The organism is Gallibacterium genomosp. 1 (assembly GCF_001678575.1).
In the GTDB taxonomy this organism is placed as follows: domain Bacteria; phylum Pseudomonadota; class Gammaproteobacteria; order Enterobacterales; family Pasteurellaceae; genus Gallibacterium.
In genome coordinates this window covers 1-57,671 of record NZ_JTJP01000005.1, presented here as the reverse complement: position 1 = coordinate 57,671, position 57,671 = coordinate 1, and the positions used below count along the sequence as shown (strand labels likewise).

Annotated in this window: 47 protein-coding genes and 3 tRNA genes; 36 read left to right on the top strand and 14 right to left on the bottom strand. The window is 37.1% G+C overall.

Annotated features, from left to right (window positions below; genetic code table 11):
- Positions 1–2: 2 nt before the first annotated feature.
- From QV04_RS01330 to QV04_RS01315, 4 genes are all read left to right on the top strand, one after another.
- The gene (locus QV04_RS01330; RefSeq protein WP_065233103.1) at positions 3–1,202 is read left to right on the top strand and encodes an anaerobic sulfatase maturase; all 1,200 of its coding nucleotides are present in this window, start codon (positions 3–5) and stop codon (positions 1,200–1,202) included.
- A gap of 157 nt (positions 1,203–1,359) precedes the next feature.
- Positions 1,360–3,054, top strand: coding sequence for a solute:sodium symporter family transporter (locus tag QV04_RS01325; protein WP_039161386.1), 1,695 nt, complete (start codon positions 1,360–1,362; stop codon positions 3,052–3,054).
- Positions 3,047–4,495, top strand: coding sequence for a sulfatase-like hydrolase/transferase (locus QV04_RS01320; RefSeq protein ID WP_065233102.1), 1,449 nt, complete (start codon positions 3,047–3,049; stop codon positions 4,493–4,495). The genes QV04_RS01325 and QV04_RS01320 overlap by 8 nt, the downstream gene beginning before the upstream one ends.
- A gap of 129 nt (positions 4,496–4,624) precedes the next feature.
- Positions 4,625–6,250: a phosphoethanolamine transferase gene (locus tag QV04_RS01315; RefSeq protein ID WP_065231434.1), complete on the top strand. Its 1,626-nt coding sequence runs from the start codon at positions 4,625–4,627 to the stop codon at positions 6,248–6,250.
- A gap of 87 nt (positions 6,251–6,337) precedes the next feature.
- Here the strand turns inward: QV04_RS01315 and QV04_RS01310 are convergent, their stop codons facing one another.
- Both QV04_RS01310 and mazG read right to left on the bottom strand, forming a co-directional pair.
- Complete coding sequence (locus QV04_RS01310) at positions 6,338–8,179, bottom strand: ABC transporter ATP-binding protein (RefSeq protein ID WP_065231435.1); 1,842 nt, start codon at positions 8,177–8,179, stop codon at positions 6,338–6,340.
- Between the two features lie 6 nt (positions 8,180–8,185).
- A complete protein-coding gene (gene mazG / locus QV04_RS01305; RefSeq protein ID WP_065231436.1) occupies positions 8,186–8,986 on the bottom strand; it encodes a nucleoside triphosphate pyrophosphohydrolase in 801 nt (266 codons plus the stop codon).
- A gap of 134 nt (positions 8,987–9,120) precedes the next feature.
- On the opposite strand from mazG, the gene uspA reads away from it, so the two are divergent.
- Positions 9,121–9,549 carry a universal stress protein UspA gene (gene uspA, locus QV04_RS01300; protein ID WP_039087649.1) on the top strand — a complete coding sequence of 143 codons (429 nt, stop codon included), beginning with the start codon at positions 9,121–9,123 and terminating at the stop codon, positions 9,547–9,549.
- Positions 9,550–9,613: 64 nt separating this feature from the next.
- Here uspA and QV04_RS01295 read toward each other — a convergent pair whose 3' ends face one another.
- Positions 9,614–9,835, bottom strand: coding sequence for a SlyX family protein (locus QV04_RS01295; protein WP_039173476.1), 222 nt, complete (start codon positions 9,833–9,835; stop codon positions 9,614–9,616).
- A gap of 198 nt (positions 9,836–10,033) precedes the next feature.
- On the opposite strand from QV04_RS01295, the gene fkpA reads away from it, so the two are divergent.
- The 17 genes from fkpA to recC all read left to right on the top strand — a co-directional run bounded on the left by fkpA (position 10,034) and on the right by recC (position 27,249).
- Positions 10,034–10,762, top strand: coding sequence for an FKBP-type peptidyl-prolyl cis-trans isomerase (gene fkpA, locus QV04_RS01290; protein WP_065231437.1), 729 nt, complete (start codon positions 10,034–10,036; stop codon positions 10,760–10,762).
- Positions 10,763–10,869: 107 nt separating this feature from the next.
- A complete protein-coding gene (locus QV04_RS01285; RefSeq protein WP_065231438.1) occupies positions 10,870–11,559 on the top strand; it encodes a helix-turn-helix transcriptional regulator in 690 nt (229 codons plus the stop codon).
- Positions 11,559–11,939 carry a sulfurtransferase complex subunit TusD gene (tusD, locus tag QV04_RS01280; RefSeq protein ID WP_065231439.1) on the top strand — a complete coding sequence of 127 codons (381 nt, stop codon included), beginning with the start codon at positions 11,559–11,561 and terminating at the stop codon, positions 11,937–11,939. Before QV04_RS01285 ends, tusD begins: the two co-directional genes overlap by 1 nt.
- Positions 11,940–11,951: 12 nt before the next feature.
- Complete coding sequence (gene tusC / locus QV04_RS01275; protein ID WP_039133343.1) at positions 11,952–12,311, top strand: sulfurtransferase complex subunit TusC; 360 nt, start codon at positions 11,952–11,954, stop codon at positions 12,309–12,311.
- An 8-nt stretch (positions 12,312–12,319) separates the two neighbouring features.
- Positions 12,320–12,607 carry a DsrH/TusB family sulfur relay protein gene (locus tag QV04_RS01270; protein ID WP_039133340.1) on the top strand — a complete coding sequence of 96 codons (288 nt, stop codon included), beginning with the start codon at positions 12,320–12,322 and terminating at the stop codon, positions 12,605–12,607.
- Positions 12,608–12,733: 126 nt separating this feature from the next.
- Positions 12,734–13,108: a 30S ribosomal protein S12 gene (gene rpsL / locus QV04_RS01265; protein ID WP_013745731.1), complete on the top strand. Its 375-nt coding sequence runs from the start codon at positions 12,734–12,736 to the stop codon at positions 13,106–13,108.
- A gap of 111 nt (positions 13,109–13,219) precedes the next feature.
- Complete coding sequence (rpsG, locus tag QV04_RS01260; protein WP_039133337.1) at positions 13,220–13,690, top strand: 30S ribosomal protein S7; 471 nt, start codon at positions 13,220–13,222, stop codon at positions 13,688–13,690.
- 76 nt (positions 13,691–13,766) lie between these two features.
- On the top strand, positions 13,767–15,872 hold the full coding sequence (fusA, locus tag QV04_RS01255) for an elongation factor G (protein ID WP_039133333.1): 2,106 nt from the start codon (positions 13,767–13,769) through the stop codon (positions 15,870–15,872).
- Positions 15,873–15,930: 58 nt separating this feature from the next.
- The gene (tuf, locus tag QV04_RS01250; protein ID WP_065231733.1) at positions 15,931–17,115 is read left to right on the top strand and encodes an elongation factor Tu; all 1,185 of its coding nucleotides are present in this window, start codon (positions 15,931–15,933) and stop codon (positions 17,113–17,115) included.
- Positions 17,116–17,302: 187 nt separating this feature from the next.
- Positions 17,303–19,315 (top strand): DNA helicase Rep, encoded by a 2,013-nt coding sequence (gene rep, locus QV04_RS01245; RefSeq protein ID WP_065231622.1) that lies wholly within the window; start codon positions 17,303–17,305, stop codon positions 19,313–19,315.
- A gap of 134 nt (positions 19,316–19,449) precedes the next feature.
- Positions 19,450–19,539, top strand: a tRNA-Ser gene (locus QV04_RS01240).
- Between the two features lie 10 nt (positions 19,540–19,549).
- Positions 19,550–19,626, top strand: a tRNA-Arg gene (locus tag QV04_RS01235).
- Positions 19,627–19,691: 65 nt separating this feature from the next.
- Positions 19,692–19,768, top strand: a tRNA-Arg gene (locus QV04_RS01230).
- Positions 19,769–19,964: 196 nt separating this feature from the next.
- Complete coding sequence (gene efeO, locus QV04_RS01225; RefSeq protein ID WP_039136732.1) at positions 19,965–20,783, top strand: iron uptake system protein EfeO; 819 nt, start codon at positions 19,965–19,967, stop codon at positions 20,781–20,783.
- Between the two features lie 70 nt (positions 20,784–20,853).
- A complete protein-coding gene (efeB, locus tag QV04_RS01220; protein WP_065231621.1) occupies positions 20,854–22,098 on the top strand; it encodes an iron uptake transporter deferrochelatase/peroxidase subunit in 1,245 nt (414 codons plus the stop codon).
- A gap of 5 nt (positions 22,099–22,103) precedes the next feature.
- Complete coding sequence (locus tag QV04_RS01215; protein WP_065231620.1) at positions 22,104–23,816, top strand: FTR1 family iron permease; 1,713 nt, start codon at positions 22,104–22,106, stop codon at positions 23,814–23,816.
- Positions 23,817–23,934: 118 nt separating this feature from the next.
- A complete protein-coding gene (gene recC, locus QV04_RS01210; RefSeq protein WP_065231619.1) occupies positions 23,935–27,249 on the top strand; it encodes an exodeoxyribonuclease V subunit gamma in 3,315 nt (1,104 codons plus the stop codon).
- 80 nt (positions 27,250–27,329) lie between these two features.
- Here the strand turns inward: recC and ilvC are convergent, their stop codons facing one another.
- On the bottom strand, positions 27,330–28,805 hold the full coding sequence (ilvC, locus tag QV04_RS01205; protein WP_065231618.1) for a ketol-acid reductoisomerase: 1,476 nt from the start codon (positions 28,803–28,805) through the stop codon (positions 27,330–27,332).
- A gap of 142 nt (positions 28,806–28,947) precedes the next feature.
- On the opposite strand from ilvC, the gene ilvY reads away from it, so the two are divergent.
- On the top strand, positions 28,948–29,829 hold the full coding sequence (gene ilvY / locus QV04_RS01200) for an HTH-type transcriptional activator IlvY (protein ID WP_065231617.1): 882 nt from the start codon (positions 28,948–28,950) through the stop codon (positions 29,827–29,829).
- A gap of 54 nt (positions 29,830–29,883) precedes the next feature.
- On the opposite strand, the gene araH is transcribed toward ilvY, so the two are convergent.
- From araH to QV04_RS01185, 3 genes are read right to left on the bottom strand one after another with little or no spacing between them, the layout of a single operon-like run.
- Positions 29,884–30,861, bottom strand: coding sequence for an L-arabinose ABC transporter permease AraH (gene araH, locus QV04_RS01195; RefSeq protein ID WP_039174608.1), 978 nt, complete (start codon positions 30,859–30,861; stop codon positions 29,884–29,886).
- 23 nt (positions 30,862–30,884) lie between these two features.
- Positions 30,885–32,387, bottom strand: coding sequence for an L-arabinose ABC transporter ATP-binding protein AraG (gene araG / locus QV04_RS01190; protein WP_039174606.1), 1,503 nt, complete (start codon positions 32,385–32,387; stop codon positions 30,885–30,887).
- A 55-nt stretch (positions 32,388–32,442) separates the two neighbouring features.
- Entirely contained in the window at positions 32,443–33,582 is a 1,140-nt protein-coding gene (locus QV04_RS01185) for an arabinose ABC transporter substrate-binding protein (RefSeq protein WP_328585931.1), read from the bottom strand.
- Between the two features lie 135 nt (positions 33,583–33,717).
- Here QV04_RS01185 and QV04_RS01180 point away from each other — a divergent pair, with 135 nt between their 5' ends.
- From QV04_RS01180 to araC, 4 genes are all read left to right on the top strand, one after another.
- Complete coding sequence (locus QV04_RS01180) at positions 33,718–35,397, top strand: ribulokinase (RefSeq protein ID WP_039174602.1); 1,680 nt, start codon at positions 33,718–33,720, stop codon at positions 35,395–35,397.
- Between the two features lie 9 nt (positions 35,398–35,406).
- The gene (locus tag QV04_RS01175; protein WP_269446930.1) at positions 35,407–36,114 is read left to right on the top strand and encodes an L-ribulose-5-phosphate 4-epimerase; all 708 of its coding nucleotides are present in this window, start codon (positions 35,407–35,409) and stop codon (positions 36,112–36,114) included.
- A gap of 24 nt (positions 36,115–36,138) precedes the next feature.
- Complete coding sequence (gene araA / locus QV04_RS01170; protein WP_039174601.1) at positions 36,139–37,605, top strand: L-arabinose isomerase; 1,467 nt, start codon at positions 36,139–36,141, stop codon at positions 37,603–37,605.
- 105 nt (positions 37,606–37,710) lie between these two features.
- Positions 37,711–38,514 (top strand): arabinose operon transcriptional regulator AraC, encoded by an 804-nt coding sequence (gene araC / locus QV04_RS01165; RefSeq protein ID WP_231924190.1) that lies wholly within the window; start codon positions 37,711–37,713, stop codon positions 38,512–38,514.
- A 71-nt stretch (positions 38,515–38,585) separates the two neighbouring features.
- Here araC and QV04_RS01160 read toward each other — a convergent pair whose 3' ends face one another.
- The 6 genes from QV04_RS01160 to rpsU form a co-directional block, all read right to left on the bottom strand.
- The gene (locus QV04_RS01160) at positions 38,586–39,086 is read right to left on the bottom strand and encodes an MltR family transcriptional regulator (RefSeq protein WP_039174479.1); all 501 of its coding nucleotides are present in this window, start codon (positions 39,084–39,086) and stop codon (positions 38,586–38,588) included.
- Between the two features lie 26 nt (positions 39,087–39,112).
- A complete protein-coding gene (locus QV04_RS01155; RefSeq protein ID WP_039174480.1) occupies positions 39,113–40,267 on the bottom strand; it encodes a mannitol-1-phosphate 5-dehydrogenase in 1,155 nt (384 codons plus the stop codon).
- Positions 40,268–40,321: 54 nt separating this feature from the next.
- On the bottom strand, positions 40,322–42,187 hold the full coding sequence (locus QV04_RS01150; protein ID WP_039174482.1) for a PTS mannitol transporter subunit IICBA: 1,866 nt from the start codon (positions 42,185–42,187) through the stop codon (positions 40,322–40,324).
- Positions 42,188–42,642: 455 nt separating this feature from the next.
- A complete protein-coding gene (rpoD, locus tag QV04_RS01145) occupies positions 42,643–44,517 on the bottom strand; it encodes an RNA polymerase sigma factor RpoD (protein WP_065231615.1) in 1,875 nt (624 codons plus the stop codon).
- 50 nt (positions 44,518–44,567) lie between these two features.
- On the bottom strand, positions 44,568–46,358 hold the full coding sequence (gene dnaG / locus QV04_RS01140) for a DNA primase (protein WP_065231614.1): 1,791 nt from the start codon (positions 46,356–46,358) through the stop codon (positions 44,568–44,570).
- A 138-nt stretch (positions 46,359–46,496) separates the two neighbouring features.
- A complete protein-coding gene (gene rpsU / locus QV04_RS01135) occupies positions 46,497–46,712 on the bottom strand; it encodes a 30S ribosomal protein S21 (protein ID WP_013745715.1) in 216 nt (71 codons plus the stop codon).
- 202 nt (positions 46,713–46,914) lie between these two features.
- Here rpsU and tsaD point away from each other — a divergent pair, with 202 nt between their 5' ends.
- Positions 46,915–47,934 (top strand): tRNA (adenosine(37)-N6)-threonylcarbamoyltransferase complex transferase subunit TsaD, encoded by a 1,020-nt coding sequence (tsaD, locus tag QV04_RS01130; RefSeq protein WP_039174488.1) that lies wholly within the window; start codon positions 46,915–46,917, stop codon positions 47,932–47,934.
- Between the two features lie 61 nt (positions 47,935–47,995).
- Here tsaD and QV04_RS01125 read toward each other — a convergent pair whose 3' ends face one another.
- Positions 47,996–49,894: an ABC transporter ATP-binding protein gene (locus QV04_RS01125; RefSeq protein ID WP_065231613.1), complete on the bottom strand. Its 1,899-nt coding sequence runs from the start codon at positions 49,892–49,894 to the stop codon at positions 47,996–47,998.
- Between the two features lie 52 nt (positions 49,895–49,946).
- Here QV04_RS01125 and QV04_RS01120 point away from each other — a divergent pair, with 52 nt between their 5' ends.
- From QV04_RS01120 to QV04_RS01085, 8 genes are all read left to right on the top strand, one after another.
- Positions 49,947–50,576 (top strand): MarC family protein, encoded by a 630-nt coding sequence (locus QV04_RS01120; RefSeq protein ID WP_013745712.1) that lies wholly within the window; start codon positions 49,947–49,949, stop codon positions 50,574–50,576.
- Between the two features lie 83 nt (positions 50,577–50,659).
- A complete protein-coding gene (gmk, locus tag QV04_RS01115; protein ID WP_039089805.1) occupies positions 50,660–51,289 on the top strand; it encodes a guanylate kinase in 630 nt (209 codons plus the stop codon).
- Positions 51,290–51,352: 63 nt separating this feature from the next.
- Positions 51,353–51,625 (top strand): DNA-directed RNA polymerase subunit omega, encoded by a 273-nt coding sequence (rpoZ, locus tag QV04_RS01110; protein ID WP_013745710.1) that lies wholly within the window; start codon positions 51,353–51,355, stop codon positions 51,623–51,625.
- A gap of 36 nt (positions 51,626–51,661) precedes the next feature.
- Positions 51,662–53,800, top strand: coding sequence for a bifunctional GTP diphosphokinase/guanosine-3',5'-bis pyrophosphate 3'-pyrophosphohydrolase (gene spoT, locus QV04_RS01105; protein ID WP_065231612.1), 2,139 nt, complete (start codon positions 51,662–51,664; stop codon positions 53,798–53,800).
- Positions 53,800–55,884 carry an ATP-dependent DNA helicase RecG gene (recG, locus tag QV04_RS01100; RefSeq protein ID WP_065231611.1) on the top strand — a complete coding sequence of 695 codons (2,085 nt, stop codon included), beginning with the start codon at positions 53,800–53,802 and terminating at the stop codon, positions 55,882–55,884. Before spoT ends, recG begins: the two co-directional genes overlap by 1 nt.
- On the top strand, positions 55,877–56,392 hold the full coding sequence (locus QV04_RS01095; RefSeq protein ID WP_065231610.1) for a chorismate--pyruvate lyase family protein: 516 nt from the start codon (positions 55,877–55,879) through the stop codon (positions 56,390–56,392). Before recG ends, QV04_RS01095 begins: the two co-directional genes overlap by 8 nt.
- Before the next feature lie 144 nt (positions 56,393–56,536).
- Positions 56,537–57,331, top strand: a complete 795-nt coding sequence (gene murI, locus QV04_RS01090; protein ID WP_065231609.1) for a glutamate racemase — start codon at positions 56,537–56,539, stop codon at positions 57,329–57,331.
- Entirely contained in the window at positions 57,328–57,627 is a 300-nt protein-coding gene (locus QV04_RS01085; protein ID WP_065231608.1) for a hypothetical protein, read from the top strand. The genes murI and QV04_RS01085 overlap by 4 nt, the downstream gene beginning before the upstream one ends.
- Positions 57,628–57,671: the final 44 nt, after the last annotated feature.

The following is a 57,671-nucleotide window of genomic DNA, read 5'->3' as shown; positions in this document are numbered from 1 at the left end:
TTATGTTGAAACAGAAAAAAATTTATTTTCATATGATGGCGAAACCCAGTAGTTTTCATTGCAATATTAAATGTGAATATTGCTTTTATTTACAAAAAGAACAGGTGTTCACGCGTCATATCAATTCAATGACAGAACAGACATTGGAAAATTACATCAAAAATTATATTGATTCATTTCCTGGTGAACGAATTGATTTTATGTGGCAAGGTGGCGAGCCAACCTTATTGGGATTAGATTTTTTTAGGAAAGTGGTTAGTTTACAAGCAAAATTTGCTGGAACTAAACAAATTAGTAATAGTTTTCAAACTAATGGGATGGCTTTAAATCGGCAATGGTGCGAATTCTTTAAAGATAATCAATTTTTAATTGGGATCTCGGTTGATGGGTTAGAGGAGGTGCATAATAAATATCGCATTTCTATCAATGGACAGCCTACTTTTACTCGCGTAAAGCACGCTATTGAATTATTAAAATCCTATCAAGTTGATTTTAATACTTTAACTGTTGTAAATGATCGGAATTGGAATAAAGGAAAGGAAACCTATCAAGCATTAAAAGCATTGGGCTCGACTTTTATGCAATTTATTCCTATTGTGGAAGTTGCTAATTATTCAGCACAACGGCAAGATTTTAATCCAGGTAAAAACTATCGAATGACACCATTTTCTGTTCCAGCAGAAGGATATGGGCAATTTTTATTGGATGTCTTTAATGAATGGCTCAAAGAGGATATAGGTCATATATTTATTAATATGTTTGATGATTTATTAGGTCAATGGTTAGGATTTCCATCAAGAAGTTGTGTTCATCAGGAAACTTGTGGTAGAGCGATGATATTAGAGTCAAATGGTGATGTTTATAGTTGCGATCATTTTGTTTATCCTGCTTATAAAATAGGCAATGTGAATCATCAATCATTAACTCAGATCGTCAATTCACCTAAACAAATAAAATTTGGTAAAGCTAAATTAGAAACATTAACAAAACAATGTCAGAAATGTGAGGTGCGGCATTTTTGTTATGGTGGGTGCCCGAAACATCGTATTGTTCCTTTGAAAGGAGAACAATTTAAACAAAATTATTTATGCCCTTCATATCAATTCTTTTTCCGTCATAGTGCTCCAATAATGTCGCGTATTCGGGATATTATTCGACAAGGTAGAAGTGCAAGAGAGATAATGAGTATGTTATCTCGTTAACCGAAACAAAAAACAGAAAATTATTGCATAAATAATTTACTTTTAGAATTTGTGATCTTTCTCACATATTAACTATGATTATTATCATAACGAATAAAAATAAAAACCTCTATTCTTATATATGAATATGTCTATTTTAGAAAGGATAGGAGGCAATATGCTATTAACAATATTGAGTTTTTTATTAGTGACGGGGGGAGTGGCATTTATTTCTTGGTTAAAAACCAGACACGATGATTTGTCTACTTCTAAAGGCTATTTCCTTGCTGGAAGGGGGTTAAGTGGCTTTATCATTGGCTGTTCTATGATATTAACTTCATTATCTACAGAACAAATTATAGGTGTGAATGCTAATTCCTATATTGGCAATTTCTCAATTATAGCTTGGACAGTACCTACAGTAATTCCATTATGCTTTTTAGCCGTATATTTGTTACCGAAGTATATTAGAAATGGATATACGACTATTCCGGAGTTTTTTGAAAACCGTTTTGATAGGCAGACACGTTTAATTATGTCTGGTCTTTTTTTAGTTTTCTATCTTTTTATTGTTATTCCAACAGCACTTTATACCGGAGCCATTGCATTTAATAAAATATTTAATTTGGAAGCGGCTTTTAATATTAGTTATGGAGAATCTATAGTTTATACCATAATTGCTATTGGGGTTGTCGGAGCAGCATATGCGATATTTGGTGGATTAAAAGCGGTGGCGGTTTCAGACACAATTAATGCTATTATTCTTGTTATTGGTGCTATTTTGGTTCCTATTTTTGCCTTGATTTATTTAGGAAATGGTAGTTTTACGGAAGGGGTGCATATTATTGGCACAACGCATGTAGAGAAGTTTAATGCAATAGGTAGTGCGACAGATGCCGTACCTTGGCCGACAATTTTTACTGGTATTATGCTAGTTCACTTCTTTTATTGGACAACCAATCAAGCAATCGTACAAAGAGCATTAGGGGCTAAAGATTTAAAAGCAGGGCAGAAAGGAATATTGATTGCAGCCTTATTTTTATTGCTATTACCGATAATTTTAAACTTACCAGGACTGCTTAGTTTCCATATTATTGGTGAGGGTTTGAATCCAATTGATTTATCTTATCCGGAATTAGTCAACCGAGTATTGCCAACTGTCTTACAAGGTTTCTTTGTTGCAGCATTATTCGGTGCTATTTTAAGTACATTTAATTCATTCTTAAATTCAGCAGCAACAATTTATTGTAAGGATTTATTGCCTTCAATTAGCAAAAAAACATTTAGTGATTCAGAATTGATTACATATGCGAAAAAAGTTTCAGCATTTATGGCGATTATTACCATTATTATTGGTCCATTATTAATGTTTGGCACAGATGGTATTTTCTTAATTACTAAACGTTTTGCTGGTTTTGTGAATATTCCTATTGTTGCTTTATTTGCAGTAGGATTATTTAATAAAACTGTTTCAGGCTTGGCAGCAAGAATTGCGTTGCTTCTTCATGTTATTTTATATTTCTTAATCGTATGGGTATTTAATGTAAAAATTAATTTCGTCTATGTGATGGCTGCACTATTTGTCTTTGATGTTGCTGTGATGTTGTTTTTAGGTATATTCTTAAGAAGAAAAACACCTTATCAAGATAATTCTGAAAATAAAAGTAATGTTGACCTAAGTAATTGGGAATATGTCAATGTTACTGTAGCATCACTCATTTTAGGATTGATTACCCTTTATGCACTATTATCTCCTATTGGACTCGCTTCTATGAATGGTAAACCATTATGGATTATTGGTGGATATTTGATTCTTCAAGTTGTCTTACTTATGGTAGTAGGAAAAAATAAACAGAAGGCTAAATATGCGTAATATAATTTATATTTTATTAGATCAAGTAAGAAAGGATATGCTAGGCCCTTATGGGCATAGCATTGTTAAAACGCCTAATATAGATAAATTGGCGAAAGAGGGAATTTGTTTTGATAATGCTTTTACGCCTGCATCTGTATGCGGACCGGCAAGAACTTCTTTATTCACAGGATTAATGCCTTCTTCTCATGGCATTATTAGAAATGGTGAAAAAGGTGGTCGCGGTGAAGTGGATGTTAATCAACCTAATATTACTCATCTCGAAGGGTACAATAGTTATGTGATTGGGAAATGGCATGTAGGCACAAAATCAGTACCTGCTGATTATGGCATTAAAGGGCATAATTTTGATGGTTATGGATACCCAGGTAGTCGAGTTTACAAAAATCTTGTTTTTGATCAGCCACCTACTCATTCTAATCGTTATCAATCATGGCTAATGGAAAAAGGATTTGATATTCCAGAAGTTAGTCGGGCCTATTTTGGTGATAATCCACATTTACGAGTTCAAGAATTATGTGGTTTATTATCGGGTTCTAAAGAACAAACTATTCCATATTTTCTGCTTGATGAAACAAAGCGTTATATTCAAGAGTCTTTGGATGAGGGAAAGCCATTCTTTACTTGGATAAATTTCTGGGGACCTCACACGCCTTGCATTGTTCCTGAACCCTATTATTCTATGTATGATCCAAAAGATGTGATATTGGATAAAAGTTTTTTTAAGCCGCTAGAAGGGAAGCCTGGGCATTATAGAACTATTTCTAAAATGTGGGGAATGTGGGAAGCAAGTGAAGCACATTGGAAAGAGGTCATCACAAAATTCTGGGGGTATATTACATTGATTGATGATGCAATAGGCGAACTGTTTAAATTTTTAGAAGAAAAAGGATTATATGAAGAAAGTTTTATTGTAATAACGGCAGACCATGGTGATGCAATGGGACATCATCGAATGATTGAGAAAGGGGAGTTTATGTTTGATAGTACTTATAATATTCCTTTAATTATTAAAGACCCATTGTCCGTTCGAATTAATCAACGAGATGATAATTTAGTCTACCTGCATGATTTAACTTCGACAGTATATGATGTTGCCAATCAACCTATACCTACCGAATTTGAAGGAGCCAGTTTATTACCCATAATACGACAACATAAAAATAATAATCGGAAAGGCCTATTAGCACAGTTAGCCGGACATTTTGTTTATTTTGAACAGCGAATGTGGCGACGTAAAGATTATAAATTAGTTTTTAATGCCAGCGATGTTTGTGAACTATATGATATCGTCAGAGATCCTGAGGAAATGGAAAATCTCTTTTATGACAAGCGTTATACTTCAGTGAAGAAAGAGATGCTGGAAGAAATGTGGCTTGAGATGAAAAAAATCAACGATCCACTAGAAAATTGGGTTTATCGCATTATTCAGGAAATTTAAGCTCTCTTTTAGTTATAGTTAGAAAAAACTGCACCATCGTGTGCAGTTTTTTATTATGCAATAGAACTATTGGATTAAAACCATTGTCAAAGCGTGGCAGATTTATTTAGATTAGGGAATTTTTATTTTATGCAGAAAATAGCATTGTCAATGCGATCGTCCACCTTAATGGCTTTGGTTGCACTCTATTTTACACTGATCTTAAATTATGCATTTTATGCAAAAGTGCTTTCAATCCATCCTTTTACCGGTGCGGCAGGGGATTACTTCTTATTAACTGTACCTTTCTTTGTCTTTTTTGTGTTGAATGCGGTATTTCAAATTTTGGCACTACCATTATTGCATAAAGTGCTTATACCAGCGTTGTTGATCATCAGTGCAGCGATTGGTTATAGCGAAGTTTTTCTAGATGTCTATTTTACAACCGATATGTTGGAAAATGTTTTGCAGACTAATTTTGCTGAAAGCTCCCGAATGATGACATTGCCTTATATTGCTTGGATTGTTGGTTTTGGTGTTGTGCCGGCATTATTATATTTATTTGTGAAAGTTGATTATCGTGTTTGGTATAAAGAAATTGCTTATCGCATTGGTTTAATTCTGCTTTCGGTGGTTGTGATTGTTGGTATTGCAAAAGTCTTCTATCAGGATTACGCAGGATTTGTGCGAAATAACAAGAGTGTGCCGGCATTAATTGTACCTTCTAATTTTATTAGTGCTGGTATTAATGAGATTAAACGAATTCGTGAAGCTAATATGCCGTATACACAATTAGGTTTGGATGCAGCACAGGAAAAACCGGATGACTATCGTCACTTTACGGTATTGGTTGTTGGTGAAACTACTCGAGCACAAAATTGGGGGTTAAATGGTTATCAACCACAAACTACACCATTGTTGGCAGCTCGAGGAAAACAGATAATTAATTTTAAAAATGTTTCCAGTTGTGGTACAGCGACCGCACTTTCAGTACCTTGTATGTTTTCGGGTATGGGAAGAGATGGTTATGATGCAGTTAAGGCATCTCATCAAGATAATATTTTGGATGTGTTGCAGCGTGCTGGTGTAGAAGTGATCTGGTTAGATAATGACAGCGGTTGTAAGGGAGTATGTGAACGTGTTCTGAATAAAGATATTACGGCAACCAATGATCCTCAGTATTGTAAGGATGGTGAATGTTTGGACAATATTTTATTATCGTATATTGATGATGTAATTAAAAAAACGCATAAAGACACAGTGCTAGTTTTGCATACAATTGGTAGTCACGGACCAACTTATTATGAGCGTTATTCCGAACAGTACCGCCGTTTTACACCGACTTGCGATACTAATGAAATTCAGAAGTGTAGCAATGAACAATTAGTGAATACTTATAATAATGGCATTTTATATATTGATCAGTTTTTAGATAATGTAATTAAGAAAATGGAATCTTATCCAGAACTGGAAGCTACTGTTTATTATTTATCAGATCACGGAGAATCATTAGGTGAAAATGGTGTTTATTTACACGGCACTCCTTATGCTATTGCACCAGAACAGCAAACCCGAATTCCAATGATAATGTGGTTCTCAGATCGCTTTAGACAGAATGAAAATATTGATTTCGATTGTTTAGAACGAAATGCTCAGCAACAATCTTATTCACACGATAATTTATACAGCACCTTATTTGGTTTAATGGATATGAACCCGAATACGTCGGTATATAAGAAAGAGTTGGATATTATTACACAGTGTAAAAAACAGTAACTTCAATAGATGGATGTGAATAATAGAGTAAGAGAAAACAGAGGGCGATACAAAGCCCTCTGTTTATTTTTTCTGATTGAAAATGAGTTAATTCTCGCTAAGAAAACCACCACTTTGATGTTTCCATAATTTAGCGTAAAGTCCATTTTGAGCCAATAACTCACTGTGAGTTCCCTGTTCAACAATATGACCTTTATCCAACACAATGAGACGATCCATTGCTGCAATCGTGGAAAGACGGTGTGCGATAGCAATAACGGTTTTATTTTCCATCATTTTATCTAAACTTTCTTGAATGGCGGCTTCAACTTCGGAATCCAATGCGCTAGTAGCTTCATCCAATAATAAAATTGGTGCATCTTTTAACATTACACGAGCGATGGCAATGCGTTGACGTTGCCCTCCGGAAAGCTTAACACCTCGTTCACCAACGTGAGCGTCATAACCGTGGCGACCTTGTGCATCACTTAAAGTTGGAATAAACCCAGCTGCTTCGGCACGTTCCGCCGCTGAGATCATTTCTTCTTCACTGGCATCAGGTCTTCCATAGATAATATTTTCACGCACGGAACGGTGTAATAATGAGGTGTCTTGTGTTACTAAACCGATCTGACTACGTAAACTTTCTTGGCGGACATTGCAAATATTCTGCCCATCAATAGTGATATTGCCTTGATCTGCTTCATAAAAACGTAATAACAAGTTTACGATAGTGGATTTACCAGCACCGGAACGACCAATTAAACCTACTTTTTCTCCCGGTTTAATGGTGAGATTAAAATCTGTTAGCAACGGTTTATCTGCTTCATAAGAGAAGTTAATGTGTTCAAATTTAATTTCTCCTTTATGTACGACTAGATCAGTCGCATTGATTTTATCAACTATCGTATGCGGTTTGGATAGTGTGTGCATACCGTCATTCACCGTACCGATGTTTTCAAAAAGACGAGCTGCTTCCCACATAATCCAACGAGAAAGATTGTTCACTCTCAATGCCATTGCGATAGCAGTAGCAATAGCACCGACCCCAGTGCTGCCTCTGCTCCATAGCCATAAACTTAAAAAACCAGTGCTGAGTGTTAATAGAATATTGGTTAAATAGGTGAGCGTTTCTAAAGAGGTTGCTAATCGCATTTGTGCGTGAACAGTTACCATAAATTCTTGCATTGAGCGTTTAGCATAACTAGCTTCTCGTAAACCGTGAGAAAAGAGTTTGACTGTAGTAATATTGGCGTAAGCATCAGTTATACGACCGGTCATTAAAGAACGGGCATCGGCTTGACGTTCTGCTGTGTATGCCAATTTTGGGATAAAAATTTTCAGAATTATGATAAACAGTACTAACCAGATAATAAATGGTAGTACAAACCAACCGTCCAATGCGATTAGTACTGCACCGGAAGTAATGAAATAGACGATAACATAGGTCATCACATCAGAAATCGTCAAAACCGTATCTCGTACAGCCAGTGCTGTTTGCATTACTTTCGCTGAAACACGTCCAGCAAATTCATCCTGATAAAAACCTAAACTTTGTCCTAGCATTAAACGGTGAAAATTCCAACGTAACCGCATTGGAAAAACGCCTTGTAAAGTTTGCAGATGGATATTGGCGGCAATGAATGACCAAAGAATACTGAACAGCATTAAAGCCGCCATTGCGATTAATTGCCACTGTTTTTGGTGCCATAATTGTTGTGGTGAATATTGTGATAACCAATCCACTAATACCCCCATAAACTGAAATAAAATGGCTTCCATTGCACCGATACCGATGACCATAATGGTGAGTAATAAAATCCAACCACGCATTCCTTCGGTACAGGACCAAATAAATTTAATTAATCCGTGTTTCGGTACTTCAGGCATTTCATCCGGATAAGGATTAAGCCGATGTTCAAACCAGCTATAAATACGATTTAATAACATAGTACGTTAATGATCCTCTTGTTTTTCTTGTCGTTTTATTTGATCCCAAATTAAATCCATTTCTGCTAAAGATACTTGTTCCAGTTGGCGACCAGAGTCAAGAATACGTTGTTCAACTTGACGGAAACGGCGTTCAAATTTCAAATTTGCTTTGCGTAAAGCCTCTTCTGGATTAAGTTTTAAATGTCTAGCAACATTGACGGTAGCAAAGAGTAGATCACCTATTTCCTCTTCTATTGCCTGAGAATTTTGAGGTTGTTTTAAGATCTCATCTCTAACTTCCTGTAACTCTTCTTCAACTTTTTGTATTGTTGGTTCCAATTCTGACCAATCAAAACCTATTTTTGCACAACGCTTTTGTAATTTAGCAGCACGTAGCAAAGAAGGGAGAGCTATCGGTACATTATCCAAAATGGAAAATTGAGCTTTTTGATAACGTTCCTGCTGTTTGATATTCTCCCAATTTTTCAGTACTTCCTCGCTATTATCTGCTTTTATTTCACCGAAAACGTGTGGATGACGTCGGATTATTTTATCGGTAATGCCATCAATCACATCATTGAGCGTAAATGTTCCCTCTTCTTGAGCTAATTGACTTACAAATACGACTTGCATCAATAAATCGCCAAGTTCTTCTTTTAATTCTTTGCGATCATCTTGATTAATAGCCTCGACAACCTCATATGCCTCTTCAAGGATGTGAGGAGGCATTGTTTGATAGGTTTGTTCTAGATCCCAAGGGCAACCTCCGGTCGGGTCGCGTAATTTAGCGATAATCTTGGCAAATTTTTCTAATTTTGTTGTCATTTAATACTCCATTTTAGAATTAATTTGTATTGAATTTTTAATAGCGTGATCAACCGCAAATTTTTCACTTAATTTTAATGTTAGTATAACATCATAGCTTATTCGATTAGCTGATTATAAATGGAGGAATCATTATGTATAAGCACGTTCTTGTCGCAGTAGACCTTTCTGAAGAAAGTAATGTTTTACTAGCTAAAGCTGTTCAAGTAGCTAAAAACAATGGAGCTAAACTTTCTATTATTCACGTAGATGTTAATTTTTCCGACCTCTATACCGGGTTAATCGATGTAAATATGTCTTCTATGCAAGATCGTATTTCCGATGAGACTCACGATGCCCTTGTTGAATTGGCAAAACAAGCAGGTTATCCGGTTACCGAAACATTATGTGGTAATGGCGATCTTGGTACAGTGTTGGCTGATGCCGTAAGCAAATATGATGTTGATATTCTTATTGTCGGACATCACCAGGATTTCTGGAGTAAATTAATGTCCTCAACTCGTCAAGTAATGAACAATATCAATGTTGATATGTTGGTTGTTCCTTTGAAAGATGACGAATAGTGAATTATAGCTTGAAAAAACCTCTGCGTCTGTTGATTGCAGAGGTTTTTTATCTTTTTGATAGTTAATAGTGTGGTGGAGGTGTTTCTTCTGTCTGAGTTGCGATATTGGATGGTTGCACATCTTTTAGTTTTTGTGCGAGATAGCGAAGCTGTAGTTGCATTTTATTAATGATGAATTGTTGTTCAACCAATGCTTGATTAAGTTGTTCAATGGTGTTTTCCTGAAAAGTGACTTTCGTTTCTAGTTCATTCATTCTTTCTATTAAATCATCAAATTGGTTCATTAATTGCCTCTTGAGTAACCTACTTTGTATTGTTGAATTGAATAGTTATGCCAAATTCTGAATAAAGTATAGGGAAAATTAATAATTTCGTTTAAATTTTAAATATATATTGTATATTTTCTTAAATCATTTTAATCTATTCAATAAAATTTTTATGGAAGTAAAAATCTATTATTTTCTTATGGAGAACAAATAATTATGCGATCTATTCAAAAACTTGCTTTTCTTTCTGGTTTTGTGTTGTTAGCAATAAGCAACCATAGTTTTGCAGAAGATTCTCAATTAAAAGATAAAAAGTTTATTGAACAATCTTCTTATGCTATAGGCGTATTTTTAGGTAAAAATATTCAACAATCTTTAGATGGGCAAAAATCTTTGATTGAATATGATAATAATAAAATTTTGGATGGTGTACGCGATACATTAATGGGAAAAACAACGCTTTCAGATGAAGTTCTACAAAAGCAGTTGCAAGAATTGGATGCGCAATTAACAAAAGCGACTCAGGTAGAGCTGGAAAAAGTTGCGAAAGAGAATGAAGAAAAAGGCAAAGTTTATCGCGAAAAATATGCGAAAGAAAAAGATGTAAAACAGACTAAAAGTGGCATTCTTTATCGTATAGAAAAAATGGGTGAAGGTGCTTCACCGACAGAAAATGATACGGTAAAAGTGAATTATCGTGGAAAATTGATTGACGGTACTGAATTTGATAGTTCATATAAACGTAACCAGCCGATTGAGTTTCAATTGGGACAGCTTATTCCAGGTTGGGTTGAAGGAATTGGTTTAATCAAAAAAGGCGGTAAAATTCAATTGGTATTGCCACCGAATTTAGCTTATGGTGATCAGCAAACCGGTCAGATTCCACCAAATTCAACATTGATTTTTGATATTGAATTATTAGATGTGAAATCAAATAGTAAGTAATTTTAGTGATTAAAAACAAAATAAATAAGAAACGGACAGTAATGTCCGTTCTTAGTTTAAGAATCAGCGATCAGAAGTATTAATGTACAGAATGGAAGGCAATAGCAATGAATTTAGATGATGATATTTTTTTACAGGAACAACAGCCATTTAGTAAAGAAGATCATAATATTATTCAATCTTATATTCCTGTAGTGGAAGGCATTGCGGCATTAATCGGCGGACATTGTGAGATAGTGCTTCACTCTTTAGAGAATTTGAAACATTCGGCCATTTGTATCGCTAATGGACACAATACTAATCGTAAAGTTGGTTCTCCGTTAACTGATTTGGCACTGCGATCATTACATCAAATGAAAACGGATAGTGTCTCTAAACCTTATTTTACGCGAGCTAAAACTAATGGTTTGATGAAATCAATTAGTATTGCTATTCGAAACCCTCAGCAACGTATTATCGGTTTATTGTGTATTAATATTAATTTGAGTGTGCCGGTGGCGGAATTTGTGCAAGGATTTATCCCGACACACGAACAGGAAGAAAGTTCTTCGGAAGTTAATTTTGCTTCATCAGTGGAAGAGTTAGTAGCGCAAACGGTTGAACAGACAATTGAAGATGTTACTAATGATCGTAATGTGTCGAACAATAATAAAAATAAACAGATCGTTCATTCATTATTTGAGAAAGGGATTTTTGATATAAAAGACGCTATTAATCAGGTGGCGGAAAGGTTAGAAATTTCTCGCCATACAGTTTATTTATACATTCGTCAGATTAAGCAGGATGAATTAAAATAATGCGTTATCTACTCTCTGTTACACAACCAGTTTATGGTTCACAAGCAAGTTATCTTGCCTATCAGTTTGCACAAGCATTACTTAATGCTGGACATATTATTGATCAGGTTTTTTTTTCTCAATCGGGAGTAACAAATGGTAATTTGTTTGTTTACCCAGCTAATGACGAAATAAATTTAGTCAAGCAGTGGCAACAGTTATCAAACAAATATCAATTTGCTTTAAATGTATGTATTGCGGCATCACAACGGCGAGGTGTTGTTAATGAAGCCTGTTCGTCAGATGGAAAGCAAAATAATTTAGCAGAAGGATTTGTTTTTACTGGATTGGGGGAATTTAGCCAAGCAGTTTTAACAGTTGATCGAGTTATTACTTTTTAAAAAAATTAACATATGAAAGTTGCATTTATTTTTACCCATCCTCCTTATGGAAGCAGTAAAGTAAGAGAAGGTCTTGATGCTCTATTGGCAATGTCTGCTTATTGTGATGAAAAAGAAATCGGAGTGTTTTTTTGGCGTGATGGCATATTATCTTTATTAAAACAGCAACAAGCGGATGCTATTTTACAAAAAGACACGGCAGCAATGAGTAAATTATTAATGTTATATGAAATTGAACAATGCTTTGTCTGTGAAGAAGATTTGCAACATTATCAATGTTCAAAAGAAGCGTTATCTTTACCTGTTGTCGTATTAGATAATGAAAATTTTTTTAAACGACTGTATCAAGCAGAAAAAATTTTAACATTTTAAGGAATGCTATGCTTTATACCTTTGCCAATCGTGAATATGATATTCAATGGTTACAGCAAATTTTCCAACAATTAACCCCATGTGATGTGATTTTATTATGGCAGGATGGCGTATTGTTACCATTGAAGTATCCAATATTATTTAATCAATTAACACAGTATTTCTTATTGGAAAATGATGTAATGGCGCGAGGTATTTCCTCTGTTTTGAGTAAAATAGCTACAAATGCAAAATGTATCGATTTATCTCAAACTGTGCAGATCACTGAGGATTATTACCCTCAAATTAATCTCTAAATTCTAATTGTACAAAATCTTGACATAGTTATCGTTAAAGAATAGAATTCATCGTCCATTCTTCTATGGAATGGGGTTAATTTAACATTCAATAGTGAATAATTTTATTTAAACTGGAGCTTTTTAATGGCAACTATCAACCAATTAGTACGCAAACCGCGTGTGAAAAAGGTTGTAAAAAGCAACGTTCCTGCATTAGAGGCTTGCCCGCAGAAACGTGGCGTGTGTACTCGTGTGTACACAACTACACCTAAAAAACCGAATTCAGCATTACGTAAAGTATGCCGTATTCGTTTAACTAATGGTTATGAAGTAACTTCCTACATTGGTGGTGAAGGTCATAACTTACAAGAACACTCCGTTGTATTAATTCGTGGCGGTCGTGTTAAAGACTTACCAGGTGTGCGTTACCACACCGTACGCGGTGCATTAGACTGTGCAGGCGTAAAAGATCGTAAACAAGGTCGTTCTAAATACGGCGTGAAACGCCCTAAAGCTTAATGGTTCTCCGTTAAGTAAGGCCAAACGTTTAATTTAGAACATAGATAGCATACAAGACTCCAGAAATAGAGTTTTGGATAACCTGAAGATTTAATATACGGAGAAAAAACCATGCCACGTCGTCGTGTGATTGGTCAACGCAAGATTCTTCCAGATCCAAAGTTCGGATCAGAATTACTTGCAAAATTTATTAATGTTTTAATGGTAGATGGTAAAAAATCTATCGCTGAAAAAATTGTTTATACTGCTCTAGATACATTAGCACAAAGAACTGGTAAAGAACATTTAGAAGCGTTTGAAGCAGCATTGGAAAATGTTCGTCCTACTGTAGAGGTTAAATCTCGCCGTGTTGGTGGTTCTACTTATCAGGTACCAGTAGAAGTTCGTCCGGTTCGTCGTAATGCATTAGGTATGCGTTGGATTGTAGAAGCAGCTCGTAAACGTGGTGACAAATCTATGGCATTACGTCTTGCTAACGAGTTGTCAGATGCAGTTGAAAATAAAGGCGCTGCAGTGAAGAAACGTGAAGACGTTCATCGAATGGCAGAAGCCAATAAAGCATTTGCACATTACCGTTGGTAATTTCATTTATTATGCGGCAAGCCTTGTTAAGGCTTGCTGGTTTAACTTTTTTTAAGCCTAGCGAGAGGAAATAATCGTGGCACGTACTACTCCTATTGAGCGCTATCGTAATATCGGTATTAGTGCTCACATCGACGCAGGTAAAACAACTACCACAGAACGTATTCTTTTCTATACCGGTGTAAGTCATAAGATCGGTGAGGTGCACGATGGTGCGGCTACCATGGACTGGATGGAGCAAGAACAAGAACGTGGTATTACAATTACTTCTGCGGCAACAACTTGCTTCTGGCAAGGTATGTCAAAACAATTCCCACAACACCGTATCAATATTATCGATACTCCGGGACACGTCGACTTTACTATCGAAGTAGAACGTTCAATGCGTGTTCTTGACGGTGCGGTAATGGTTTACTGTGCGGTAGGTGGTGTTCAACCTCAATCAGAAACCGTATGGCGTCAAGCAAATAAGTACGGCGTTCCTCGTATTGCGTTCGTAAATAAAATGGACCGTACAGGTGCAAACTTCTTACGTGTTGTTGAACAAATCAAAACCCGTTTAGGTGGAACTGCTGTGCCAATCCAATTACCAATTGGTGCGGAAGATAACTTTAAAGGTGTTATTGACCTTCTTAAAATGAAAGCGATCAACTGGAATGAAGCTGATCAGGGTATGACTTTCACCTATGAAGATATTCCAGCTGATTTAAAAGACTTAGCGGATGAATGGCACCAAAACTTGATTGAATCAGCAGCAGAAGCTTCTGAAGAATTAATGGAAAAATACCTTGGCGGTGAAGAACTAACTGAAGAAGAAGTTAGAGCAGCATTACGTCAACGTGTATTAGCGAATGAAATCATTCTTATCACTTGCGGTTCTGCATTTAAGAACAAAGGTGTACAAGCAATGTTGGATGCTGTTATTGATTATTTACCAGCTCCTACTGATGTACCAGCAATTAAAGGTATTAATCTTGATGATACCGAAGGTGAGCGTCATGCGAGTGATGATGAACCATTCTCAGCACTAGCATTTAAGATTGCAACAGATCCATTTGTAGGTAACTTAACATTCTTCCGTGTTTACTCAGGTGTAGTAAATTCAGGCGATACTGTGATGAACTCAGTAAAACAAAAGCGTGAACGTTTTGGTCGTATTGTTCAAATGCACGCTAATAAACGTGAAGAAATCAAAGAAGTCCGTGCAGGTGATATTGCAGCCGCAATTGGTCTGAAGGAAGTTACAACTGGTGATACATTATGTGATCCAGATAATCCGATTATCCTTGAACGTATGGAATTCCCAGAGCCAGTTATTTCTGTTGCAGTAGAACCAAAAACTAAAGCTGACCAAGAGAAAATGGGCTTGGCATTAGGTCGTTTAGCACAAGAAGACCCATCATTCCGTGTTCATACAGATGAAGAATCGGGTCAAACTATTATTTCCGGTATGGGTGAATTACACTTGGATATTATTGTTGACCGTATGCGTCGTGAATTCAAAGTGGAAGCAAATATCGGTAAACCACAAGTTGCTTATCGTGAAACCATTCGTACTCGTGTCAACGATGTTGAAGGTAAACACGCAAAACAATCTGGTGGTCGCGGTCAATATGGTCATGTTGTTATCGACTTGTATCCATTGGATCCAGAAGGGCCAGGATACGAATTTGTTAACGAAATCAAAGGTGGTGTTATTCCTGGTGAATATATTCCAGCTGTTGATAAAGGTATTCAGGAACAACTTAAAGCTGGTCCGTTAGCAGGATATCCAGTAGTTGATATCGGTGTTCGCTTACATTTCGGTTCTTACCATGATGTGGACTCATCAGAATTGGCATTTAAATTAGCAGCATCAATTGCGTTTAAAGCAGCGTTTGCTAAAGCAAATCCAGTATTACTTGAGCCAATTATGAAAGTAGAAGTAGAAACTCCTGCGGAATATGTAGGGGATGTTATTGGTGACTTAAGCCGTCGCCGTGCTCTTGTAAATGGTCAAGAAAGTAATGAATTTGTTACTAAGATTAATGCAGAAGTACCATTATCAGAAATGTTTGGTTATGCAACAGATCTTCGTTCACAAACTCAAGGTCGTGCTTCTTACTCAATGGAACCATTGAAATATGCTGAAGCACCAGCTAGCGTAGCAACTGCAGTAATTGAAGCTCGCAAAGCAAAATAATTGTAACAACTGCAACCTATTAATGGGTTGCAGATTTTAATTTAAAAAGGAAATTATCGTGTCTAAAGAAAAATTTGAACGTACAAAACCGCACGTAAACGTGGGTACAATCGGCCACGTTGACCATGGTAAAACAACTTTAACCGCAGCCATCACAACCGTATTAGCAAAACACTACGGTGGTGCAGCTCGTGCATTTGACCAAATCGATAATGCGCCAGAAGAAAAAGCGCGTGGTATCACCATCAACACCTCACACGTTGAATACGATACTCCAACTCGTCACTATGCACACGTTGACTGTCCGGGACACGCCGACTATGTAAAAAATATGATTACCGGTGCGGCGCAAATGGACGGAGCGATTCTAGTAGTAGCAGCGACAGACGGTCCAATGCCACAAACTCGTGAACACATCTTATTAGGACGCCAAGTAGGTGTACCATACATCATCGTATTCTTAAACAAATGCGATATGGTAGATGACGAAGAGTTATTAGAATTAGTAGAAATGGAAGTTCGTGAACTTCTATCACAATATGATTTCCCAGGTGATGATACTCCAATCGTACGTGGTTCAGCATTAAAAGCCTTAGAAGGTGATGCCGCGTGGGAAGAAAAAATTCTTGAATTAGCAAACTACTTGGATACATACATTCCTGAACCGGAACGTGCAGTAGACCAACCGTTCTTGTTACCAATTGAAGACGTATTCTCAATTTCAGGTCGTGGTACTGTAGTAACAGGACGTGTAGAACGCGGTGTTATTCGTACAGGTGAAGAAGTAGAAATCGTAGGTATCAAAGAAACTACGAAAACGACTGTAACTGGTGTAGAAATGTTCCGTAAATTACTTGACGAAGGTCGTGCAGGTGAAAACATCGGTGCATTATTACGTGGTACAAAACGTGAAGAAATCGAACGTGGTCAAGTATTAGCAAAACCGGGTTCAATCACTCCACACACAGATTTTGAATCAGAAGTTTACGTATTATCAAAAGAAGAAGGTGGACGTCACACACCATTCTTCAAAGGTTATCGTCCACAGTTCTATTTCCGTACAACTGACGTAACTGGAACAATCGAGTTACCGGAAGGCGTAGAAATGGTAATGCCAGGAGATAACGTGAAGATGACAGTAAGCTTAATCCACCCGATTGCGATGGATCAAGGTTTACGTTTTGCGATCCGTGAAGGTGGCCGTACAGTAGGTGCCGGCGTGGTAGCGAAAATCATCAAATAATTAGATTTGACAATAGAGAGTAATTTGAAACCCGTCTTCTAGGCGGGTTTTTTTATTAAGAAAATTAAGGATATAACGCCATATTATATTGGTTTATTTTGTTTTAGAATTGCATACTATTTAGGTTATATTACTTATTAAGATAACAATTTTTATCAATTATAAAGTTAAATTAATAGAATTACTGATGAAATTAAATCAACAACAGCAACAGGCCGTAACAACTATTGACACTCCTTGTCTTGTTCTTGCTGGGGCAGGTTCAGGGAAAACACGAGTTATCATTAATAAAATTGCTTATTTGATAGAACATTGTAACTATTCCCCCACTAAAATTGCTGCGGTTACTTTTACTAATAAGGCAGCACGAGAAATGAAAGAGCGTGTGGCGCATTCTATTGGTATGAAAAAGAGTAAAGGATTAACGGTTTGTACGTTTCATACATTAGGCTTTGATTTTGTCAAAAAAGAACATCAGGCTTTATCTTTTAAGTCAAGCATTACTTTATTTGATGAACACGATCAGTTGGCACTACTAAAAGAGTTGACCAAAATTTCCTTGCAAGCGGATAAAGACAAATTAAATCAATTAGTTAATTATATTTCTTTATGTAAGAATAATTTGATCTTGCCGAATGAGGCGATGAAATTAGCTAAAAATGAAGTTGAACATCTATTTGCATCATATTATCAGCAATATATGGCGCAAATGCAGGCTTTGAATGCAGTAGATTTTGATGATTTGATTATGTTACCAACGTTGGTGTTGCGTACTAATGATACTATTAGAGAAAAATGGCAAGAAAAGATTCAATATTTATTAGTTGATGAGTATCAGGATACTAATACTAGCCAGTATGAATTGATCAAATTGCTTGTTGGTAAAGCGGCAAAATTTACAGTGGTTGGTGATGATGATCAATCTATTTATTCTTGGAGAGGCGCTAATCCGGAAAATATTGTTCGTTTGAGGGACGATTTTCCGATATTGTCAGTGATTAAATTAGAACAAAATTATCGTTCTACACAACGTATTTTACATTGTGCCAATATATTAATTGATAATAATGATCATATTTTTTCTAAGCGATTGTTTTCTAATTTAGGAACTGGGAATTTATTGCAAGTTATTGAAGCGCAAAATGAAGAACACGAGGCAGAACGTGTTGTGGCGGAGTTGATGTCTCACCGGTTTTTAAATAAAACAGCTTACCGAAATTATGCAATTTTATATAGAGGGAATCATCAATCACGTTTGTTAGAAAAAACCTTAATGCAAAATAGAATTCCTTATAAAATTTCAGGAGGGACATCTTTTTTTTCTCGTGTTGAAATTAAGGATATTATGGCGTATTTGCGGCTGTTGGTAAATCAAGATGATGATGCGGCCTTTATTCGTATTATCAATACGCCAAGACGAGAAATTGGATCAGCAACCTTAGAAAAATTAGGATTGTTAGCAAAAGAGAAACATTGTTCGTTATTTGAAGCAATTTTTGATTTTGAGTTATTGCAACGAGTAACAGCAAAAGCTTATACAGCATTGCAAGATTTTGCGGAATGGGTGGTCAAGGCTTCAGATGAAGTAGTGAGAGGAGAGGCGCAAGAAGCAATTAAAGCAATGTTCTCCCATATTCAATATGAAAATTATCTTTATGAACAGGCTTCAAATCCCAAAGTTGCAGAGATACAAACTAAAAATGTAGCAACTTTATTGCAATGGGTTGATAGTATGCTGCAAGGAGATGAATTTAACGAGCCACTAACTTTATCACAGGCAGTATTACGTTTAACCCTACGTGATATGATGGAGCGTAGCGAGAATGAGGAAGAAGGGGATCAAGTACAATTGATGACATTACACGCTTCTAAAGGTTTAGAGTTTCCTTATGTCTATTTAATTGGAATGGAAGAAGGGATCTTACCTCATCAAAATTCAATTGATGATGATAATATTGAAGAAGAACGTCGTCTCGCTTATGTTGGAATTACTCGAGCGCAAAAAGAGTTAACCTTTTCTTGTTGTAAAAGACGCAAACAGATGGGAGAGCTAGTAAAAATGGAGCCTAGCCGATTTTTATTAGAGTTACCACAAGATTATTTGCAATGGGAAAGAGATAAAGCACCATTAACAGAAGTTGAGAAAAAACAAAAGCAACAGGTAGGTTTTGCACGATTGAAAGCTTTGTTAGAGGATTAAATATAGGTATTGGGTTGGTTATAAATTAGATATTTTGATGATAATCTACGCAACCAATCCTAAAATAGAGCTCATTTGAAAAAAAGCGTTGACTTATTTTTTAAAATCCATATTATAGCGACTCAACCGAATGAGGTGAGATGGCCGAGAGGCTGAAGGCGCACCCCTGCTAAGGGTGTATAGGGGAAACTCTATCGAGGGTTCGAATCCCTCTCTCACCGCCATTTATTCGACGCATCCGTAGCTCAGCTGGATAGAGTACTCGGCTACGAACCGAGCGGTCAGAGGTTCGAATCCTCTCGGATGCGCCATTTACTCGCTACTCTAGAGTAATTAAAGAATGAGTGTTATAATCGGCAAATCAAAAATTATCTGCGCACCCGTAGCTCAGCTGGATAGAGTACTCGGCTACGAACCGAGCGGTCAAAGGTTCGAATCCTTTCGGGTGCGCCATTTCATTTCTTAATTTCAAATGTTTCATATCATTTCTAATTGAAAAATTTTTCTTCATAGCAGTTTCTTTTAATTCAAAAATGCCTTTATCCAAAGAACTATTTATTTTTAATTTTTTATTGACATTAATTCCTATTTACAATAAGTTATCCAAAAATATGCAATTTATTCTCATTTATATTTTAAGGGGTAATTTATGTTCCAATTGAAAAAATTAGTGCTTGCTACATTGATTTCATCAACCGTTTTATTTTCTCAAGCAGCTGTTGCAGCGCCAGTGGATTTATCACAAGAAACTAAGCAATATCAGACATTTGTCATAGAACAAATTGATGAATTGGTTAAAGGTACAGAGCAATTTGTAGCTGCTTTAAAAACAGGTAAGGTTGAAGAGGCGAAAAAACTGTATCCATTAGTCAGAATGTATTACGAGCGTTCAGAACCTATCGCTGAAAGTTTTGGTGATTTAGATCCACGCATTGATGCACGTGAAGCAGATTTGGAAGAAAATCAAATTTGGAGTGGTTTCCATAAAATTGAAAAGATTTTATGGACAGAAAATACCACTAAAGGAACAGAACAAATTGCCGATCAATTATTAAATGATGTAAAAGAGTTGCGTGCTAAAGTGCCGACTGTAGAAGTTACCGGCGATTTAATGGTTCAAGGTGCAGTTGATTTATTAAATGAGGTCTCTACCAGCAAGATTACTGGCGAAGAAGAAATTTTCTCACATACCGATCTTTATGATTTTAAAGCTAATGTTGAAGGTGCAGAAAAAATTTATCAAATTTTGAGAGCAAAATTAGCTCAGAAGGATGAAAAGCGGGTAAAAGAGTTGGATAAACAGTTTGCGAATGTAAATGCCTTATTAGATAAATACAGAGTTGGTGAAAATGGCTATAAAGCCTATACTGAGTTGTCTAAACAGGATACGCGTGAATTAGCTGAAGCTGTAAATAAACTTGGCGAACCGCTTGCACATATGGGTGTCATTCTTGATGAAAGTAATTAATTTTAACTAATTTTTTTCTTAACCACTGCGTTAATCTGCAGTGGTTTTTCCTTTTTGAAGGGGGGAGCAAATGAAAAGCAATGATTTAACAGTACAACGACCAACAAATAATCTACGTCGTCAATTTTTAAAAAGATCAGGTTTAATGCTTGGTGGCAGTTTAATCGGTTCGGGATTAAGTATGAGTGTAGCAGCAGATGATAATCATTCTGTCGCTGAAAAACACTGTCTTTCCGATATTACTTACCCATTTTATGGAGAACACCAACAAGGAATTATTACCCCACAACAGACTTATGTCTATTTTTTGGTGTTGGATTTAGCAACGGAAAGTCTTGATGAAGTAAGAGAAGTATTCAAAACTTGGACAGCCTATTCCGCACGTCTAACGCAAGGCAAAAATGTAAAAGAATATGCTAAAAATCATTTTGTACCGCCGGCGGATACCGGAGAAGCGGATGATCTTTCTGCGTATGGTTTGACGATCACTTTCGGAGTTTCTCCGTCATTTTTGCAGAAGTTAGGCTTGCAGGATAAAGCGCCGAAAGAGCTGAAAGATCTGCCGTTATTTCCACGCGATCAGTTGAAAGAAGAGTTTAGTGGCGGTGATATTTGTATTCAATCTTGTGCCAATGATGCACAAGTGGCTTTTCACGCTGTGCGTCAATTAGTCAGAGTGGCTCGCTCTAATGTAACGATGAAATGGAGTCAAGCAGGTTTTATTTCGGCGGACAAACCAATCGATACCCCTCGTAACTTGTTTGGTTTTAAAGATGGTACGGCTAATGCTAATACCGTTAAAGATCTTGATGGGCAAGTATGGGTAGATCAACCCGATTGGCTGAAAGGCGGTAGTTATTTGATAGTGCGTAAAATAGTGATGCATTTGGAAACTTGGGATAGAACCAGTTATAAAGAACAAGAACGCACTTTTGGTCGTCACCGTATTTCAGGTGCGCCGATTGGCGAAAAAGAGGAATTTGCACCATTGGATCTGGATAAACTTAATCATCACGGTAAACCAATGATTCCGGACGATTCACATTCTGCATTGGCACATAAAACCGGAAAACAGATGTTACGTCGAGCTTATTCTTATTCAGATGGCATTAATCCTCGCACCGGACAGTTTGACAGTGGCTTGCTTTTTATTTGCTATCAAAAAGATCCGGAACAGTTCATTACTATCCAAAATGCATTAGGTAATGTTGATCGTTTGAATGAATATATTACCCATATCGGTAGTGGGCTATTTGCTTGTTTTGGTGGCGTGAAAGAAGGTGAATTTATTGGGCAAGCATTGTTAGGAGCTTAAATAAAATGAAAATAAGAGGAGTCATAAAATATCTGTGGCTGTTTTTTAGTTTAATTTTTTTCAGCTCTCTACCGGCAACAGCTGAACAAAAGATAAATCTTAGCCCGTTATTTATCCAGCTTTCTGATGCAATGAGTGCAGTGAAAGAAAATAATACATTGCAAGCAAAGCAAGATTTAAATGCGATTCAAGAGCAATTTATTGCGATTGAACAACATAACTCTTCAGCAGGCAAAAATGTATTGTTGAGTCTGTCTGATGCATTGAATAACACCGATATTGAGCATTTAAATCAGCTTTCAGTCGCCTTATTAGCATTTGATAAAGAGCAACATCCTTTAGATATTGCTCAACAAAAGCAACGCTTTAAAAAACGGATTGTGCCAGCATTTGAACATTGGCAACAAGTGGTAGCAGAAAATAAATTGTCACCGGATATTGAACAGCTAAAACAACAGTATCGCCTATTTAATAGCATTTGGACTAAAAATGAGCGTTTAGTGCGTGATGTTGATATGGCGTATTACGGAAAAATTGAAACAGCGTTGGCACTCTTACGAGTGGCGATAGAAACTGAACCGTTGGATTATCAACGGATTGAAAGTAATACTGCAAAAATTGAGGTTCAATTTGATGATTTTGTCAGTGGCAAAAAAGCGCAAGCAGTTACCACCAACTATCAATTAAATGATGGCATCAATCTGTTACGAGAAGGATTACAAGCGTTTGAACAGCAGGATAATGCAACAGCGCAAGAAAAACTGACAACTTTTATTGAGATTTGGCCAAGTATTGAGGGAGATGTTAGCACCAGAAATGGTTCGTTATATAGTAAGGTAGAGAGCCAAGTGCCAGTGATTTTGGCTAAAGGTAGTGAGGCTAAATATCAAACGGAGTTAAAGCAGATTATTACGCAACTGGCTGAAATTAATCCTTCTGCTGGTTACAGTGCTATAGATGCAATGCTGATTTTATTACGTGAAGGTTTGGAAGCACTATTGGTGGTAATGGCATTAGTAAGTGCGTTACGTGTTGCCAATCGTCCTCAAGGTTATAAATGGGTTTGGAGTGGTGTGATAAGCGGTTTAGTGCTTAGCCTAGTGGCGGCTTTTGCCTTACACCGACTATTCCCAAGTGCCAGCTCGGGAACAAACCGAGAAATTATTGAAGGGGCAGTCGGTATTGTTGCTGTTTTGATGATTTTAACTATCGGTGCGTGGCTACATAACAAATCATCGTTAAATGCGTGGCAGGCATATATTAAAAAACATATGAACAAAGCACTGACGACAGGCAGTTTTATCTCGTTATTTGCATTGAGTTTTCTGTCAGTATTCAGAGAAGGTGCGGAAACCATTTTGTTCTATGTCGGTATTTTGCCGAATATCAGCACAGAATCTTTTGCCCTTGGAGTTGGTATGGCGGTGATTTTATTGGCGATATTGGCGGTGGTGATTTTAAAAAGTTCAGTTAAATTGCCTGTGCCGACAATGTTCAAGATTTTAACTTGGGTATTGTATATTTTAGGTTTCAAGATTCTGGGTGTCAGCGTTCATGCGTTACAACTTACAGCGGTTTTACCGACAACGATTATTGATATCTTACCAAATATTGAATGGCTAGGATTTTATGCCACATCACAAACTATCATTGCACAATTAGTTTATATCGTATTGATTTTATTGTTGCAAAGATGGTTAAAACGACAGAATGTTTGATCCGTTTTTAAATAATGTCAGGGGAAGATTGTAATGATTTTCCCCTTTTCTTTTTTAGAATCATTGAATTTCAGCTACAATGCGAATTAAAAAATTGTGGGATAAGTGGGATAAGAAAATGTTTACCGTCTATTACGCCAATCAGCTTGAAAATCAAAAACATCTGTTAGTTCGATTATTGGAAGTGCAACCATTACAGGATCCATTTGCCGAAAATGTGATTTTGGTGCAAAGCCCTGGAATGGCGCAATGGTTACAACTTCAGTTAGCAGAACATTTTTCTATCGCAGCTAATTTTGCTTTTCCAATGCCGTCATCATTTATTTGGAAATTGTATAAACAGAATATTGCAGAGATCAATGAACAAAACCCATTTAATAAATCGGCTATGGTTTGGCGTTTGATGCGTATTATTCCGTCATTATTGCATTTACCGGCGTTTTCGCGGTTGAATGATTATTTAGGCAGCGCGCCTGAGCAAAACAAATTGTTTCATTTAGCGGAAAAAATTGCCGATCTTTTTGACCAATATTTGGTTTATCGTCCGGAGTGGATCAATCAATGGCAAACAGCAGATTGGCAACAGATGACGACAAGTTTTGTTCAACAATTATCGCCTCGCTTTAAGCCTATTGCGGATAATATTATGAATGATATCAGTTGGCAGGTGCTGTTATGGCAGGCATTGGTGGCGGATATTCAACAGCATTATCCTGAACAGCAGATATGGCATCGAGCCAATCTATATCAAACTTTTTTGGAGCAATTACAGCAAGGATATTGTCCGAAAAATTTGCCAACACGTATTATTGTGTTTGGTATTTCAGCAATGCCACCAATGTTTTTGTCCATTTTGTCTGCATTGAGTCAACATATTGATGTCCATCTCTTTTTTAATAGCCCAAGTCGTTATTATTGGGGAGATTTGATTGATCACTGTTATCTAGAAAAATTAAGGCAAAAAATTCAATTAGATAGCAAAGAAATTCAAACACCTTATGATGAAACGTTAGCCGTAGGAAATCCATTATTAGCGTCATGGGGTAAATTGGGACGGGATTTTCTTTATCAATTAACGCAGTTGGAACCAAATGATATTGAGGTGTATAACGCACCTGAAGGTGGACTACTGTTGCAACAGCTACAACGACAAATTCTAGATTTAACGTCAACAGAATCTACCAAATTGCAGTATCAAGAGGGCGATAATTCAATAACACTGCACGTGTGCCATAGCCCAATGCGTGAAGTGGAAGTGCTACGTGATAATCTGCTGGCAATGTTTGAGCAAGATCCGACATTGACACCAAAAGATATTGTGGTGATGGTAGCGGACATTGATCGCTATACACCTTATATTCAGGCGGTTTTTTCGCAATATCAAGAAGAAGATAAACGTTATATCCCGTTTTCTATTTCGGATAGAAAGGTGACGGAAAGTGATGTGTTGATAGCAACTTTCTTACAACTGTTTACACTAAAAGAATCGCGTTTTTCCAGCGATATTGTGCTCTCGATATTAGATGTGCCGGCAATTCGTCAACGTTTTGAGATAGATTTGAATGAATTGCAGACTATTCGAGATTGGGTAGTGCAATCCGGTATTCGTTTTGGTTTGGACAAGTATGATCAGGAGCCGGTACCGAATTATAATGCTTGGCAAAATGGTATTGAGAGAATGTTATTGGGTTATGCGTTTAAGAGTGAATCCGGTATTTGGCAAGATGCTATCGGCTTTGATTATAGTGAGGGATTACAAGGAAAATTAGCTGGGAAGTTGGCTCATTTCTTTCAAGCTTTACAACAGTGGCAACAAAAAGTAAGCAATAATTTAATGGCAGAGGAGTGGCGAACGGAGATTATTCAATTAATAGATACTTTATTTGACACTACTGAACAGCCAATGGTTATTGCATTGTTGAAGCAAACTGTTCATCAAGTGATTGATATTATTAATGAAACAGATTATCCACAGACTATTGAAGCGGAAATTATTGGTGAATTATTACAACAAAAACTCAATGAACAGGATAACAGTCTGCATTTCCTTTTAGGCAAACTGAATTTTTGTACTTTATTACCAATGCGAGCTATTCCGTTTAAGGTGATTTGCTTGTTAGGAATGAATGATGTTGATTTTCCACGACAATTGCCAAGCAACAGCTTTGATCTTATGCAGTATCAAACACAAAAAGGGGATCGTTCACGGCGAGAAGATGATTGTTATCTCTTTTTGGAAGCGCTATTGTCAGCACGGCAAAAACTCTATATCAGTTATGTTGGTTACTCAATTGTGGATAATACAGAATATGAACCCTCTGTGTTAGTTAATCAGTTATGGGATTATATTGCTGATCATTTATCACATTCGGATGATCTGGCTAACTTACGATTTAGCTATCCAATGACGGTATTCAGTGAGAATAATTTTCTAGTACCTCACTTTTCCTATGCGCAAGAATGGCTACCAATAGCACGATCACAGCAGCAAAGACAGCATCAAATGATAGAGTTTGATCAGATGTTATCACAAAAAGAGAACAGTAGTCATCAAATCACAATTGAGATCGATGAATTGCAACAATTTGTTATTGCGCCAATTAAATATTTTTTTGAACAACGCTTGGGGGTTTATCTAAATGAAAATGAACAAGAGCGAGTTGAAAGTGAAGTGTTTGAATTGACACCACTTATGCAATATCAATTGAAACAACGTTTATTCCAAAACGAACCACAAAATGGAACATTAGAATTTGAAAAAGCAAAACGAGAGGGAATATTACCACGAGCAGAATTTGCTTTTTTGCAACAAGCGGAATTAGAAGAAAGCTGTCGTCTATTGTGGCAGGAAACGGAACAGTATCGCCAACAACCAGCAGATTCTGTAATGGTAGATTTAACGTTTGAGCTTGATGAGCAAGAGGTTAGATTGCAAGGTCAGATTGACAATAATTACCAGCAGCAATATGTCGATTGGCGTATTGGTAAAATTCGTGATCAGGATGTTCTCAAATTTTGGCTAAATCACCTTATTTTATCAGCGATGGAGCAGGCAACAGGCAGTCGATTTATCGGCATAAATAAAGGCAATATAGAGACCGTAACATTTTCTGCCATAGATCAAAACAGGGCAATGGCACAAGTTGCGATTTATTTACAGGATTTCTTGCAGGCACAACAGCGAATCTGTATTTTGCCGACAACTAATTTCCAGCAATATCAAAAGTTGTTTACAGAGGAAAACAGTGGAGAAGAACAGTTATATCGCCAATTAATGAAACAGCAGAGCGGCAATGAGTTTGATAAATCTCAACCATATTGGCATCGGTTATTGGTTCAGACTAAAAATTTGGATTATACAGCCATTAAGCAACGTTTTACTGATTGGTTTGCACAAATGTTGGAACAACTTGAAGATAATGCAACATCATAGCAAGTTGTGGCTGTAAAATGACGCATAAAAAAGCACCGCGATGATTGCTCATGGCGGTGTCTTTTTATGCAAAAAATTGATTAAGCAACAATAATACGTTTCATATCTTTCATATAACCACGTAATTTTTGTCCTACTTTTTCAATCGGATGATTGCGGATTGCTTCGTTCACATCACGCAAAGTAATATTATCAATTTCAACAGTTGGGGTTGGTTCGCCCAAATCACCTTTTTGTAATTGAGGAACTAAATTTTCACGCATAATTGGTGTTGCCGCATTTGCGAATAAATAGTTACCATATTCTGCGGTGTCTGAAATGACCACGTTCATTTCGTATAAACGTTTACGCGCGATAGTGTTAGCGATTAACGGCAATTCGTGAAGAGATTCATAGTAAGCGGATTCCTCAATGATACCACTTGAGACCATAGTATCGAACGTCAATTCCACGCCGGCTTTTGCCATTGCAATCATTAACACACCATTATCGAAGTATTCTTGTTCTTTGATTTTTCCTTCATATTTAGGTGCATTTTCAAAGGCGGATTTACCGGTTTCTTCACGCCAAGTTAACAATTTTTTATCGCCGTTTGCCCAGTCTTCCATCATCACACGGGAGAATTCACCACTGATAATATCATCCATATGTTTTTGGAATAATGGAGTAAGCATCGCTTTAATCTGTTCTGAAAGTTCAAATGCACGCAATTTTGCACTGTTGGATAGACGATCCATCATTAAAGTGATACCGCCAAGTTTTAATGCTTCAGTGATGGTTTCCCAACCGAATTGAACTAATTGTGCGGCATAAGCAGGATCTTTGCCATCAGCTACCAATTTGTCATAACAAATTAATGAGCCGGCTTGTAACATACCGCAAAGGATGGTCTGTTCGCCCATTAAGTCGGATTTTACTTCAGCAACAAATGAAGATTCCAATACGCCGGCACGATGACCACCGGTTGCCGCTGCCCAAGCTTTAGCAATTGCCATACCTTCGCCTTTAGGGTCATTTTCAGGGTGAACAGCGATCAAAGTCGGAACACCGAAACCGCGCTTATACTCTTCACGCACTTCAGTACCTGGACATTTAGGTGCAACCATGACCACAGTAATATCTGGACGAATTTGTTCACCGACCTCAACAATATTTAAACCGTGTGAATAACCCAAAGCAGATCCTTGTTTCATTAGTGGCATTACTGCTTGAACAACATTGCTGTGTTGTTTATCCGGAGTTAAGTTAATTACCAAATCCGCTTGTGGAATTAATTCTTCATAACTACCGACAACAAAACCATTTTCTGACGCACGCTGGAATGAAGCGCGTTTTTCGGCAATCGCCTCTTTACGTAACGCATAGCTAATATCCAAACCGGAATCGCGCATATTTAAACCTTGGTTTAAGCCTTGTGCCCCACAACCTACGATAACGATTTTTTTACCTTTAAGAAAGTTGGCTTCATCGGCGAATTCGCTACGATCCATAAAACGGCAGCGACCTAATTGATCTAATTTTTGACGTAAATTCAAAGTATTGAAGTAGTTTGCCATAATTGCTCCTGAATAAAGGGTTTACTAGTAATGAATAAATTCAGTATACGTCTTTTTTTTATTGCGTAAATTGATATTATTAAAATTAATGATTGCAAATATTGAAATTATTGTAACTTTTAATTTAAATTTGGAATGAAATATGGATTTGCAACAAATCAAATTATTCTTACATCTTTGTGAAAGTAAAAATTTTGCCAGAACTGCCGCAGTGAATTACCTCAGTCCTTCGACACTTTCCCGACAAATTCAACGTTTAGAACAGGAAATCGGTAAACCATTGTTTTGGCGAGATAATCGTTCAGTAGAATTAACACCGATTGGGGAACGTTTTCGCCAATTTGCGGAAAAAACACAGCAGGATTGGCGGCTTTTTCTACAAAATATTCAACCGGATAATCACGATCTTTCAGGAGAAATTCGTTTGTTTTGTTCCGTTACTGCAAGTTACAGCCATTTACCGGAAATTTTGACGCAATTTCGTCAACAATATCCGAAAGTAGAAATTCAACTTACAACTGGAGATCCGGCATTAGCCGTACAACAGGTGCAGAGTCGACAGGCAGATTTAGCGATAGCTGGAGAGCCGGAACAGTTGCCGGAGAATCTCATTTTTCATCAAATAGATTCATTACCGTTTTCGTTAATTGCGCCAAAGGTAGCTTGTGTTGCCAATCAATTATTACAACAAACACCGATTCCGTGGCAAGAAATTCCATTCATTGTGCCGGTTGAAGGACCGGCAAGAAAGAAAATTGAGCAGTGGTTCCAGCAAAAAGGAATCAAGCATCCGAAAATTTATACGACTGTTGCCGGTCATGAAGGCATTGTGCCGATGGTGGCAATGGGATTTGGTTTAGCTTTGCTGCCTGATGTAGTTATTGCTCATAATCCGATGAATACTCAGATTACCTATCTTAATATTGAACCGGAAATTGCTCGTTTATCTTTAGGTATTTGTGTTAATCGAAAAAATTTACAAAATCCAGTGGTGAATGCCTTTTGGCAAAGTTTGATAAAATAAAGAAAGGTCTACTTTAATCGTAAACCTTTCTTATATTAAGAACTTATATGAAGGTCAGCTTTTGATGAAGATGTTTTTATATTTATCAAAAATGACAGCAATAATTAAGATTAAACCGCGGATAACATATTGTGAAAATGGAGAGACATTAAGTAGGTTCATCGCATTTTCTACAGTGCCTAAAATAAGAACACCAGCGACTAAATATGAAACTTTTGCAATTCCGCCATTTAATGAAACTCCACCTAGGACACAAGCAGAAATAGCGGTTAACTCAAAACCAATGGATGTCATAGGTTGTCCACTCGTCATACGTGCAGCGAGTACTACTCCGGCTATCGCAGCCATCAAACCAGAGATAGTAAAGATAATAATTTTATATTTAGTGACATTAATTCCTGCTAATCTAGCAGCTTCTTCATTACCACCAATGGCAAGAACATTTCGACCAAATAAAGTTTTATTTAATATAATAGAGAAAATAATAAATGCAATAACAGTTAGCCAAATAGGAACAGGAATACCTAAAATATTAGTGTTACCGAGTGCAAAGAAACTTTCTTCTTTAATTCCGACAGCAATACCATCGGAGATAATATATCCAAAACCGCGTGCAATTTGCATAGTGGCAAGTGTAGTAATAAAGGCATTAATATTAAGTTTTGCAACAATAAAACCATTGATTAAACCAAAGATAATTCCCATGCCGATACCTGCTATGCAACCAATTAGGACATTTCCAGTTGCATTGATGATAACGGCACAAACAACGCCGGAACAAGCAATAACAGAAGCAACAGATAAGTCAAATGCACCAGCTGCTAGACAAAGCATCATTCCACAACCAACTAAACCGCTCATAGATATTGCTAATCCTAAACCTTTCATATTAACGAAAGAGGAAAAATTAGGGATAAATAATACACAAATAATAAAAATAATAGCAAAAATAGAGAGCATTCCAAATCTATCCCAAAAACGAGATAAGTTAAAACTACGAGAATTGGAGCGCATAATAGTTTTGGTAGTCATAAATTCTTCTCCTCAAAAAATACTTAGTTTTGATTTAGCATTGCATATCTGAGTGCAGCTTCTTCACTGAATTGTTCTCTAGATAATTCACCAGTTATTGCTCCTCCTTTCATAATTAATAATCGATCGGATAATCCTAATATTTCAGGCAAATCACTAGAAATAATGATGACACAGACGCCTTTATTAGCAAGTTCATAGATGAATTGGTAGATTTCTGATTTAGCACCAATATCAATCCCTCTTGTTGGCTCGTCTAAAATAATCACTTTTGTGTTGAGAGATAGCCAGCGCCCTAAAATTACTTTTTGTTGGTTACCGCCAGATAAATTACCGATAAGTTGATATTCTGAAGGTGTTTTGATGCGTAATGCTGCAATCTGTTTTTTTGCATTGCTATCTTCCCACTCTTCTTGAATGAAAATATTTAAACTTAGATGATTAGGTCTTGCACTGACGTTAATATTTTCCTTGACAGAAAGAATTGGCACAATTCCACAAGCTTTACGATCTTCTGGGCAATATGTAATCCCGTAATTGATAGCATGTTGAGGACTATTGATATTTAACTTTTTATTTTCAAAAAAGATTTCTCCTTTTTGTTTTGGATCTACTCCAAAAATTAGTCGACATAGTTCAGTACGCCCAGCTCCAACTAGACCAAACAATCCTAGAATCTCCCCTTTTTGGACAGAAAAAGAAATTTCTGAAGAGAGTTTTTCTCCTTTAATCTGCTTAACAGCCAATCCAGTACCTTGATATTGGCGAGGAGAATAATGGTAAATATCGTTAATATTCCTACCAACCATAAGACTGACTAATTTTTCATTAGTTAGTTGATGTATATCATATTCTGTTTTGACATGGGTTCCATCTTTAAAAATGGTAATGGCATCACATAATGAGAAAATTTCTTCCATTCTGTGAGAAACATACAAAATAATACAGCCATTATCACGAAGTTCTCTAATTACTTTGAATAAGTTTTGTATTTCTCTATTTGATAAACTACTGGTCGGCTCATCAAAAGCAATAATTTGTGCTTTTCTGCTTAATGCTTTTGCTATTTCCACCATTTGTCTTTGCCCAATAGATAATTCTTTTAGTGGAGTATCTGGTGGAATAGTTTCGCCTAAGCGTTGTAAGATTTGTTTTGCATTATAGTTTAAAGTTTTTTTATCAACACAACCATTTCTTATAGGAAATTGTCCTAAATAAATATTTTCAGCTACGGTAAGTTCGGGAATAAGATTTAACTCTTGATAGATAATTGCAATTCTATTTTTTAAAGCTCTAGCAGTATTATTATTTATGATTGGAATATTATTTAGTCTTAATTCACCTTCATCAGGTTGATATAAACCACTTAATATTTTTAGTAAAGTTGATTTCCCGGCTCCATTTTCTCCCATGAGTGCATGTATGCTTCCTGCTTTTACATCAAACGTAATATTAGATAAAGCTTTTACTCCAGGAAATATTTTGCTTATTTTATGAAAAGTCAATAGATTGATTTTGTCATTCATACTTCCTCCTAATACTCTATTCTCATTTTTTGAGAATAGAGATTAATTATTAAAACTATAAGCCTTTTTTAGCTAATTCTTCTTTGTAGTTTTTACGAGTAAGTAAAACGGTATTTGCTACTTCTAAATAAGTTGGGTTAGGAGCTTCTCCTTTTGTAATCCATTTATAAAGTAATTCTGCTGTATGGTATCCATGTACATCAGGGCTTGGTAAAAGCGAACCAAAGAAACCTGTAGGTTTTGTCTTTGCTAATTCATTTTTGGCATCAGTTCCGTTAATACCGATAGCTATGACATTATCGGCAGAGAAACCTTGTCCTTCTGTTGCTCGGACGCCCCCTAATACAGTGTTATCGTTCATTCCTACAATTAACCATTTTTTTACTTCAGGGTGCTGGACTAGAAGAGAATTAGTAGCATCTAATGCACCGGGAATATCATTGGTTTTAGTTGGAACACGATAAATTTTTTCTGCTGGGAAACCTAATTTTGTTAGGGATTCGATAGACCCATGTACACGACGTCGAGCAGTATCCAGTTCGTCTGCGGTGATTGCCATAACAGCGGTTTCTGTAATATCCCATTTCCTATTTTGCATTTCTTTATAGAGTTCTTCGCCTTGTCTACGACCAATATCCGTTGCTGCCATCATTACTAAAGGAACATCGGTCATAGGTTCTCCCTTAGCATTTAAAAATTGATCATCTACCGTTATGACTTTTAGATCATAACTTTTAGCTTTAGCCATAATTGCAGAACCGAGTTTTGGATCAGGAGTACAAATTACAAATCCTTTAGCACCGGAAGCTGCAATAGTATCAATTGCATTTAAAGTTTTTTCGCCGTCAGGAACAGCGATTTTGATGACTTCAAAACCATAATCTTTGCCGGCTTTATCTGCAAAAGTCCATTCTGTTTGGAACCAAGGTTCTTCAGGTTGTTTAACTAAAAAACCAATTTTAATTTTTTCATCATCACTTTTACCAAAAAGTGTTGCTGAAGTATTTATTGAAATTGATAAACCACCTAAAATTAAACTAGATGCCAATAAGCTTTTTAAAAAAGTTCTTTTTTTCATGATATTTTCCTCACTATGATCAGATAATGCTCTTAGTTTTTCATAAAAAATATAAAATTTTAAGTGAGCTAGATCACAAAAAAATTTTATGACAAAAATGTCCATATGTTTAGCCATTAAATTAATCATCCCAGATTTCAATTTATTTTTATTTAAATTAATAAAAAATTAATAGCATGAAATATATATGGAAAAAATAAAGAGAAATTTCCATTATTTTGTCTGTATTAATAGCTTAATAGGACTACAAAAATGGAAAAAAATAAATATGTAATGGGATTGGACTTTGGTTCAGATTCTATTAGAGCTTTAATCGTTGATGTTGTTAATGGAAAGGAATTAAGTAGTGGTGTTTGTTATTATCCTAGATGGATGGAAGGAAAATATTCTGATGCTAGAATATCTCAATTTCGTCATCATCCACAAGATTATATTGATGCGATGACATCTGCCATTAGACAAGCTTTATTATCTGTAAGTACAGATGTTGTAGATAATATTATTGGAATTGGTGTTGACGCAACGGGTTCTACACCAGCGCCCGTTGATGAGAACGGGATAGTTTTAGCATTAAAACCGGAATTCGCTGATAACCCAAATGCGATGTTTATTTTATGGAAAGACCATACCGCAATTGATAAAGCAGAAAAGATTAATCAATTAGCTCATTCAGGAGAATTTATAGACTACACGCAATATGTGGGGGGAGTTTATTCTTCGGAATGGTATTGGGCTAAAATAGCACATATCAGCGAACAAGATTCTGCTGTCGCAAAATCAGCATATACATGGGTAGAATTGGCTGATTGGATTCCTGCATTATTAACTGGGACAGTCGCACCTTCAAAGATAAAAAGAGGGATTTGTGCAGCTGGTCATAAAGCATTATGGCATTCTGACTGGGATGGATTACCAAGCGAAGAATTTTTAAATGCAATCTCACCAACATTAAAATCATTACGATCACATTATTCATTACAAATTTATACATCAGATCAAGAAGCTGGTAAGTTAGATCAAATATGGGCAGACAACTTAGGTTTACCAGTAGGTATTAGCGTTGCTGTTGGAGCATTTGATTGTCATATGGGAGCAGTAGGTGCTGGAGCGAGAGAAAATGATCTTGTTAAAGTAATAGGAACATCAACTTGCGATATCCTAATGGTTAAAAAAGAAGAAGTTGCTGATAAATTGATTGAGGGTATTTGTGGACAGGTAAATGGTAGCGCATTACCTGAGTTTGTTGCTTTAGAAGCCGGACAATCAGCGTTTGGTGATGTCTATGCTTGGTATCAACGGTTACTGAGCTGGCCATTACAATTAGGAATAGAAAAATACCCAGAACTTAAATCTCAATTACAAGAACTTTCCTCTTCATTATTGCCATCTCTTTCTCAATTACTTGATCAACATTCAGATAGTAATGTTCTGGCATTGGATTGGTTTAATGGTCGTAGAACTCCTTTTGCTAATCAGCACCTTAAAGGAGCTGTTGTAAATATGAATCTAGGGACGACAGCGATAGATATTTTTCGTTGTTTAGTTGAGTCTACGGCATTTGGGGCAAGGGCAATTAATGACTGTTTTTTTGATCAAGGAATGAAGATTAAACGCATTATTGCAATTGGCGGCATTTCTAAGAAATCAGCTGAGATTATGCAGTTATGTAGTGATGTGATGGAAACAGAAATTGCTGTAGTTGAGTCAGACCAATGTTGTGCATTAGGGGCAGCTATTTTTGCTGCATTAGCGGCAGGAGCTTATACCAATAGTGTAGATGCTCAACAAGCAATGGCAAGTCGGTTTATCAAGATATATCAGCCAAATGAGAAAAGAAGCCATTATTATCGGGAAAGATATGAACAATATTTAATGTTCGGTAACTATATGGAAGAAATCATTATGGCAACCACAGCTCAAAATAGTAAATAGGAAAAGATTATGGATGTTAATCATTATGAAATGGCTTTGTTAAAAGAGCAAGTTTATCAAGCAAATATGGCATTACCTAAATATAAGCTGATTACTTTTACTTGGGGGAATGTTTCGGGTATTACAGAGGATCGACAATTTGTTGTGATTAAACCTAGTGGTGTAGATTACGATAAATTAACCGTAGAGAGTATGGTAGTTGTTGATTTGGCAGGAAATGTAATAGAAGGAAACTTATGTCCATCATCAGATACTTTGACACATATAGAGCTTTATCAGCGATATCCAAGTATCAAAGGGATTGTGCATACACATTCTTCTTATGCCGTTGTTTGGGCTCAAGCTAAACAAGCAATTCCTGCCTTAGGAACAACCCATGCAGATTATTTTTATGGCGATATTCCATGTACTCGTTCATTAACTCAACAGGAAATTGAAGAGGCATATGAGAAAAATACGGGGAAAGTTATTATTGAAACAATTCAGCAACGAGATCCACTTGCTATTCCTGGAATAGTAGTAAGTGAACATGGGCCATTTGCATGGGGAAACTCACCAAATAACGCTGTACATAATGCTGTTGTTTTAGAAGAAGTTGCAAAAATGGCATTGTTTAGCAAGTTATTAAATTCTGAATTAACCAGAATTGATCAACATATCTTAGATAAACATTATTTCAGAAAACATGGTAGTAATGCTTATTATGGACAAAAATAATAGAAAGTATAAAAGGTGACAATTATGCAAAAAATTTATCAACAACAATTATGGTTTATTACTGGTTCACAAACACTATATGGTGAAGAAGTTTTAGCTACGGTAGATAAAGATAGCCAAGAAATTGTGGCTAATTTTAATCAAAGTCAACAAATTTCAATGCCAATTGTTTATAAAGGAACTGCAAAAAGTCCAACAGAAATCTATCGCTTTTGTTTAGAAGCGAATAATGATGAGAATTGCGTTGGTATTATTTTATGGATGCATACTTTTTCTCCAGCCAAAATGTGGATAAAAGGATTAAAAATTTTGAATAAACCTTTTGTACATTTACATACTCAATTTAATGCTGAGCTTCCGTGGCAAACAATAGATATGGATTTTATGAACACAAATCAAAGCGCACATGGAGACAGGGAATTTGGTTTTATTTGTTCTCGCTTAGGTATTAATCGCAAAGTCATTGTTGGACATTGGGGTAATAAAAAAGTACACGTTGCTTTGGATCAATGGGGGCGTGCAGCAATTGGTTGGGATGAAGCTCAACACTTAAAAGTTGCTCGATTCGGTGATAATATGCGACAAGTTGCTGTAACAGAAGGTAATAAAGTTTCGGCTCAAATCCAATTTGGATTTGAAGTAAATGCTTATAGTGTAGGATCATTAGCTAAAGCTATCGATGCAGTTAGTGAGGAAGATGTAGAAAGTTTGATTAAAGAATATTGTGAACAGTACGAAGTTGCTGAAGGTATTCTTACTACACCAGAATTGCGCCAAGTTTTACAGAAAGAGGCACGATTAGAAATTGGGTTGGAACGTTTCTTAACAGAAAAAGGTTGCAAGGCCTTTACTAATAATTTTGAAGATTTGATTGGATTAACGAATCTTCCTGGATTAGCAACACAGCGTCTTATGGCAAAAGGATATGGGTTTGGTGGCGAAGGAGATTGGAAAACTGCCGCAATGACAAGGATTGTAAAAGTGATGACACAAGGTTTTTCCGGTGGAACATCCTTCATGGAAGATTATACTTATCATTTCTCAAAAGAAGATCAAGTACTTGGTGCTCATATGCTAGAAGTGTGTCCATCTATTACTGATGCACGACCTCGCCTTGAAATCCATCTTCATACCATTGGTTGTAAATGTAATGTAGCTCGGCTTGTTTTTACTGGAAAAGCTGGAAAAGCAATAAATCTATCATTGATCGATTTAGGTGATCGTTTCCGTTTTGTGAGTAATCATCTTGAAACAGTGACCCCACCAGAAGATATGCCAAATCTTCCTGTTGCTAGAGCATTATGGAAACCATTACCTAATTTAGAAGTTTCTGGTGAAGCTTGGATTTATGCTGGTGGGGCACATCATTCAACTTATTCTCAAGCAGTCACTCAAGAAATGCTAAATAATTTTGCTGATATTGCGAATGTTGAAATAGTTGTTATTGATGAAAACACGGAAATTAGGACGTTTAAACAACGTTTAAATTAAATCACAAGATTCGTTTTTCTATATAAGACAAGGCATTTATCAGCTTGATTGCTGATAAATGCATTTTTATCTCAATATAAGACTGATCAAGAGGACTGATCTATTATGCAAAATAAGAATCCTTTATTACCAGGATATAAATTTGATTTACACATTGTGGCAGGATTAACTCCTATTCATCAAGGTGAAATATTGGATTTTGTTATAGATCGACCAAATGGTATGAAAGGATATATATTAAATTTAACTACGGCAGGTAAAGGATATATTTATTCAGGGAAAGAATATCTTACTGTAGAAAAAGGGGACTTGATTTTATTTCCGCCACATATTATTCATCATTACCAAAGACATCCAGATAATGAATGTTGGTATCATAGATGGATTTATTTTAGACCAAGAGGTTTTTGGAAAGATTTTTTACAATGGGAAAAATGTATAGACGGGATTTTTATAACTAACTATGTTGATGAACAAACATATAAGATACTAGAGGATTTATTTATTCATATAGAGGAGCAAAGCAAATTAAGTCAATCATATACGATGGAATTAGCGGAAAATTATTTGGAGCAACTCTTAATTCGTTGTAAACAATTACAGCCTGCAAGTTATTCTAGAAAAATAGATCCTAGAATTTTACAAGCAATTAATTATATGATGGATGATATTAGGAAAGATTATAGTATTAATGAAATTGCAGCCCATGTGTATTTATCACCTTCTAGGCTTATACATCTATTTAGTCAAGAAGTAGGGATGTCTATTTTAAAATGGAGAGATGATCAACGTATTAATTATGCTAAGCAATTACTTTTTACAACGAATGATCCAATTAGTTCTATATCTCGTAATGTTGGATTTACTCTCTTTATTTTTCTAGGGTTTTTAAGAAGAAAGTTGGCGTAAGTCCAAAAGTATTCCGAGAAAGTTTTATGGAAAGATAGGATAAAAAGTAGTTATGCATTAGGTTAGATGATTCACAACGGACTTTCAATCAACAGTGCCTCGTGAATAGAGATAATTGCCAGTGTGATATAGGAGCGAATCATTTTTTCCCAGCGAATGATTTTTACTTGTTCAAGTAATGAATTGTTTGTTGCGTGTGGAAGGGGATCTTTTATAAAAATAGAATCTTTGATACAGTTGAGTTGTTGCACAAAATCTAGCAGTAACGGATTACTGAAAGAGAGTTCCTGTGTTTGGTTGTTGATAATTTCTTTAAGTTTCAGAAACTGTTCAATATCTTCAAAAATGTCTTTAGAGATCACGCCTAAACCTAACAACACTTTTAAACGGATTTTAAAGTCAAATAAAGGACCTGAATGCTCGAACAGCGATTCAATCACTGATTCAACAACAAAATCCGTTTTGCGGAAAACTTTGTTGATAAGTTGATCCAATGCTTCTTCAAAAACAGTTACCGCTGCAATGATTAATCCTCGTGCGCTGGTAACTTCATTTAGTTTTTCCTCGATCATTTAAGTCCTTTAATATCATCAAGAAATTATTTTTTCAGTGATGCGTAATTTTGGGCAATTTCCGCAAAAATTGCAGTGTTATCTAATCCGGTATATTTTTCTAATGTTTTCGTAATTCCTTGATCAGCAATAGATTTCTGTAATTCTACTGCTTGTGGATCATTTGCATTAGTGTAACACAACGCGGCAGCGATTGCTTTGCATAACATCGGATGAGGAAGTTGATATTCCAATGTGCCACGTAATGGTTTGATTAAACGATCATTATAGCTAAGTTTTCTGATAGGTTCGCGCCCAACACGATCTACATCATCGGTAAGGTATGGATTGGCGAAACGTTTTAGAATTTTTTCAATATAAGCGGCGTGGGCAGCCGGATCGAATTGATAACGCTTGATTAATACTGCACCGCTTTCTTGCATTACAGTTTTAACTTGTTGTTTGATATTTTCATCATCAATCGATTGTTTAACGAATTGGTATCCGGCAAGTTTGCCTAAATAAGCAGTAACAGCGTGACCGGTATTCAATGTGAACAATTTTCGTTCAATAAATGCCATTAAATTATCGGTACATTCCATACCTGCGATATTCGGAATATCACCTTTAAATTGAGTTTCATCCACAATCCATTCACTGAATTCTTCAACAGTAACCTGTAGCGGATCTTCGCTGTTTGCTTCAACAGGTGGCACAATTCTATCCACAGCAGAATCAACAAAGCCTACATATTTTTCAATAAGTTGTTGCTCTGATTCGGAAAGGTGAGAATAAACGTGTTCTTTTAACGCACTGGTTCCACGAACCATATTTTCACAAGCGATAATGTTTAATGGTTGATGATTGCCGTTTTGGATACGTTGTAGTAAGCCTTGCGCTAAAGATTTAGCAATAATCTTTAATACGCCAGCACCGATAGCAGTCGTGATTAGATCAACTTGTTGAATTTTTTCAAAAAGCTGTTGTTTATTGGCTGAATTAATCCCGTCCACATTTTTTACAATTTCAATTTTGTTTTGACCATCCCCAACCACTTTGACTGAGTAGAATTTTTGTTGATTAAGTTGATTAATAACGGTTTCGTTAATATCAGCAAAAGTGACATAAATACCAGCATCAGCAAGTAATTTACCGATAAAACCGCGTCCGATATTGCCGGCGCCAAAATGTAATGCTTTCATTATAATCTCCTAAATAAAAAGAACGTAGTGATATCACTACGTCCTTACAGCCTATTAACCTTTGAGTAATGCTAACACTTTTTCTACATCATCTGTAGTTGTTAAAGTCTTGATTGCTTCTTCGCTATCCAAGGCGTTGGTAATTGCGGTAACCACTTGAATGTGTTCATTGTTGCGAGCAGCAATGCCGATAACTAATTTGGCAATACCATCCTCTTCATCGGTGAAACGCACGCCATCTGGATATTGACAGAATACGATACCGGTTTTTAATACAGCATCTTTTGCTTCAATAGTACCGTGTGGTACGGCAACACCTTCACCGAGATAGGTGGAAACAAGTTTTTCACGTTCCAACATTGCATCAACATAACTTGGTTGTACAAAACCGCCTTTTACTAATTGTTCACCAGCAAAACGGATTGCCTCTTCTTTATTAGCAGCTTTCAATCCAAGGAAAACTTGATTTGGTGCTAATGTAAAGTGGGCGTGCGTTTCTACAGTTTCCGCCTGTTTTGTACTTTGTTGACCGACTTCCGCTTTCAATTCGCTGACTAAATGGTCATAGAATTTATTATCCAAGAAATTAGTGAGTGACAAGTGCATTGCAGTTGGTACTTGCTGTTTTGCGCGTAAAGTTAAATCTTGGTGAGTGATAACTAAACGTGCATTATCAGGTAAGTCATTGATTGCACAGTTCGCTACTTCAATATCTAAACCGGCATCTTTAACTTTTTTACGCAACATACTTGCACCCATTGCGCTTGAACCCATACCAGCATCGCAGGACACAAAGATTTTTTTCAATCCGTTGTAGTTAATTTCAACGTGGTTGACATTAGTAGTTTGACCTGATTTTAAATTCTTCATTTGTTGCGTTGCTTCTTCCAAAGAACCTTCGCCTTTTTGAAGTTTTAAGAAGAAAGAGGCAATAACGAAAGAGACCGCACAAGCAATTAATACCGAAAGAATTACACCGAACATTGATGATTTAGGGGTCATAAGCAATACAGCGAAAATAGAACCTGGTGAAGCGGGTGCAACTAAGCCTGAATGAGTTAATGTAAGTGTGAATACACCTGACATACCGCCGGCAATCACGGCAAGTAATAAACGTGGATTCATTAACACATATGGGAAATAAATTTCGTGAATTCCACCAAAGAAGTGAATGATGGCTGCACCACTGGCGGTTTGTTTGGCAGAACCTTTACCGAATAACATATAAGCAAGTAACACACCTAAGCCCGGACCAGGATTTGCTTCAATTAAGAAGAATACAGATTGTCCAAATTCCTGTGATTGTTGAATACCTAGCGGTGAGAAAATACCGTGGTTGATGGCATTATTTAAGAATAAAATTTTTGCCGGTTCAACGAAAAGCGAAGTAAGTGGTAGTAAATCTGCATTAACAAGTACGTCAACACCGGCGGCTAATGCTGTGGAAAGTGCTTTAACGGATGGACCGATTGCAAGGAATGCGATAAGTGCGAGAATCATCCCGATAATACCGGCAGAGAAGTTGTTGACCAACATCTCAAAACCGCTTTTAATTTTACCGTCTACCCATCTATCAAATTTTTTGATGGCATAACCACCGAGTGGACCGGCAATCATTGCACCAAGGAACATTGGAATATCTGAACCAACGATAACCCCCATTGTGGTAATGGCGCCAACTACAGCACCACGATCACCCCCGACTAAACGGCCACCAGTATAACCGATGAGCAATGGTAGCAAATAAGTGATCATTGGACCAACAAGTTTGCCTAATGTTTCGTTTGGCAGCCAACCTGTCGGAATAAATAATGCGGTAATAAACCCCCAAGCGATAAAAGCACCGATATTCGGCATTACCATATTGGAGAGAAAACGACCGAAGTTTTGTATGCGTAATTTTGTCTGTGCAGAAACCATAGTTTAATCCTCAATAATGTAGAAGAAATTTCGAACAGAAAAATAGCATATTGAACAAAAAAGCGGAAATTTTTGATTTCAAAAATGTGACGAACTTCAAATAAAATTTTTTATGAAAAAAAATAAAGCGTGATGTATGTCACAAAATTTAAAATATAAAATATTTTTTGTGATATATATCACATTTTTTCTATATGAAAATGATGAAAAAAGTATGGGATAAAAGTTATTTTTTACTTGGTAATATGACCTATTTTCGCCTAATTTTATCGACATAATGTGTTTACTAAGGAAAAGAGGCAGTTCATAAAATAAAGAATTAGAATAATATGGCTACACATCAAAATGAACTAAAACAAAATATTGGGGAAAGCTATATTGTATTATTAAATATGTAACTATTTGAAAAATAAAAAGATCGGTTTTACGACCGATCTTTTTAAATAAGAATTTAGTTATTCATCCAAGAAACTACGCAACGTTTCAGAACGACTAGGATGGCGCAATTTACGTAAGGCTTTCGCTTCAATCTGACGAATACGTTCACGAGTAACATCAAATTGTTTACCTACTTCTTCCAAAGTGTGATCCGTATTCATATCAATACCAAAACGCATTCTAAGCACTTTAGCTTCACGTGGTGTTAAACCTTCCAAAACTTCGTGAGTTGCTACCTTTAAGCTTTGTGCGGTTGCTGAATCCAGAGGTAATTCTAAAGTATTGTCTTCAATAAAATCACCTAAATGTGAATCATCGTCATCACCGATAGGGGTTTCCATTGAAATAGGTTCTTTAGCAATTTTCAATACTTTTCTGATTTTGTCTTCAGGCATTCCCATTCGTTCAGCTAACTCTTCCGGAGAAGCTTCACGCCCCATTTCTTGTAACATTTGGCGAGAAATTCGATTTAATTTATTAATCGTTTCGATCATATGTACCGGAATGCGGATAGTACGAGCTTGATCAGCTATTGAACGCGTAATTGCCTGACGAATCCACCAAGTTGCATATGTAGAGAATTTATAACCACGACGATATTCAAATTTATCTACCGCTTTCATCAAACCGATATTACCTTCCTGAATTAAATCAAGGAATTGCAATCCACGGTTGGTATATTTTTTGGCAATGGAAATCACCAAACGCAAGTTGGCTTCTACCATCTCTTTCTTCGCGCGACGAGCTTTAAGTTCACCTTGCGAAATTTTTTCACCGATTTGGCGGATTTGTGTAATGGTTAATCCACTTTCCTGTTCAATGGCTTTCAATAATTGAATTGCTTGGCGGATACCAACTTCGTAATCCTTTAATTTTTCAGACCAATTTTTGCCAGCAGTTAATGCTTTTTCAATCCAAGCATCATTTGTTTCGTGACCGATAAAAGCTTTTTGGAAAGTGCCTTTCGGCATTTTGGCATATTCAACGGCTAAACGTTGGATTTGTCGTTCTTGAGTACGAATACGCTTCATCATATCTCGCATTGATAATACTAAAATATCGAATTGTTTCGGTACTAATCGGAATTGTTGAAAAATTTCTGAAAGAGCATTAATTTGATCTTTTGCTTTTTTATTTCCACGACCGTGTTTATCAATTGCAGCGACAGTTTTGTGATGTTGCTCTTTTAATGCAGTAAATTTTTCTCGTGCCACTTCAGGGTCAATGCTGTTATCCGAATCATTGTCGGCACTGTTGTTGGATTCGCTATCACTGTCTTCGTCATCATCGCTTTCATCGAGATCATCGCTGGAAATATTGTCATCGTCTTCTCCTTCTCCGGAATCATCACTCATAAATTTTGAGTAATCTTCGGTATCTACTGCATTTGGATCGACAAAACCGGTAATAAGATCGGAAAGACGAACTTCACCTTTTTCAACAAGATCATATTGCGCTAATAAATGATCCAGAGCTTGTGGATATTCCGCAACTGCACATTGAACTTCGTTAATTCCTTCTTCAATACGTTTTGCAATATCAATTTCGCCTTCTCGGGTTAGCAATTCTACGCTACCCATTTCTCGCATATACATACGCACTGGGTCGGTAGTTCTACCAATTTCAGATTCTACACTAGAAAGAACCTGTGTAGCTTCTTCTACAGCATCTTCATCGGTAACATTTTCGTTTAGCATAAGATCATCGGCATCTGGAGCTGATTCAAGCACTTGAATCCCCATATCGTTGATCATTTGAATGATGTCTTCTATTTGATCGGCATCAACGAGGTCTTCCGGTAAACTATCATTAACCTCTGCGTAGGTGAGGTAACCTTGTTCTTTGCCCTGTGCAATTAATTGTTTTAACTGAGATTGTGGATTTTGATCCATATTTTGACATCCAATAATTGTTGATTAGCAGAAATCATTCTTCATAATTGTTATGAAGAATAGACCGGAACTAGCAAGTTTCGACTGTTTGCTAGTAGTTCTATCAGTTCTTTTTTTTCATCGAGCGATAAAGAATCTGTACGATCTTTCGCTTTTAACGTTTCAATACGTTTTTCCATTACTTTGGAATGCAAGTGTTTTAGATTACCATAAAAAGTAGCTTCGATGTTATCATCTTTTATTAAATGATCCCACATTGCTAATTTTTCAAGGATTTTCTGTTCTTTTTTTCCACGCCAAAATTCCAGCAGCTGACCGGTTGTAATGCCACTTTTGTTGGCACAAATCTGATAAATTTCAAGGAATAATGCCAACCCAGGCATATTTAAGTCATACAACACTTGTGGATTGCTTAATAAGATACGCGTGACTTGTGTATCGGCAAGTTCTGGATTTTGTATTAGTAATGCAATAAGTAACCGCATTGGTGTAGATTGTAGCCGTTCTTCTTTCTCTTTTGCTTTATACTCTGAAATAAACGTAGGTAGCATTTTTTCAAGTTGCATACTGTCCATAATACCGAGCTTTTGTCCTAAAGTATTGCGTAGATAAAGACGTAATGTTTCACCAGGAATTTGGTTAATTAATGGTACAGCTAATGCAGCCAATTTACTGCGACCATCTTTGCTACTTAAATCCACTTGTGATAGTAGATGTTGAAATAAGAATTCACTCATTGTCTGAGCATTATTGAGAAAATTTTCGAATTGTTCTTTACCGATTTGGCGAATAAACGTATCAGGATCTTCATTATCTGGCAAAAAGATAAATTTAAGCTGTCTACCATCATAAAGGTGAGGTAAGGCATTTTCTAATGCTCTCCATGCAGCGCTTTTACCGGCATTGTCGCCATCATAACAACAGATAATTTGTTCAGTAGCACGGAATGCGATCTGAATTTGTTCTCCAGTAGTTGCAGTTCCCAGTGAAGCAACTGCATTAGTAACGCCGAATTGAGCTAATGCAACCACATCCATATATCCTTCTACAACAAGCAAATATTCTGGATTATCATTTTGTTGTAATGCTTCATATAACCCATATAATTCGTTTCCCTTATGGTATGTAGCCATTTCTGGTGAATTTAAATATTTAGGTTTTTCATCTCCTAAAACTCTACCGCCGAAAGCGATGGTTCTGCCTCGACGATCTCGTATTGGAAACATAATTCGTTGGCGGAAGCGGTCATAAAAGTTACCGTAATCAGATTTTGTAACCATACCGGTGTCCACTAGTTTTTGACGGTCTTCTGATGTTTTACCGAAGCTATTTAAAACGGAATTAGTATTGGTTGAGAAACCGATGGCAAAGCGTTGAATAATTTCAGTTGATAATCCTCGTTGTTGAAGATAAGCCTGTGCTGGCAGAGATTGAAGCAGTTGCTGTTGATAAAATTGAGTTATATCGTGCATTAACTGATGTAAATCACGTTTACTTCTATAATTGGCACTATTGTTGGGATTATATTTACTATTAGTCTCTTCCCTTGGAACTTCTACCCCTTGTAATGATGCTAGCTCTTCAATAGCTTCAACAAAATCCATCTTGTCATATTCCATTAAAAAGGTAATGACATTTCCGTGAGCGCCGCAACCGAAACAGTGGTAAAACTGTTTTTTAGGGCTAACGGAAAAAGAAGGCGTTTTTTCATTATGGAATGGACAACAGGCTTGGTAATTTTGCCCTGCTTTTTTTAGTTTTACTCGAGAATTAATAATATCAACGATGTTGGTACGTGCTAAGAGTTCATCAATAAAAGTGCGTGGAATTAGTCCTTTCATTTTCGACACCCCTCATATGGCAAAGAAATTTGCTGTTACAGCGTTGCAATAATTATGGGCTATAAAATAAAGATAACCGTGTTTCTAAAGAAACACGGTTTAAAATATAATTCGTTTAAAGCTAAATCAAAGAATGAATTAATATAAACGAGTATGACGTGCGTTTTCACGTGCTAATTTTTTAGCGTGACGTTTTGCAGCAGATGCTTTTTCGCGTTTACGAATAGTAGTTGGTTTTTCGTAGAATTCACGGCTACGAACTTCCGCTAAGATTCCTGCTTTTTCGCAAGAACGTTTGAAACGACGTAATGCAACGTCAAATGATTCATTTTCACGAACTTTAATTACAGGCATGAGCCAATCACCTCAATGAAATTTATACATATTTGTGGTTATACAAGATAACCTTTACTCAATAAAGGTCGCAATTTTAATCTATTTCCATACGAAAAGTAAAGCGCTTATTTCGTGATTAGCAACCGACAAACTAGAGAAATTAATGAAAAAAGCGTAAAATGCCGGCAATTTTTTTGAAAGGTATAACGAAGAAAGATAGATGAAAGTTTTAGGAATAGAAAGCTCCTGCGATGAGACTGGGGTCGCTATTTATGATGAAGAGAAAGGATTAATCGCCAACCAGCTCTATACTCAAATCAGTTTACACGCCGATTATGGCGGAGTTGTGCCGGAATTGGCTTCGCGAGATCATATTCGGAAAACAGCACCTTTAATTCAGGCAGCGTTGCAAGAAGCAAATTTGCAGCCTGAAGATATTGATGGTGTAGCCTATACAACAGGACCAGGGTTGGCTGGTGCGTTGTTAGTGGGGGCAATGATTGCTCGCTCTTTGGCTTATGCTTGGAATGTGCCGGCATTAGGTGTTCATCATATGGAGGGACATTTGCTCGCACCGATGTTGGAAGAGCGAGTTCCTGATTTTCCTTTTTTGGCATTGTTGGTGTCAGGAGGGCATACACAGTTAATTCAAGTCAACGGTATTGGTGATTATCAATTATTGGGGGAATCAATAGATGATGCTGCAGGTGAAGCATTTGATAAAACAGCTAAATTGCTTGGTTTGGATTATCCGGGGGGAGCAGCATTGTCACGATTGGCGGAACAAGGCAACCCTAATCGTTTTATATTTCCACGACCGATGACGGATCGTCCGGGGCTTGATTTTAGTTTCTCTGGGTTGAAAACGTTTGCTGCAAATACTGTAGCTCAATATCCGCAAGATCAACAAACACGTTGTGATATTGCTTATGCATTCCAAGCAGCTGTAGTGGATACATTGGCAATTAAGTGTCAACGCGCCTTGACTCAAACCGGTTTGAAACGTCTGGTTATTGCTGGTGGTGTGAGTGCAAATAAACAGTTGCGTCAACGTTTAGCTGAATTAATGGAAAAATTAGGTGGGGAAGTGTTTTATCCAGCTCCTCAATTCTGCACCGATAATGGCGCAATGATCGCTTATGCTGGTTTTTTACGCTTAAAAGCAGGCGAGCAGACCGGTTTGGCGGTTGAAGTGCGTCCTCGTTGGAAAATGAGTGATTTAGCGAAGATTGTTAGCTAAATTAATCAAGATGATGGGCGGTTACAGCCCATCATTATATTAAATATTAAAAATTACTCCTTTAACTGAAACTCTCCAATAATTCTTGTTGCGTCAACCAATCATTTTCGACCTGTTCGAGCTTTTTCTTTAATTCTGCCTGATCCGCTAATAATGTTGTTAATTTTTCTTTATTTTCAGTAAGATAAAGGTCGTTATCCGATAATTTAGTTTCTATTTGCGCCAGTGTTGTTGAATATTGCAGCATACTTTTTTCAAGCTGTTGAAGTGCTTTTCTAATCGGGGCGGTTTTTTCGCGTAATTCCGCTTCACGCCGCTTTTGTTCTTTTCGTTGAAGAAATTCATTTTCCTTATTAGTCTCGGAAGTAACCATTTGCTGATTAGCGTCTGATTCCAATGTTAAAAGCCATTTTTGATAATCTTCCAAATCGCCGTCAAACGCCTCAACTTTTTTATCGTGTACCAAATAGAACTCACTGACGGTATTGCGTAACAAATGGCGATCGTGCGATACCACCACTAATGAGCCTTCGTAATCCATTAATGCCTCAGTAAGTGCTTGACGCATATCCAAATCTAAATGGTTGGTCGGTTCATCAAGCAATAATAAATTCGGTCGTTGCCACACAATTAATGCTAAAACCAAACGTGCTTTTTCACCACCAGAAAAGGAAGTGATCGTTTGTTTGACTTTATCGCCGTGAAAAGCAAAACCACCGAGATAATTCCTCAATTCCTGTTCCGTTTTGGTCGGTGCTAGACGTTGTAAATGCCATAAAGGACTCTCTTCAGCACGTAAAATATCGAGTTGATGCTGGGCGAAGTAACCGAGCTGTACACCTTTGGCTAATTGCACAACACCTGATTGTGGTGCAAGTTCTCCGGCTAATAATTTAATCAGAGTCGATTTCCCGGCGCCGTTTTTCCCTAATAAGCCGATGCGTGAACCGGGCACTAAATTCAGTTTAATCTGCTGTAAAACCAGATGTTCGCCATAACCGGCACTCACTTTTTCCATTGATAACAATGGATTAGGCAGATATTCCGGTCGTGGGAAATGGAATGAAAATGGATTGTCGATATGAGCCGGAGCGATTTTTTCCATTCGTTCCAGTGCTTTAATTCGGCTTTGTGCCTGTTTCGCTTTGGTGGCTTTTGCTTTAAAGCGATCAATAAATTTTTGCAGATGTGCAATTTTTTGTTGCTGTTGTTGGTAGAGTGCATTCTGTTGGGCAAGTTTTGAAGCACGCATTATTTCAAAATTTGAATAATTTCCAGTGTATTCAAATAGTTGGTGTTGTTCTATATGGATAACTTTATTAATGATCGGATCGAGAAAATCGCGATCGTGAGAAATTAAAACTAATGTGCCTGAATAACTTTTCAGCCAACTTTCCAGCCAAATAACGGCATCTAAATCCAAATGGTTGGTCGGTTCATCAAGTAGGAGTAAATCTGAACGGCAAAGCAGCGCTTGAGCCAAATTCAGACGCATTCGCCAACCACCGGAAAATGATTTTACCGGCAGACTGAGCTGTGATTCTTCAAAACCTAAGCCGTGTAATAATGTAGAGGCACGAGATTGAATTGTCCAAGCATCAATAGCATCCAGTTGAGAATGAATAGCGGCAATGCGATAACCATCATTTTGCTGATTGGCAATGGCTAATTGTTGTTGTAATTGTGTATATTTACGATCACCTTGAATGGTATAATCCAAAGCAGAAATTTCCAATGCCGGCGTTTCTTGATTAACCCAGCTGATTTGCCAGCCGTTCGGATAGGTGACATCGCCTTGTTCGGGGAATAATTCGCCTTTGATCAGTGAAAATAGCGAAGATTTCCCACACCCATTTTTGCCGACAAGTCCGACTTTCTGACCTGGTGTGATGGTGGCATTGGCGTTTTCTAATAATGTTGTAATTCCGCGTTTAAGGGTCAAATTTGTAAAAATTAACATTTTTCGATATGCTCTTGATAAATTTTATTATTTTTCAGTTTAGGATGGCCGAATGTTTGATTCTTTTTTAGTACAGTTTGTTGTTTTATGGGCCGTAATCGATCCTATCGGCTCAGTTCCTGTGTATCTTACCAAAACTATCGGGCTGTCGGCGACAGATCGAAAGAAAATAGCAAGAAATGCGGTACTTATTGCAACAGGAATTTTGTTTTTCTTTTTGATTACAGGCCAATTTTTATTGGAGGCGATGCAAATTCCTTTAACGGCATTTCAGGTTGCCGGCGGCTTGGTGTTGTTGCTTTTTGCGTTAACGATGGTGTTTAGTGAAGGCAAAGCGGAACAGGAGATGCGTTTGTCTTCAAATATCAATGAATTAGCGGTTTATCCATTGGCAGTGCCGTCCATTGCTTCGCCCGGTGCAATGATGGCGATTGTGTTATTGACCGATAACCATCGCTTCAGTTTTGCGGATCAGATTGTAACGGCAGCCATTATGGCGTTAGTGCTGTTGATTACCTATTTATTATTGATAGCTGCAAATAGGATTCAACGTCTAATCGGTACAACCGGTGCCGCAATTATTAGTCGCGTGATGGGCTTGATTTTGGCGGCAATTGCGGTCAACCATATTTTAAGTGGCATTAAAGCCTTTTTTATTGAAGTGATTCCAACTGTTACATAATTGTTAAAAAATAAAGCAAAAAAGAGACGTTTTATTGATAAAGGTGATAAGATAACGTTCTTTGCCAGGATAGAGAAATTTTTATGCCATTAGGAAATTTATATATTGTATCTGCGCCGAGCGGTGCAGGGAAATCTTCGTTAATTTCTGCACTATTGCAGCAACAGCCAAGCTATGAAATGCAGGTTTCCATTTCGCATACTACGCGTCAACCGCGTCCGAATGAGGAGCATGGAAAACATTATTATTTTGTTGATCATAAAGAATTTGAGCGATTAATTGCGGAAGATGCTTTTTTAGAATATGCGGAAGTCTTCGGAAATTATTACGGTACTTCATTGCCGATGATTGAGCGTTCATTAAAACAAGGGATTGATGTTTTTTTGGATATTGATTGGCAAGGCGCTCAGCAGGTGAGAAAAAAAGTACCGGCGGCAAAAAGTATTTTTATCCTACCGCCGTCACTGCAAGAATTAGAACGAAGATTGGTTGGTCGCGGTCAGGATTCGAATGAAGTGATTGCTGCAAGAATGAAAAAAGCGATCAGTGAAATCAGTCATTATGATGAATATGATTATTTAATTATTAATGATGATTTTGATCAGGCATTGAGTGAAATTAAGGTGATTTTAAAAGCGGAAAAATTGCGGGTCGAACGGCAAGTGCAACGCCATCAATTATTAATTTCACAACTACTGGCGAAATCGGAATAGCTTTAGTATTATACGTAACCTTTTTATTGGTTGAATAGTAAACAATTATTTTTGGAGAAAAGTATGGCACGCGTAACTGTACAAGATGCAGTAGAAAAAATTGGTAACCGTTTTGATTTAATTCTGACCGCCGCTCGTCGCGCGCGCGAGTTACAACTTCACGTCCGTGAGCCGTTGGTTCCGGAAGAAAATGATAAACCGACTGTTATTGCATTGCGTGAAATTGAAAAAGGATTGATCAATAACGATATTATGGATGCTCAAGAACGCCACGATGCGTTAGAACAGGAACACGCTGAATTACAAGCGGTCTCTTTGTTGGCAGACGTGGAATAATCACTATCTATTAAATTTATTGCCGAAGAACGAGTTATGTATTTATTTGAGAGTTTACATACAATAATTAAAAGTTATTTACCCGATGATCAAATTGAGTTGGTTAAACGTGCATTTGTGATTGCTCGTGATGCCCACGAAGGGCAAACTCGTTCCAGCGGCGAACCTTATATTACCCATCCGGTTGCAGTGGCTTCCATTATTGCCGAAATGAGATTGGATCACGAAGCAGTAATGGCGGCACTATTGCACGATGTGATTGAAGATACGCCTTATACAGAAGAAGAATTAACCGCAGAGTTTGGTAAAAGCGTGGCGGAAATTGTTGAGGGGGTATCTAAATTAGATAAATTAAAATTTAGAACTCGCAAAGAGGCGGAAGCTGAAAACTTTCGTAAAATGATTTTAGCAATGACGCAGGATATTCGCGTCATTCTGATCAAATTGGCAGACCGAACCCATAATATGCGAACACTCGGAGCTTTGCGTCCGGATAAACGTCGTCGTATTGCGAAGGAAACATTAGAAATTTATAGTCCGTTAGCACACCGTTTAGGTATCGAGCATATTAAGAACGAGTTGGAAGATTTAGGTTTTGAGGCATTGCATCCTCATCGCTATCAAGTTTTGCAAAAAGTTATCCAAAATGCGCGCGGTAATCGTAAAGAGATGATTCAACGTATTACGAATGAAATTAAAGGGCGTTTGGATGATGTCGGGATTCCTGCTCGCGTGTTCGGACGTGAAAAACATCTCTATTCCATTTATCAAAAAATGAAAATGAAAGAACAGCGTTTTCATTCGATTATGGATATTTATGCCTTTCGCGCCGTTGTTTCGGATATGGACACCTGTTATCGCGTGTTAGGACAAATGCATAGTTTGTATAAACCGCGTCCGGGTCGTGTTAAAGATTACATTGCTGTGCCGAAAGCGAACGGCTATCAATCGTTGCATACCTCAATGATTGGTCCGCACGGGGTGCCGGTTGAAGTGCAGATTCGTACTGAAGATATGGATCAGATGGCGGAAATGGGGGTAGCGGCGCATTGGATTTATAAACAAGGCGGTAAGAATGATAGTACCACCGTGCAAATTCGAGCGCAGCGTTGGTTGCAAAGTTTGATCGAGTTGCAACAAAGCGCCGGTAACTCATTTGAATTTATTGAGAATGTGAAGTCGGATCTTTTCCCTGATGAAATTTATGTTTTCACTCCTAAAGGTCGTATTGTGGAATTGCCGGCAGGCGCAACGCCGGTTGATTTTGCTTATGCGGTGCATACCGATATCGGTCAAACCTGTATCGGTGCAAGAGTCGATCGTCAGCCTTACGCACTTTCTCAAGCATTGCAATCCGGTCAAACTGTAGAAATTATTACCGCACCTTCGGCACGTCCTAGTGCAACTTGGCTAAATTTTGTGGTTACAGCAAAAGCACGATCAAAAATTCGCCAAACATTGAAGTCTTTGCGTCGTGACGAAGCCATTATGCTTGGCAAACGACAATTATTCCACGCCTTGTCACCAACGAAACTGGAAGATATTGACAGCAATAATATTTCAGCATTGTTGGCAGAATTAAAATTGAACAGCTTGGATGATTTATTGGCGGAAATCGGTTTAGGCAATCAAATCAGTGTAGTTATTGCTCATCGTTTATTAGGTGAGAAATTAGAAATTGATACCGACGGTGATTTGAGCAATAACACTTATAAAGAGACCGAGAGCGGAGTTTTAATTAAAGGCGTTGATGGTTTGTTGATTAACTTCGCAAAATGTTGCCATCCAATTCCGGGTGATCCGATTGTGGCTTATGTTAGTCCGGGTAAAGGATTGGTGATTCATCACGAATATTGCGCCAATATCAGACATCGTGAAGAAAATGCGGATCACTATATGCCGGTAGAGTGGGAAAAGAGCGAAAACAGCGTTGAGTTTGAAGCGGAATTACGCATTGAAATGTTAAATCAACACGGTGCTTTTGCGAATTTAACTTCAGTGATTACTTCTGCCGGTAGCAATATTCAAAGTATCTGGACAGAAGAACGAGATGGGCGCGTTTATCAGGTCTTTGTTGTACTGACAGCGAAAGATAAAACGCACTTGGCTGCAATTATTCGAAAAATCAGTGCAGTATCCGGTGTTGTTGAAGTTTTCCGTAACATTAATGAATAATGCAAGCAGAAACATTACTTGATCATTTGCCTCTTACTGTTCTTTCCGGTGTTGGTGCGGCAATGTCGGAAAGATTATCTCGTTTAGGAATCCGTTCCGTTCAAGATCTCTTATTCCATTTTCCACTGCGTTACGAAGATCGCACTCACATTACTCCAATTATTGATTTGCGTCCGGATAGTTATGCCACGATCGAGGGCATTGTGCAGACGTGTGAAGTTCAGTTTGGTCGCCGACCGATGTTAACGGTTTCCCTTTCCGACGGCTCATCAAAAATTATGTTGCGTTTTTTTAATTTTAATGCCGGGATGAAAAACAGTTTTTCGAGTGGAGCCAGAGTAAAGGCATTCGGGGAAATTCGACGTGGGCGATTTATGGCAGAAATGCACCATCCGGAATATCGTATTATTCACCATAATGAGCCTTTGACCTTAGATGAAAACCTCACGCCGATTTACCCTTCAACGGAAGGACTAAAACAAGCATCTTGGCGAAAATTGACGGATCAAGCATTGGCATTATTGGATAAAGCCACTATTAAAGAGCTGCTTCCCACAGAATTTAACCCTAGTGGGTATGATTTGAAAAGTGCAGTGCAGTTTTTACATCGACCGCCGGCGGGTACCCTATCTGAAATGTTGGAAAAAGGGGAACATCCGGCACAACAGCGTTTAGCATTTGAAGAGCTGTTGGCACATAACTTAGCAATGCAAAAAAGTAAGCAAGATGCACAACAGAACTCAGCGATTGTGTTACGTTATCAGAGCAATATCAAGCAACAATTCTTGGCAACGTTGCCATTTACCCCAACAAAAGCACAATTACGAGTAGTAGAAGAGATTGAGCAGGATCTGCAACGATCTCAACCGATGATGCGTTTAATTCAAGGCGATGTTGGTTCCGGAAAAACGTTAGTGGCATTATTGGCTTCTTTAGTGGCGTTGGATAATCAGCAACAGGTGGCGATTATGGCGCCAACGGAAATTCTTGCAGAACAGCATTTGCATAATTTTTCTCATTGGCTGGAACCGTTTGGCATTAAGGTCGGTTGGTTAGCGGGTAAAGTAAAGGGCAAAAAACGGCAGCAATCGTTGGAGCAGATCCAAAGTGGTGAAACTCAAATTGTTGTTGGAACGCACGCTTTGTTTCAGGAGCAGGTAGAGTTTCATTCGTTGGCATTAGTGATAATCGATGAACAGCATCGCTTTGGCGTTGAACAAAGGCTACTATTACGAGAAAAAGGTGCTAAAAATGGATTTTATCCGCATCAACTGATTATGACGGCAACACCAATTCCTCGTACATTAGCTATGACGGTATATGCTGATTTAGATATTTCTGTGATTGATGAATTGCCACCAGGAAGAACACCGATTAAAACCGTAGCAATTGCAGAGGAGCGGCGAGATGAATTGGTTCAGCGAGTGTTTCACGCTTGTACTGTGGATAAACGACAAGTTTATTGGGTTTGTACTTTGATTGATGAGTCTGAAGTATTGGAAGCTCAAGCTGCGGAAGCCTTGGCAGAGGATTTGCGAAAAGCATTGCCAACACTTGAGATTGGATTAGTTCATGGAAGAATGAAGTCGCAAGAAAAACAGAATATGATGGATATTTTCAAAGCAGGTGAAATTGATGTGTTGGTGGCAACAACTGTGATTGAGGTAGGAGTTGATGTGCCAAATGCGAGTTTGATGATTATTGAAAATGCAGAAAGGCTGGGATTATCACAACTTCATCAATTGCGCGGACGTGTTGGTCGAGGGAATGTTGAATCTTTTTGTGTACTGCTTTATAAAACACCTTTAGGTAAAATTTCACGACAGCGTTTAGATATTATGCGTAGTAGCAATGATGGTTTTGCTATTGCGGAAAAAGATTTAGAAATTAGAGGTCCAGGAGAAGTATTGGGGGTTAAACAAACAGGTGTTGCAGAGTTTAAAGTGGCTAATTTAGTGCGCAACAGACGATTATTACCAGCAGTGCAACGGTGTGCAAATCAGCTAATGCAAATAAATTCTCCCAATATAGAACAGTTAATTCATCGCTGGTTAGATCAAAAGATAGAATATTCCAATGCATAATTATTCTTTATATCGTCAATACTTACGTGAACTACACTGGCAATCTGATTTTTCAGGATTAAAGCCGATGTATCGAAATTGGTTATCTCTGCATGGTTCGTTGACTGCAGCATTAAAACAAAAATGCCGCAAGCTTAATGTATTTCCTGTGTTTGAAGGATGGATAGTTACATCACAAGAAAAACAGATAGGATTTCATTGTGATAGTGATAAATGTTGGTTGAGGGAAGTTGTGTTAATTGGCGATGGGCAGGAATGGATTTTTGCTAGAACTTTTATTCCGGAATATACATTTGCATTTTATAGTGAGAAAATTTACCGATTAGGAAAAATGCCGTTGGGCTCTTGGCTGTTTCAACAAAATGTACAACGAACCGAAATAAAATGGGGAGCGAATCATCAGCATTATGCTCGTTGTTCAACATTGAGTTTACAGCAGCGCCCCTTTTTTGTGAGTGAACTTTTCCTAAAAGATTTTTGGCGAAAACTTAAATATCTGAATGTTTAAGAGAAATCTGTTTATTGGTTGAATCAGTCTATTTTATGGCGGATAATTCTTCCATTTCCTTTCAAATGCCATTTGTCGTGAAGTTATTTTGATAAAATTAATTAAAGCACAACAAATCACAAACTTATAAAAATTATCTAAATTATGACAAAAAATCCAACAATTCTATTTTTTGATTCCGGTGTCGGCGGATTAAGTGTCTACCGTGAAGTAAAAGCATTATTGCCCAATTATAATTATCTTTATTGCTTGGATAATGCTTGCTTTCCTTATTCAGAAAAACCGGGAAAACTGCTGGAACAACGATGTGTTGAAATTTGCCAAAAAATTGCTATAAACCAACAAATCGACTTGATTGTTATTGCTTGTAATACCGCCAGTACAATAGTTTTGCCAGCAATGAGAGCTGCTTTTAATTGTCCAATTGTAGGAACTGTTCCAGCAATTAAACCGGCAGCAGAAAAAACGCAAACGAAAGTGATAGGTTTACTGGCAACGAAAGGTACGATTACACGCCCTTATGTAGATGATTTAATTCAACAATATGCAAAAAATTGCGAGGTAAGACGTTTAGGTTCAACCGATTTAGTTGAAATAGCGGAACAAAAATTGCACGGCAAAAAAGTCGATTATCTTGCAATTAAGAGAGCAGTTGCCGAATGGCATTATGAGTATGAAATGGATACAGTGGTGTTGGGTTGCACTCATTTTCCTTTATTGAAAGCGGAATTGAAGGCGTGCTTACCGCAAGTTTCTTTCTTTATTGATTCCGGAAAGGCAATAGCGCGCAGAGTGCAATCATTACTTCCACAAGTAACAATAGCCAAGAATAATGATAAGCAAATTGCTTATTGCACAGCACCTTTTGATGATGAAAATGATGTAAAAAAAATGTTTTTTGACTGGGGGTTTACTCAGTTAGAGTTATTGCTGATATGATATTTTCAATAGGATTAGCTGGAGCAAAACCTTGTCACCCTTGGATAGGAAAGGTCTTATCTTGGTATAAAGTAACGCCTTTTAGAGATGGCTATCGTACTATAGCAAATACAAGAATTTGTTCTAGGATGACGAAATTACATTATAAGGTAAAATTAAATGGTCAATCATTTGAATTAAATGATGGGATGTATTTCTTCCCATATGATTATTTCTTACCAAGAAGGGATGACAAAGGTAAGTTTATTATTACAGACAATACGATTGCAATTCATCATAGCACAGGGTTGTGGTAGTTTTGGTTTAAAAATAAGCAATTAAAAAATAAATTAAAAAAATC

What these genes read in the sequence shown, in the direction of transcription:
- QV04_RS01120 (WP_013745712.1), top strand. Translation starts at nt 49,947, where the DNA reads ATGTTTGATTCTTTTTTAGTACAGTTTGTTGTTTTATGGGCCGTAATC.
- QV04_RS01320 (WP_065233102.1), top strand. Translation starts at nt 3,047, where the DNA reads ATGCGTAATATAATTTATATTTTATTAGATCAAGTAAGAAAGGATATG.
- araC (WP_231924190.1), top strand. Translation starts at nt 37,711, where the DNA reads ATGCAAAATAAGAATCCTTTATTACCAGGATATAAATTTGATTTACAC.
- tsaD (WP_039174488.1), top strand. Translation starts at nt 46,915, where the DNA reads ATGAAAGTTTTAGGAATAGAAAGCTCCTGCGATGAGACTGGGGTCGCT.
- QV04_RS01295 (WP_039173476.1), bottom strand. Translation starts at nt 9,835, where the DNA reads ATGAACCAATTTGATGATTTAATAGAAAGAATGAATGAACTAGAAACG.
- ilvC (WP_065231618.1), bottom strand. Translation starts at nt 28,805, where the DNA reads ATGGCAAACTACTTCAATACTTTGAATTTACGTCAAAAATTAGATCAA.
- QV04_RS01330 (WP_065233103.1), top strand. Translation starts at nt 3, where the DNA reads ATGTTGAAACAGAAAAAAATTTATTTTCATATGATGGCGAAACCCAGT.
- tusC (WP_039133343.1), top strand. Translation starts at nt 11,952, where the DNA reads ATGAAAGTTGCATTTATTTTTACCCATCCTCCTTATGGAAGCAGTAAA.
- spoT (WP_065231612.1), top strand. Translation starts at nt 51,662, where the DNA reads ATGTATTTATTTGAGAGTTTACATACAATAATTAAAAGTTATTTACCC.
- tusD (WP_065231439.1), top strand. Translation starts at nt 11,559, where the DNA reads ATGCGTTATCTACTCTCTGTTACACAACCAGTTTATGGTTCACAAGCA.
- QV04_RS01315 (WP_065231434.1), top strand. Translation starts at nt 4,625, where the DNA reads ATGCAGAAAATAGCATTGTCAATGCGATCGTCCACCTTAATGGCTTTG.
- mazG (WP_065231436.1), bottom strand. Translation starts at nt 8,986, where the DNA reads ATGACAACAAAATTAGAAAAATTTGCCAAGATTATCGCTAAATTACGC.
- fkpA (WP_065231437.1), top strand. Translation starts at nt 10,034, where the DNA reads ATGCGATCTATTCAAAAACTTGCTTTTCTTTCTGGTTTTGTGTTGTTA.
- murI (WP_065231609.1), top strand. Translation starts at nt 56,537, where the DNA reads ATGACAAAAAATCCAACAATTCTATTTTTTGATTCCGGTGTCGGCGGA.
- dnaG (WP_065231614.1), bottom strand. Translation starts at nt 46,358, where the DNA reads ATGAAAGGACTAATTCCACGCACTTTTATTGATGAACTCTTAGCACGT.
- efeO (WP_039136732.1), top strand. Translation starts at nt 19,965, where the DNA reads ATGTTCCAATTGAAAAAATTAGTGCTTGCTACATTGATTTCATCAACC.
- QV04_RS01175 (WP_269446930.1), top strand. Translation starts at nt 35,407, where the DNA reads ATGGATGTTAATCATTATGAAATGGCTTTGTTAAAAGAGCAAGTTTAT.
- rpsG (WP_039133337.1), top strand. Translation starts at nt 13,220, where the DNA reads ATGCCACGTCGTCGTGTGATTGGTCAACGCAAGATTCTTCCAGATCCA.
- araH (WP_039174608.1), bottom strand. Translation starts at nt 30,861, where the DNA reads ATGACTACCAAAACTATTATGCGCTCCAATTCTCGTAGTTTTAACTTA.
- rpsU (WP_013745715.1), bottom strand. Translation starts at nt 46,712, where the DNA reads ATGCCTGTAATTAAAGTTCGTGAAAATGAATCATTTGACGTTGCATTA.
- QV04_RS01095 (WP_065231610.1), top strand. Translation starts at nt 55,877, where the DNA reads ATGCATAATTATTCTTTATATCGTCAATACTTACGTGAACTACACTGG.
- QV04_RS01125 (WP_065231613.1), bottom strand. Translation starts at nt 49,894, where the DNA reads ATGTTAATTTTTACAAATTTGACCCTTAAACGCGGAATTACAACATTA.
- efeB (WP_065231621.1), top strand. Translation starts at nt 20,854, where the DNA reads ATGAAAAGCAATGATTTAACAGTACAACGACCAACAAATAATCTACGT.
- QV04_RS01310 (WP_065231435.1), bottom strand. Translation starts at nt 8,179, where the DNA reads ATGTTATTAAATCGTATTTATAGCTGGTTTGAACATCGGCTTAATCCT.
- QV04_RS01150 (WP_039174482.1), bottom strand. Translation starts at nt 42,187, where the DNA reads ATGGTTTCTGCACAGACAAAATTACGCATACAAAACTTCGGTCGTTTT.
- rpsL (WP_013745731.1), top strand. Translation starts at nt 12,734, where the DNA reads ATGGCAACTATCAACCAATTAGTACGCAAACCGCGTGTGAAAAAGGTT.
- rpoD (WP_065231615.1), bottom strand. Translation starts at nt 44,517, where the DNA reads ATGGATCAAAATCCACAATCTCAGTTAAAACAATTAATTGCACAGGGC.
- araA (WP_039174601.1), top strand. Translation starts at nt 36,139, where the DNA reads ATGCAAAAAATTTATCAACAACAATTATGGTTTATTACTGGTTCACAA.
- rep (WP_065231622.1), top strand. Translation starts at nt 17,303, where the DNA reads ATGAAATTAAATCAACAACAGCAACAGGCCGTAACAACTATTGACACT.
- QV04_RS01185 (WP_328585931.1), bottom strand. Translation starts at nt 33,582, where the DNA reads ATGGCTAAACATATGGACATTTTTGTCATAAAATTTTTTTGTGATCTA.
- QV04_RS01270 (WP_039133340.1), top strand. Translation starts at nt 12,320, where the DNA reads ATGCTTTATACCTTTGCCAATCGTGAATATGATATTCAATGGTTACAG.
- recC (WP_065231619.1), top strand. Translation starts at nt 23,935, where the DNA reads ATGTTTACCGTCTATTACGCCAATCAGCTTGAAAATCAAAAACATCTG.
- QV04_RS01155 (WP_039174480.1), bottom strand. Translation starts at nt 40,267, where the DNA reads ATGAAAGCATTACATTTTGGCGCCGGCAATATCGGACGCGGTTTTATC.
- gmk (WP_039089805.1), top strand. Translation starts at nt 50,660, where the DNA reads ATGCCATTAGGAAATTTATATATTGTATCTGCGCCGAGCGGTGCAGGG.
- QV04_RS01215 (WP_065231620.1), top strand. Translation starts at nt 22,104, where the DNA reads ATGAAAATAAGAGGAGTCATAAAATATCTGTGGCTGTTTTTTAGTTTA.
- uspA (WP_039087649.1), top strand. Translation starts at nt 9,121, where the DNA reads ATGTATAAGCACGTTCTTGTCGCAGTAGACCTTTCTGAAGAAAGTAAT.
- araG (WP_039174606.1), bottom strand. Translation starts at nt 32,387, where the DNA reads ATGAATGACAAAATCAATCTATTGACTTTTCATAAAATAAGCAAAATA.
- ilvY (WP_065231617.1), top strand. Translation starts at nt 28,948, where the DNA reads ATGGATTTGCAACAAATCAAATTATTCTTACATCTTTGTGAAAGTAAA.
- QV04_RS01325 (WP_039161386.1), top strand. Translation starts at nt 1,360, where the DNA reads ATGCTATTAACAATATTGAGTTTTTTATTAGTGACGGGGGGAGTGGCA.
- recG (WP_065231611.1), top strand. Translation starts at nt 53,800, where the DNA reads ATGCAAGCAGAAACATTACTTGATCATTTGCCTCTTACTGTTCTTTCC.
- QV04_RS01285 (WP_065231438.1), top strand. Translation starts at nt 10,870, where the DNA reads ATGAATTTAGATGATGATATTTTTTTACAGGAACAACAGCCATTTAGT.
- QV04_RS01085 (WP_065231608.1), top strand. Translation starts at nt 57,328, where the DNA reads ATGATATTTTCAATAGGATTAGCTGGAGCAAAACCTTGTCACCCTTGG.
- QV04_RS01180 (WP_039174602.1), top strand. Translation starts at nt 33,718, where the DNA reads ATGGAAAAAAATAAATATGTAATGGGATTGGACTTTGGTTCAGATTCT.
- rpoZ (WP_013745710.1), top strand. Translation starts at nt 51,353, where the DNA reads ATGGCACGCGTAACTGTACAAGATGCAGTAGAAAAAATTGGTAACCGT.
- QV04_RS01160 (WP_039174479.1), bottom strand. Translation starts at nt 39,086, where the DNA reads ATGATCGAGGAAAAACTAAATGAAGTTACCAGCGCACGAGGATTAATC.